Here is a 57671-nt window from a genome sequence, read left to right on the forward strand (position 1 = left end):
CGTCACGACGGGCGTTGAAGAGTGAATAGTCATCGCGTGATCCTTATTAACTGAAACGATTGCCGCAGGCGGGCGAACGTCTTCAGTGCCCTGGCCCGTCGGCTAGAAGCAGTATAAGAAGCAATGGAGGGCAGCTCATCGTGCACATGCACAATATTGAAAGAGATTATTGTTGATGGATGTGGCTAACAAACAAATAGCAACCGGTACAAACCTGTTGTACCGGTGACAGGCGGATAATTTTTATTTAAGCAATGTTGCCCACTGCTCAACCCACGGATTAGAGACGCTTTCCGGTTCCGGGTCTTCAGAGGCGTCAATCATCAGCATATCGCCAATGCGCTGCGCGCTCTGTTCTTGTAGCAGCGCATCAAATCGTTTACCGCCGCCGCAGAAATTAGCGTAGGAACTGTCTCCCAGTGCAATAATGCCGTAGCGCAGATGCGGCTGGTACATATCCTGGAGGTCGTTAAACAGCGGCACTATGCTGTCAGGTAAATCGCCCTGTCCGGTTGTAGAGGTCACAACCAGAACGTACTTCCCGGTGTAACTTTCCCAATCAGCCACCATAGGGTCTTCAAAGACCTTTGCCTGATGGCCCAGACCGGTAAGGATGGTTTCCGCTTCTTCCGCCACCAGTAGCGAATTACCGTACATGGTGCCTACAAAAATCCCGACTTCTGCCATGATTTAACTCCCTGTTTACTTCTGGATAGCTTCATCCTGACCGCAGTCGGCGACAAACTCAACCCTTTCATTCTCAGGGAGAAGTCCGCGCCAGCCGAAATGTGATAAAGCCTGCATCCAGACATCATCCAGCCCGGCACGAATGACCAACGGTTCGCCGGTAAACGGATGGGTTAGCGACAGCTGGCTAGCATGCAGCATCAGTCGATTACAGCCAAAATGCTCAAGTGCACTGCGGTTTTGGCGCAAATCACCGTGCTTGCTGTCGCCGATCATTGGGTGACGAAGATGAGACATATGGCGGCGCAGCTGATGCTTACGGCCCGTTTTCGGATCCAGCTCCACCAGCCCATAGCGCGTGGTCGGATAACGTCCGGTGGCCACCGGCATTTCGACCGTCGCCAGGCCGCGATAGTGGGTCACCGCGGGCTGCGGATCTTTATTCTCGCGAGCAAACTTATCGGCGATTTTATCCAGCTCTTCCACTAACGGGTAGTCGAGCACGGCTTCATCGGTCAGCCAGCCACGTACAATCGCGTGATAGCGCTTTTGAATCAGATGCTGCTCAAACTGCTGGGACAAACGGCGGCCCGCTTCGCTGGAAAGCCCCATCAGCAGTACGCCGGAAGTGGGCCTGTCGAGCCGATGGGCGGTAAAGACATGCTGACCAATTTGATCGCGCACGGTCTGCATCACCACCACTTTCTCATCGCGATCGAGCCAGCTGCGATGAACCAACCAACCGGAAGGCTTGTTGACTGCTACCAGCCATTCATCCTGATAAATAATTTCCAGCATCAGCTCGCGTCGCCCGCGAAGAAGGTATCCAGTTCACTCAGCGGAGGCAGGATAATCTCGCGCAGCGGATGAGCAGCGTCGAGCGCCATTTCATAGTATGGCGCGATGGCAAAATCTTTCGGCAGCGGCATTCCGCTATCCAGCAACTGATGCATACGCGGGATCAGTACCCATTGCAGCCACTCGAGCGGCTCCAGCGTATCCATGCAAAAAGGTTGATCGCTGGCGAAAGCGCTGTCATGCGGCGCGGTTTCTTGCCAGTGCTGATGCTGACGAAGCAGGGTTTCAATAAGCAGGAGTTGGTCGCGTAGGCTGTCGTGGCGTGTCATGGAAACCTCAGAGGAAACAAAATCGGGCGCAGGATACCATTAGTGGCTGGCGAGGAACAAAAAAAAGGGAGCACTGTAAAAACAGTGCTCCCGGTTCGTTTCGCAGCAATCCAGCTACTTTTGGTGCTCCCTGCTCGTCCGTGACAACTTTTCCTATGGTCTCCTGACCTGTTCGTCCATAAACGGCTGCTTCCTGCATCACACCACCCCGATGTGATTTCACCCAATCCTTGAGTGTGTCCCGATCTTCCTGATCCACCAGATATCCTGTCTGGCTCTCATTCTCCGTCCTGGAGGTGTCCTTTAACGCGTTCCTGCGTGATCCTGCGCTTCATCCTGAAGCCTTTCCTTGTATCACCTTCCCGGTGTGTCCTATGAAGTGTCATCATCCTGATGTTCACTTCATTGTGCGACTCCCTGTCGACGTAGATAGAATCCCCTATTCCGCCTCGTCTTACAAGTGGCTCTCAGGAAAACACTTAAGGCTTACACGATAAGAAATCAGCAAAATAAAACGCTAGCCTGTTGATATATAAAAAATTAAGCAAACTTAAGGGATGAGTATCCTACTCACATTCTGGCGATCTCTTACAATGCGTGTAAGAGATCTCTCACAAAGTGATGGGCAAACTGTCTTACAGAATTGGATGAAGTTGAGTCAGGAAACTCGCAAGGGAGGAGGCTAGCGGCAGGCGTTTACGCGTTCCGAGGGTCTCTTTGACCACTTCGCCGGTCACGTTACACACGGAAATCACGTCCAGTTCACTGTCCAGCGTCGCAATAAATAGAGTTGGTGAAAGCTTCAGACGTTTCTGCGTAACCAGATGACCAATCAGGTTTTCCTGTACACGTAAGAAATCGTCGGGGCTCCATGCCTGCAGCAACGTTAGGGTTTCCCCCATGAACAGCGCTTGCATATCACCCGCATACTGGGTGGTATAATAACTGTGAATGGGTTGTTGTACCACGATACCCATAGCTCGCTCAACGCCATTTACATTTTGCTCGCCGTCGAACGGCTGCGGCTGCCAGAATACTGCGTCATCAGTGGTCGATACCTGACACGGCGACGGGATGCCATAGAGCTCCTCGCTGCGTGGCAGGCTATTGTGGTCGCGCTGCCACGCATCGCAATAGCGTTGGGTAAAGGCATGTAATGCTTCTGCAGTCTGCTGATCCACGAATTTCTCTCTTCAGGTTAGCCAGGATACACTAGATACCATAGTGTACCTGCTTTATAACGGTGAAACATGTCTTCTTATGAGAACCATCAGGCCCTCTCTGGCCTGACGCTGGGTAAAACCACAGATTACCGCGATGTCTATGACGCCAGCCTGCTTCAGGGCGTGCCGCGTAGCTTAAACCGCGATCCACTTGGCCTGCATGCCGACTCGCTGCCTTTCCATGGCGCCGATATCTGGACGTTGTACGAACTCTCCTGGCTCAACGCCAAAGGGTTGCCGCAGGTTGCCGTAGGCCACGTCGAGTTAAGCCATGAAACGGTGAATCTCGTCGAGTCAAAAAGCTTTAAGCTCTATCTCAACAGCTTTAACCAGACGCGCTTTGCCAACTGGGAAGCGGTACAGGAGACGCTGGAGCGCGATCTCAGCGCCTGCGCGCAGGGCAAAGTAACCGTCGCGCTGTATCGCCTCGACGAAGTCGAAGGCCAGCCAATTGCCCACTTCCACGGGAGCTGCATCGACAACCAGGACATTGAAATTGAGAGCTATCAATTCAATGCCGACTATCTCGACGGTGCCGCCGGTAAGAAAGTGGTGCAGGAAACGCTGGTCAGCCATCTGCTGAAATCCAACTGCCTGATAACCCACCAGCCAGACTGGGGTTCGGTGCAAATTCAGTATCGTGGTCCACAAATCGACCGCGAAAAGCTGCTGCGCTATTTAGTCTCTTTCCGCCACCACAACGAATTCCACGAACAGTGCGTCGAGCGCATCTTCAATGACATTCTGCGTTTCTGCGCGCCGGAAAGCCTAAGCGTTTATGCGCGCTACACCCGTCGCGGGGGGCTGGACATTAACCCGTGGCGTTCCAATACCGATTTCGTTCCGGCCATTGGACGTCTGGTACGCCAGTAATCTGAACAATTTCTCAATATTGCGCACATTGTTCCGCGCCTGAGGTTGTCGTAACCGGGCCTGCGAGGCTATTGTAATCATTAAGGAAGACGATTTTCGTCCCGTAAGGAGTTCCCTTGATTACACATATTAGCCCGCTAGGCTCGATGGATATGTTGTCACAGCTGGAAGTGGACATGCTTAAGCGCACGGCCAGCAGTGACTTGTACCAACTGTTCCGCAACTGTTCATTGGCCGTACTGAATTCAGGCAGCCTGACCGATAACAGCAAAGAGCTGCTATCCCGCTTTGAAAGTTTTGATATCAACGTGCTGCGCCGCGAGCGCGGCGTCAAACTTGAATTGATCAATCCGCCGGAAGAGGCTTTCGTTGACGGTCGCATCATTCGCTCGCTGCAGGCCAACCTGTTTGCCGTCCTGCGCGATATCCTGTTTGTTTACGGACAAATCCATAATTCTGTCCGTTTCCCGAATCTCGATTTAGAAAGCTCGACCCATATCACCAACCTCGTGTTCTCGATCCTGCGTAACGCCCGCGCGCTGCACGTTGGTGAAGCACCGAGCATGGTGGTGTGCTGGGGTGGCCACTCGATCAACGAAAACGAATACCTGTACGCCCGTCGCGTCGGGAATCAGCTAGGTTTACGTGAGCTAAATATCTGCACCGGCTGTGGTCCAGGAGCGATGGAAGCGCCAATGAAGGGAGCGGCGGTCGGCCACGCGCAGCAGCGCTACAAAGAAGGCCGTTTTATCGGCATGACCGAACCCTCCATCATTGCCGCTGAGCCGCCTAACCCGCTGGTAAACGAACTTATCATCATGCCAGACATCGAAAAGCGTCTGGAAGCGTTCGTACGTATTGCCCACGGTATTATCATCTTCCCAGGCGGCGTGGGCACGGCGGAGGAGCTGCTGTACCTGCTGGGTATTTTGATGAACCCGGCGAATAAAGACCAGGTACTGCCGCTCATTCTTACCGGCCCGAAAGAGAGCGCCGACTACTTCCGCGTACTGGATGAGTTCGTGGTACATACGCTGGGCGAAGGCGCACGTCGTCACTACAAAATCATCATTGATGATGAAGTGGAAGTGGCGCGGCAGATGAAAAAAGCCATGCCGCTGGTGAAAGAGAACCGCCGTGATACCGGGGATGCGTACAGTTTCAACTGGTCGATTCGGATTGCGCCCGATCTGCAGATGCCGTTTGAACCGTCGCACGAAAACATGGCAAATCTGAAGCTCTATCCAGACCAGCCGGTCGAAGTACTGGCCGCCGATCTGCGCCGCGCCTTCTCTGGTATTGTGGCAGGCAACGTAAAAGAGATGGGGATTCGTGCTATTGAAGAGTTCGGGCCTTATAAAATTCACGGCGATAAAGAGATGATGCGCCGGATGGACGAACTTTTGCAGGGCTTCGTAGCCCAGCACCGCATGAAATTACCGGGTTCCGCCTACATTCCTTGCTACGAAATCTGTGCCTAAGCAGCACGCTTAGCGTTTTTCACTCCCTTCCCGGCGATATTCTTCGCCGGGATTTCCAAAACATACCGAAAAAAATCCACTTTCATTCACCGTAGCCAATCGTTTGCGTACAATGACTCACCGCACATTATCAGTGATAGTTATGATTAGGCGCTAAAAAACGCCGCTTTCTCCATTTTTATCAGCAAAAACATCGTATTTACCCCCTTCCCCATTTACCGCTCATACTGCGAATGCTAGCCTTCGCGACCATAAATTTTCGTGTAAAAGCTAATCACAGGGTAAAGACCTGCAATAACTCACATCAAAAGTGGATTATTACATTTGCGATCATGATCACTGATACATTTACCAGTTAAATGTACATTTGCGCTCGCCAAAAACGGCGTTGGGTAAAAATCATAAAAAAACCAACGCATACGAAATTTAATATTGTGTTTATCGTTATTTTTATTTTATTTGACTAAAAAATTAGCACTTTTCCTTCCTCCAGGAGATACAGATGGAAAACACTCAAACCAGCACTATCGTCACAGCAGAATCTGCTAGCGGATGGCGCAAGACAGATACAATGTGGATGCTGGGTCTTTACGGCACTGCAATCGGTGCAGGCGTACTGTTCCTGCCGATTAACGCCGGCGTAGGCGGTATGATCCCGCTTATCATTATGGCTATCCTCGCGTTCCCGATGACCTTCTTTGCACACCGCGGTCTGACCCGCTTCGTGCTGTCCGGCAAAAACCCGGGCGAAGACATCACTGAAGTTGTTGAAGAACACTTCGGCGTTGGCGCAGGTAAACTGATTACCCTGCTCTACTTCTTCGCTATCTACCCAATTCTGTTGGTTTACAGCGTAGCAATCACCAATACCGTTGAAAGCTTCCTGGCGCACCAGCTGCATATGACGCCGCCACCACGTGCGCTTCTGTCGCTGATTCTGATCGTCGGCATGATGACCATCGTTCGCTTCGGTGAGCAGATGATTGTGAAAGCGATGAGCATTCTGGTATTCCCGTTTGTTATCGCACTGATGGTGCTGGCCCTGTACCTGATTCCTCAGTGGAGCGGTGCGGCGCTGGAAACGCTGTCCTTTAGCAGCGCAGCCTCTACCGGTAAAGGTCTGTGGATGACTCTGTGGCTAGCAATCCCAGTGATGGTGTTCTCCTTCAACCACTCACCAATCATCTCTTCCTTCGCGGTTGCTAAGCGTGAAGAGTACGGCCAGGGCGCAGAGAAAAAATGCTCCTCCATTCTGGCTCGCGCTCACATCATGATGGTACTGACCGTAATGTTCTTCGTCTTCAGCTGCGTACTGAGCCTGTCTCCAGCAGACCTGGCAGCGGCGAAAGAGCAGAACATCTCTATCCTGTCTTACCTGGCGAACCACTTTAACGCGCCGGTTATCGCATGGATGGCACCAATCATCGCGATTATCGCTATCACCAAATCCTTCCTCGGCCACTACCTGGGCGCTCGTGAAGGCTTTAACGGGATGGTTATCAAGTCTCTGCGTGGCAAAGGCAAAACTATCGAAATCAACAAGCTGAACAAAATCACTGCAGTGTTCATGCTGGTCACCACCTGGATCGTGGCGACGCTGAACCCAAGCATCCTCGGTATGATTGAGACCCTGGGCGGCCCAATCATCGCGATGATTCTGTTCCTGATGCCGATGTATGCAATTCAGAAAGTACCGGCAATGCGTAAATACAGCGGTCACATCAGCAACGTCTTCGTTGTCCTGATGGGTCTTATCGCTATCTCCGCAATCTCCTACTCTCTGTTTAGTTAATCCCCTGCGCCGCCCTCGGGCGGCGCACCTCGTTATACAATGGACGCCTCATGATTAGCGTATTCGATATTTTCAAAATCGGCATTGGTCCTTCCAGCTCACACACCGTCGGGCCAATGAAAGCAGGCAAACAATTCACGGACGACTTGATTGCGCGTGGGATCCTCACTGATATCACTCGCGTAGTCGTCGATGTTTACGGCTCACTCTCTTTGACCGGTAAAGGTCACCATACCGATATCGCCATCATTATGGGTCTGGCAGGAAACCTGCCGGATACGGTCGATATCGATGCCATCCCGGCGTTTATCCAGGATGTGAACACCCACGGTCGTCTGCTGCTGGCTAACGGTCAGCACGAAGTAGAATTCCCGGTTGACCAGTGCATGAACTTCCATACTGACAACCTGTCTCTGCACGAAAACGGCATGCGCATCACCGCGCTGGCGGGCGACAAAGCGGTTTACAGCAAAACCTATTATTCCATCGGCGGTGGCTTTATTGTCGATGAAGAGCACTTTGGTCAGCAGTCTGAAGCGCCGGTAGCCGTACCGTATCCGTACAAAAACGCCGCAGATCTGCAGCGCCATTGTCAGGAAACCGGGCTGTCGCTGTCTGGCCTGATGATGCAAAACGAACTCGCACTGCACAGCAAAGAAGAGCTGGAAAAGCACTTCGCCGACGTCTGGGCAGTGATGAAAGGGGGTATCGATCACGGTACCACCACCGAAGGCGTACTGCCGGGCAAACTGCGCGTACCGCGCCGTGCCGCCGCGCTGCGTCGTATGCTGGTTAGCCAGGACAAAGTGAACAGCGACCCGATGGCGGTGGTTGACTGGATCAACATGTTCGCGCTGGCGGTCAACGAAGAAAACGCCGCTGGCGGACGCGTTGTTACCGCACCAACCAACGGTGCCTGCGGTATCGTTCCAGCGGTACTGGCCTACTACGACAAGTTTATCCGTGAAGTGAATGCCAACTCACTGGCACGCTATATGCTGGTTGCCAGCGCTATTGGCTCACTGTACAAGATGAACGCCTCTATCTCTGGCGCAGAAGTCGGCTGTCAGGGTGAAGTCGGCGTCGCCTGCTCGATGGCTGCAGCCGGTCTGGCTGAGCTTCTGGGCGGCAGCCCGGCACAGGTCTGTATCGCTGCGGAAATTGGCATGGAACACAACCTCGGTCTGACCTGCGACCCGGTAGCCGGTCAGGTTCAGGTACCGTGTATCGAACGTAACGCGATCGCTTCCGTAAAAGCGGTGAACGCGGCACGTATGGCGCTGCGCCGCACCAGCGAGCCGCGCGTCTGCCTCGATAAAGTTATCGAAACCATGTACGAAACCGGCAAAGACATGAACGCTAAATACCGCGAAACATCTCGCGGCGGTTTAGCGATGAAAGTCTCCTGCGACTAAGTACTCCCCCAGAGGCCTCGTTTTGCGAGGCCTCTTCCCGTTTTATCCCCCATCAATAGCCTCACCAGGCCGTGAATGTTACCCTTAGCATCCGTTCAGTTAAGGAGAACACAGCGTGGCCGTTCATTTGCTCATCGTTGACGCGCTAAACTTAATCCGCCGTATTCACGCCGTCCAGGGTTCGCCCTGCGTGGAGACCTGCCAGCACGCGTTAGATCTGCTGATTGTTCACAGTCAGCCGACGCATGCGGTGGCGGTATTCGACGATGAAGCCCGCAACAGCGGCTGGCGACACCAGCGACTTCCGGACTATAAAGCTGGGCGCTCGCCCATGCCTGACGAGCTACATGCGGAAATGCCCGCCCTGCGCACGGCGTTCGAACAGCGCGGCGTGCAATGCTGGGTTTCAACCGGAAATGAAGCCGATGATTTAGCCGCCACGCTGGCGGTAAAGGTGACTCAAGCGGGGCATCAGGCAACCATCGTTTCCACTGACAAAGGCTACTGCCAACTACTGTCGCCCACGCTACAGATTCGCGACTATTTTCAAAAGCGCTGGCTGGATTCGCCGTTTATTGAGAAGGAATTTGGCGTGCTTGCGCAGCAGCTCCCCGACTTCTGGGGGCTGGCGGGAATAAGCAGTTCAAAAGTACCGGGCGTAGCAGGCATCGGTGCCAAAAGTGCCACCCAGCTGTTGGTGCAGTTTGGTACGCTGGAAGAACTGTATGCGCGTTTGGATGAGGTACCCGAGAAGTGGCGTAAGAAACTCGAAGAACATCGGGAAATGGCATTTTTATGCCGGGATATCGCCCGCCTGCAAACCGATTTACACATCGACGGCAATTTGCAGCAGCTGCGGCTGGCTCGCTAAACTCAAACACCTGATAAACAAAGCGCCATCAGATTAACTGATGGCGCTATGCGGTCGGATGGTGATGATAGCAACTATCAAGACGTACTCACCTAACATCGTCGCGTTAAGCGCAGCGACAATGCCAAACGAATTAACGCTCGTCGCGACGGCCGCCTACCGCCGCCCACAGGCGACGAACGTGAACGGTCACTTCTTCCCGGTCGTGATACAGCTGACGCGCCTGGATCTGCGCGTTAATGCCGTGCTCGTCAAGCTTTTCCTGGATGTATGCAAGGTTATGCGACAGTTCTTCATAACGCTTTTTCATCGGCAGCTTAAGGTTAAAGATGGTTTCACGGCACCAACCGTTGACCAGCCATTCAGCCATCAGCGCAGCCACTTTCGCTGGACGCTCAACCATATCGCACACCATCCACGAGATGTTGTTGCGGGTTGGACGGTAGCGGAAACCATCTTCACGCAGCCAGGTGACCTGCCCGGTGTCCATCAGGCTTTGCGCCATCGGGCCGTTATCGACGGAAGAGACCCACATGTTGCGTTTGACCAGCTGATAGGTCCAACCGCCAGGACAGGCACCCAGATCGACCGCGTACATCCCGTTAGCCAAACGCTCATCCCACTCATCGGCAGGAATAAAGACGTGGAACGCCTCTTCCAACTTGAGCGTCGAGCGGCTTGGCGCGTCGGATGGGAACTTCAGACGCGGGATCCCCATATAGAACGGCGAGTTGTTGGTGCTGTAGGAATAACCGGTGTAGCAGCAGCCCGGAGCAATAAAGAACACATGCACAACCGGGCGTTTTGTCGTCTCGTACGCGGCCAGCACCTTCACTTCACGCAGCGCTGAGCGCAGCGGCACGGTGAGCTTACGGCAGAACTTCATCAGCTCTTTGCTTTCGTTGGTGTCAGCCACTTCGACACGCAGATCGCCGCCCTTCTCCACCACGCCTTGCAGCATGCCGACGATAGGCGTCACGCGGTCTTCCGGCGGCAGATCTTTTAACAGCTCGCCCACCACAATCATCTGACGAGCAAACACCAGCGAACTGAACGGCAGTTCACGCGCCAGCTTGTCGGCATCGCCTTCCTGGTAGCATTCGAAAATCACGTAGCCCGAGTTATCTTTGACGCGCGCAAAGCCAAACACCTCACGACGCCCGGCTTTGTCGGTAATCTCCGCTGCGCACTCTTTCTCAAACCCAGGGCGGCAATACAGCGCAACCTTATTCATGAACAACACCCTTACGTTTAAGTCGAATAGCACCAATCAACATCAAAACCCAACCGGCGAGGAAGCTCACGCCACCAACCGGAGTAACAAACGCCCACAGGCGTAAATGAGAGAGCGCCAGGCAGTACAGGCTACCGCTAAACAGTACGGTACCCAGCGCCATAAACACGCTGCTCCAGTAGAACCAAATGCTAATGCGACGCTGCATAGCAACGGCAAGGCCAAAAATCGCCAGCGTGTGAAATGCCTGGTACTCCAGACCGGTCTGGATCCACCCCATCTCAACGACGCCTAACGTTTTGCTCAGCACGTGCGCGCCAAATGCGCCCAGAGCAACAAAAATAAAGCCACTGATTGCGGCGAATATCAGCATAAAACGGCTGGTCATGGTATTACCCTAAATTCATTTATTGATCGTAACGAAAACGAAAAGTTTCTTGCTCATGAGCCGCTTTCGACAGAATCCACTGACGAAAGGCCGCTATTTTACCCAGTTCTGCCTGACTGTCATGACAAACCAGATAAAAAGCATTTTTGCTAACGAGGACATCATTGAACGGGCATACCAGCCGGCCCGCTTCAATTTCAGATTGCGCCATGACGTTATTCGCCAGTGCAACGCCCTGTCCATGGATGGCAGCCTGTAGCACCATTGCGCTATGGCTGAAAATAGGTCCCTGCTGTACGTTGATGTGGGCAAGCCCGAGCTGGCGCGTATACGTTTGCCAGTCGCGGCGAGAAGCATCGTGCAGCAGCGTATGCTTCGCCAAATCAGCGGGCGTTTTCAACGCTTTTTCACCGGTGAGTAGCAGCGGAGAACAGACGGGGAGTAAATACTCTGCGTACAGTTTTTCCACTCGCAGCCCCGGCCAGTTGCCGCGGCCATAAAAAATGGCAACGTCGACATCGTCCGCGAGCTTGTCTTCCTGACGGTCAACGGCCTGGATTCTGACGTCAATTCCCGGATAAGCTGAGTTAAAGCTTGAGAGGCGCGGCACCAGCCACTGGATAGCAAAACTGGGTAATAAACTCACGGTCAACGCCCCTTTCGCGCTCCGTGCCTGTAGTTTACGCGTAGCCTCAGTTAATTGCGAAAAGATCTCTTTAATATCCTGAAAATAGCTCTGTCCCTCTTCCGTTAAAAGCAGGGATCGGTTACGCCGCCGAAACAGCTTTAACCCCAGAAAATCCTCAAGAGACTTGATTTGGTGGCTTACTGCGGCCTGCGTCACAAAAAGCTCATCGGCCGCGCGCGTGAAGCTTAAATGGCGTGCGGCTGCATCAAATACACGTAATGCATTAAGAGGTGGCAAACGCTTTGACATAGTCCCAGAACCCAATTGTTAATTGATTTTAACAAACAGGCAACACTAGTTAACCTATTAGTTTTTTTTATCTGAGACATTATAATTTGTCCGTTGAGCTTCTACCAGCAAATACCTATCATGGCGGCACTTCCTGAGCCGGAACGAAAAGCTTTTTTCGGAATGCGTGTTCTGAACTGCTTTTGGCTTACGGTTGTGATGTTGTGTTGTTGTGTTTGCAATTGGTCTGCAATTCAGATCACGGTAGCAAGGCTACCCTTTTTCACTTCCTGTACATTTACCCTGTCTGTCCATAGTGATTAATGTAGCACCGCCAACTTGCGGTGCTTTTTTTTGCCCCGATCTCTCCCCTCATTCATCGTCGAAGTTGAAAGCCAACGAAAATTGCGCGACGATCTCCTTATCGACATGAGGAATTCCATGAACGCGTTCTCCCCCGCGCAGTTTCGCGCACAGTTTCCCGCCCTGCACGATGCTGGGGTTTACCTTGATAGCGCTGCCACCGCGTTAAAACCGCAGGCGGTTATCGAGGCGACAAATCACTTTTACTCACTCAGCGCGGGTAACGTTCACCGCAGCCAGTTCGCCGAGGCGCAGCGCTTAACCGAGCGGTATGAAGCCGCGCGTGACCAGGTCGCACGTTTACTCAATGCACCGAGCGGGAAAGATATCGTCTGGACGCGCGGCACGACCGAAGCCATCAATATGGTGGCGCAGTGCTACGCCCGTCCGCGGCTACATCCGGGCGATGAGATTATCGTCAGCGTTGCCGAGCACCACGCTAACCTGGTTCCGTGGCTGATGGTCGCCGAGCAAACCGGGGCAAAAATCGTCCAGCTACCGCTCGGTGCGGACCATCTGCCTGACGTTGCGCAACTCACCACGCTGATAACCCCACGTAGCCGCATACTGGCGCTAGGACAAATGTCCAACGTCACCGGCGGATGTCCGGATCTGGATTATGCCATTACCCTTGCCCATCAGGCAGGCATGGTGGTCATGGTCGACGGTGCGCAGGGCGCGGTCCATTTCCCAGCGGACGTTCAGGCGCTGGATATCGATTTTTACGCTTTCTCCGGCCATAAACTCTATGGGCCAACCGGCATCGGCGCGCTGTACGGCAAAAGCGAACTGCTGGACGCCATGACCCCGTGGCTCGGCGGTGGGAAGATGATCAGTGAAGTGACGTTTGACGGTTTTACCACCCAGCCTGTGCCGTATCGCCTGGAGGCCGGTACGCCGAACGTGGCCGGAGTGATTGGCCTGAGCGCAGCGCTGGAATGGCTGGCGGAGATCGATATCCAGCAAGCCGAATCCTGGAGCCGGGGGCTGGCGACGCTGGCAGAAGACGAGCTGGCGAAACGCCCAGGCTTCCGTTCATTCCGCTGCCAGGACTCAAGCCTGCTGGCCTTCGATTTTGCCGGGGTACACCACAGCGATATGGTGACGCTACTAGCAGAATACGGTATTGCCCTGCGCGCCGGTCAACACTGCGCGCAGCCTCTGCTGGCGGCATTAGGCGTGAGCGGCACGCTGCGCGCCTCATTCGCACCTTATAATACGCAGGACGATGTCTACGCGCTGGTCAACGCCGTCGACCGTGCGCTCGAACTTCTGGTGGATTGATGACAACAACGTTAAAAGCCGAACATCCGTTTGGCACCGTGATAACGCCTGAAGCGTTGCGCCAACAGTTTGCCGCGCTTTCGCAATGGGAAGATAAATACCGCCAGCTAATCCTGCTCGGTAAAAAGTTGCCGTCGCTGACGGATGAGCTTAAAGCACAGGCGCAGGAAATTCCGGGCTGTGAAAACCGCGTCTGGCTGGGGTATACGCTGGAAGCAAACGGTGCGCTGCACTTCTTTGGCGATAGCGAAGGAAGGATTGTCCGCGGACTGCTGGCGGTGCTACTGACCGCGGTGGAAGGCAAGCAACCAGCGGAGATTCTGGCAGCCGAACCGCTGGCGCTGTTTGATGAGCTGGGGCTTCGCGGTCAGCTTAGCGCCTCGCGCAGTCAGGGCCTGGCGGCCCTGAGCGAAGCAATGACGGAAGCTGCCCGTCAGGCGCTGGCCTGACGATCCGCTTTTGCCAGCATCTTTTTCAATGCATGGGATACCGCGACAAAACCGAAAGTCGCGGTGACCATCGTCGCCGCACCAAAACCAGACGCACAGTCCATACGTTTCGGCCCTTCAGCCGTACTCTTCATCGCGCACACCGAACCGTCAGATTGCGGATACACCAGCGCTTCAGTGGAAAATACACAATCCACGCCCAGCTTACCTTTGCTGTTCTTCACCACGCCGAAGTCGCTTTTCAGTCGCTCGCGCAGCTTCGCCGCTAACGGGTCCTGAATGGTCTTCGCCAGGTCACTGACCTGAATCTGCGTCGGATCAATTTGCCCCCCCGCGCCGCCGGTAGTAATCAACGGCACTTTATAGCGACGGCAGTAGGCAATCAGCGCCGCTTTCGGACGCACGCTATCAATTGCATCAACCACATAGCTGTAGCCGACACCCATATATTCAGCCACGTTATCAGGCGTAACGAAATCGTCGATCACCGTGACGCGGCATTCAGGGTTGATCAGTCGGATACGATCCGCCATCACCTCGGCTTTCGCTAACCCGACGTTGCCGCCCAAGGCATGAACCTGGCGGTTGGTATTGGTGACACACACGTCGTCCATATCAATCAGCGTGATTGCACCGATACCGGTACGCGCCAGCGCTTCCGCCGCCCAACTGCCGACGCCGCCAATTCCTACCACGCAAACATGCGCCTCGGCAAAAACCTGGAGAGCTTTTTCACCGTATAAACGCGCCGTGCCGCCAAAACGCTGACGCCAGGCGTCACTGATAACAGACATAACACCTCAAATTCTTCATTTATAGCTCCCCGGCGTCGGCATCAATGCCTCAGCCGGGGAAATCACGGACTTAGCCGCTAAAAACATTACCCGCGTTGCCGGCTGATTTCAGCACCCACACGCGTCCGTAGTGATTATACCAGCCCGCGCGATGCCCGGCATCCGCACCGATACCCTGGTAGATATCAAAGTGCTGGCCCTTAATCGCACCGCCCACGTCCAGTGCCACCATCAGGCGAAGTTCATACTGGCCGTTAAACTTACCGTTATTATCCAACTGCGGCACTTCCGCTAACAGCGTGGTCCCCGGTGGGATAATGCTGCGGTCGGAAGCCACCGACGCGCGGCCAATCAGCGGCACCGCACTGGCGCCTTTAACCGGCGCGAAAGACTGCGGTTTAAAGAAGACGAATGACGGGTTCTGCTCCAGCAGCTCACGGACTTCCGCTTCGCTGTGGGTTTCGCCCCAGTGGCGAATCGCCTGCATCGACATATCTTCACGCTTCACTTCGCCGCGATCGATAAGCACTTTACCGATGCTTTTATATGCCCAACCGTTTTTCCCGGCATAGCTAAAGAAGTTCAGCGGTGAACCATCACCAAAATCAATGTATCCACTGCCCTGCACATCCATGATGAAGTTATCCATCAGCGAGTTGCTGTAGGCCAGCACGTAGTTATCGCTCAGCTCACCGGCATAAATCCCGGCTCGAGATGGCAGCTTGCCGCGCTTCGGCGGCATGCGGTAAAGCGGGTACTGGAATTCGCCCTGGCGGGTATGGCGCGCTTGCACAACCGGCGTGTAGTAGCCGGTGAACTGGACGTTACCGTAGTTATCGGTACCTTCCATCTGCCAGGCATCAAGGCCGTATTGGCGCATCGTGCGCGTGTCGCCACCGGCAAGCAGCCACTGCTGCACCGCGTTATAAAGGTTGCTCTGGTTGCCGTAAAGGCGCGGAGAGGCGTTACGAATCTGGTTCACCTGCTCGGCAAAGTCGCCCGCATTAATCGGCGCGCCGACTGCATCAGGTTGATTGACCAGTGAGAAAGGCTGGGTGAATTTCCCGTCTTTATACTGTTGACCGCGATCGGTCGGTTTTGACGAACAGGCTGCCAGCATCGCCAGCATCGCCCCTGTTGCTACATACTTAACCCAACGTCCTTTCATGGTGTCTTCTATTTTCCGCATAATCGAAAGTGCACGCTGAAGATAACAAACCGCCAGGGGTATTGAAATGCGATTACGCCCGCTTGCAATAATTTTGTACAAAAAATAAACCATTCGTGTCATAGACATAGGTGCTATAAAAAAATGAGTGATTTATCGCAAAAATGAGTTGCAACAAAAGCTCAGCAGAGTATAGTGCGCATCCACGGACGCGGGGTGGAGCAGCCTGGTAGCTCGTCGGGCTCATAACCCGAAGGTCGTCGGTTCAAATCCGGCCCCCGCAACCAATTAAAAGAAGTGAAAATCAGAAGCAACGTTACTCGATGGAAGAGTAATGACGGACGCGGGGTGGAGCAGCCTGGTAGCTCGTCGGGCTCATAACCCGAAGGTCGTCGGTTCAAATCCGGCCCCCGCAACCAATTACAATCTGATGCAAGTTTACTCGATGGAAGAGTAAAGACGGACGCGGGGTGGAGCAGCCTGGTAGCTCGTCGGGCTCATAACCCGAAGGTCGTCGGTTCAAATCCGGCCCCCGCAACCAATTAAAATGACACCCACTTGGGTGTTTTTTTTTGCCTGTAATAAACCGCTAGCGCCACTCCAGAGAATGGCGCGTCATCGCCGCTACGGCTCCTGATGTTCCCGCATAATCGTATAAATCTTTTCAATATCAATATGCTGGCGCATAGACTCCGCCAGGATATCAAACTGCTGCGCCTTGTAGTGCGCATAGTGGAAGTCGCTATCCAGCGCCGCTAGCCCTTTGCGTTCGCGCAGGCCGTTGACCAGCGCGCGGGTAAACGCATCGCTATCAAACAGGCCGTGGAGATAGGTGCCAAATACCAGGCCATTTTCACTGACTGCGCCATCTGCGGTGTACTGCCCATTCTTACAAAGCTGCATCAACGGGCGAACGCCGTCCAGCAGCGTCGTCTCCCCCATATGAATTTCATATCCGCATAGCGCCATCCCGGACGCAGCTGCCAGCCAGCCCGGCAGCGCATCAGCCAGCGTAGCCGTCGCCTGGGTGGTCGTTTTATGCGGTGCAAAGCGGGTCACGGTGTTGAGTAGGCCCAATCCAGGCAGCGTACCCAGCCCGGATTCCACCTCATCTATCAACGTATCGCCCAGCATTTGATAACCGCCGCAAATACCAAGAACCGGCACGCCCTGCCGCTGGGCCTGCAAAATACCGTGCGCTAATGCACTCTCCTGTAACCACAGCAGATCGCCGAGGGTATTTTTGCTGCCCGGCAGGATAATCATATCGGCCCCGGCCAGAGCGTCGGCGTGGCGGACATAGCGCACGCGAACATCCGGCTGCGCGGCTAAAGCGTTAAAATCGGTGAAATTGGAAATATGCGGCAGCTGCACCACGGCAATATCGACCTCACGCTGGCTTGCGCCACGGTATTTGCCTTTTTGCAGCGCCACGCCATCCTCATCTTCAAGGTCGACCTCCAGCCACGGCATCACCCCCAGCACCGGCACGCCGGTTAAGGCCTCTATTTGTTCGATGCCGGAATAGAGCAGCGCTACATCGCCGCGAAACTTATTGATGATAACGCCTTTTACCCGCGACTTTTCATGGTCGTGAAGCAGCGCCAGCGTGCCGTAGATGGATGCGAAAACACCGCCGCGATCGATATCCGCCACCAGAATCACCGGGCATTGCGCCATCTCGGCCATGCCCATATTGACGATATCGCGGTCGCGCAGGTTGATTTCCGCCGGGCTACCCGCCCCTTCCAGCACCAGCATATCGTACTCATGCGCCAGGCTTTGGTAGACCTCAAGGATCTGTTCACGCAGCCGCGGCTTATATTCGTGATAGCTGACGGCGTCCATGTTGGTGGCCACCTCGCCCATCAATACAATCTGCGCTTTACGGTCGCTGGTTGGTTTGAGCAGAATCGGGTTCATGCGCACATCAGGCGTAATTCCGGCGGCCTCGGCCTGAAAGATTTGCGCCCGCCCCATCTCTTTGCCATCCGGGGTAATTCCGGAGTTGAGCGCCATATTCTGCGATTTAAACGGCGCGGTGCGCAGACCATCCTGATAAAAAATCCGGCACAGCCCCGCCACCAGCATACTTTTGCCGACGTCGGATGCGGTGCCTTGCAACATAATGGCCTGGGTCATACGGTTCCTTTTTCACGCATACGGCGGAAAAAATCCGCCTCGGTTTTACACAGCGGCAGCCCAAGCTCCGCATGCAGCTTGACCAGCCACGGCTGGCTCAAGCCTGCCTGTTCAATCAACTCGCGCTGGGCAAAAACCTCGCCCGGCGTCCCCGCCGCCAGCACTTCGCCCCGACGCAGCACGTAGACCGCGTCGCTGACTTCATAAATCAAATCAATATCGTGGCTGGAAATTACCACATGATTGCCCTGCGCGACGATACGCTTGATGATGTCAATCATCTGCGTCCGCCCGGAAGGGTCCAGCCCGGCGGTCGGTTCATCAAGCAGCAGATAGCGCGCTCGCAGCACCAGCGCCCCGGCAATCGCCACGCGTTTTTTCTGCCCGTGGCTCAGGCATTGAATCGGCTGCTGGCGAAAATGCTGGGCATCGACCAGCGTCAAAGCATCATCGATGCGCCGCGCGATCTCATCCTCGGCCACGCCCAGATTGCGCAGGCTAAAGGCGATATCGCTATCAATATCAGTGTAAAAGATTTGCTGATCCGGGTCCTGAAACACCGTCGTCACCTGCTGACGTAGCGCCAGCAGCCCGCGTTTGCTGTAGTCCAACGGTTTTCCCTGCCACAGCACCGCACCCTGCTGCGGCCGCAGCAGCCCGCTGAGATTCATAAACAGCGTCGATTTCCCGCAGCCGTTGGCCCCCACCAGCCCGGTGACAGCCTGTTGGGAAAAATCCAGCGTCAGCCCTTTGAGCGTGGGTTCGTCCTGGTAACGAAACCAGAGATCGCGAGTCGCCAGCATGGTAGTCCTTACAGGTGAAAATCACCCTGATACAGTTTGATATCAAGCGCCGTGCCCATCTGTTGGTAACGGATAAGCACACGGGTAAACAGCAGCCCCACCAGCATCGACAACGAGTGGTAGCCCAGGCGGACATTGCGGTAGCCAAAACGCAGCGTTTGCGCCCGGTGAATGGCCATCGCCTCATCAAGCAGAATAAAAATAAAGCGCCAGGTCAGCAGGATCTGTTCGGTGAGCAGGCGCGGCACGCGCGCCCGTTTGAGCAGTACGATAAGCTGCGGAAACGGCAGGTTCAACACCAGCCAAAAAGTAGCCGACAGCGCCGCGAGGCTGCGCCAAAAGGTCTCGTTGGCGGTGGTCAGCCCAACTTGAGTGATACCCAGGTGAAACCCGCCGAGCGACACGCTCGCCAGCAGCGTATGCGCATCCCGGCTGACGCTAAACACGATGGTCAGCACGCCCACCAGCAGAAAACCCAGCGGCAGCGCCATCCAGCGGCACCAGCGCCAAAAAGAGATACGCAGCAGCCAGCAGGTCAGCGCCGCCGTTATCGCCATCAGCAGCGCCTGCCCCAACGGTGGCAGGCTGAACGCCAGAATCATCAGCAGCAGCCAGAACAGAAATTTCCGTTCCGGTGCGACGTGGAACCAACGGCTCTGGTAGCTGAGTCGGTCAAGCCCGGTCATCATTGCGCTGACGGCCTTTGTAGTAGCCCAGAATATAGAAAATCACCGCCGCGCCCAGCGATCCCTGCAGGGTAAACAGCAGGCTTTCAATTTCTCCACTCGCCGGTTCATATAGCGGCTGGAACCACGGTTCATAGTGCGGCGCAACCGCCTGGATCTGGTTTTCCGCTTCGCCGTCGGAGCCGCCGTATTCACCGCCGTGATTGATAAAGAACGGCAGGATAACCAGGCCAATCACCATCGCCAGCAGGATCAGTGTCTTTTTCATCTTAATGCCCTCGTGCAGGGATCAGCTGACGCTTGGTCAACTGGTCGTAGATCATCACCGTCAGCAGCCCTTCGGCAATGGCGATCGGGATCTGCGTCAGGCAGAAGATCCCCATAAATTTCAGACTCGATCCGGCAAACCCGCTTTGCGGATCCGGGAAAGCGGCCCCCAACTGGAGCGAGGTGACAAAATAGGTGGCCAGATCCGCCAGCATGGCGCAGAGGAATACCGACACATCGCGACGAAATCCGGCCTTACAGGCCATTTTCCACACCAAATAGCCGACGATAGGCCCAATAACTGCCATCGACATACCGTTAGCGCCTAGCGTCGTTAATCCGCCGTGCGCCAGCAGCAGCGCCTGGAATAACAGTACGATGGCTCCGAGGATCGCCACCACGCCCGGTCCAAACAGAATCACTGCCAGCCCTACACCCGTCGGATGCGAGCAGCTTCCGGTGACTGAAGGGATCTTCAACGCCGAGAGGACAAAAATAAATGCCCCGCACAGCGCCAACAGTACCTTCTGGTTGCTATCGTCCTGCACGATACGACGCAGACGCACCAGCCCGTACCACAGGCACGGCAGAAACAGCAGCCACCACGCCAGCGCCCACATTGGCGGCAAAAAGCCCTCCATAATGTGCATCGCAAAGGCCTGCTCCGGCGCCACCAGCAGAAGCAGCGCTGCCGCCGCGCCGCTCAACGAAAGCTTTTTAAGCTGTTGTTCAATATTCACTGTCCCTGCCCCCACTGTTTATTCACCAGAATGGTTGAGAAATAAGGCAGCGGCTGGTCGTCGCTCACCTCCGCCAGATTTCGCCAACACTGTTCACCAGGCAGCGTCGCCTCGGCCATCAGCAGCGCGTTGTCCAGCAGCCCTGCATTAGCCAGCAGCGCTTTGATACGCGGGAAACGTCCGTATACCTTCATCAACACCAGGCTGTCGTGCTGCGCCAGCGCGCGTTCAATTTCTGCCTCCGGTGCGGTACAGGCGACCACGGCCAGCGACTGCTGCTCCATGGCCAGCGGCATCTGCGCGCGGGCGGCAATCGCCGCAAACGAAGTCACTCCAGGCACAATCTCCAGCCACTGCGGGCTGCCGATGCGCTGCAACAAGAAGACCCAGGTGCTGAATAACATCGCATCACCGAGGGTGATAAATCCCACCTGTTTACCCGCTTCGACTTCGCGCACCAGCGCACGCGAAACGTCATCCCACACCGCCTCTTTTTCCGCGCTATCGGCGCTCATCGGGAAGTGGCAGCAGCGCACTTCGGTGTGCTCGCCTAAATATTCACGCACGATGGAGAGCGCGAGGCTGTCGCCGCCTTTGCGTCCCGCCGGGGCATAAAGAATATCGAGCGAACCCAGAATGCGTGCCGCGCGCACGGTAATCAGATCTGCAGCGCCAGGCCCGGTGCTCAGGGCATACAGTTTTCCGCTCATGCCACCTCCAGCGACTGTTGCAAATGTTCTACAAACATCGCCCGCACCGCCGGGTTCTCACCCAGCCCTTGCAGCCACGGCGTTGCCGGGATACCTGCGGCGATAAACAGCGTTTTCCACGAGTCCTCTTCATCGGAGGCCATGTCATTAATTGCATGGTCCCCCGCCACCAGCATCAGCGGCATCAGGTGCACACCGCGCACGCCTTCCTGATTCAGGCTTTCAATCAACACTTCAACTTCCGGGTAGCTCTCAACCGCGCCAACCCGCGCCGGGAAGCGCTGGACGCTCATCATATGGTCAAGGCAGGCGTAGGCGGCAAAAGCGTGGTGGCTGGCACCGTGGCCCATAAACACCACTTTTTCGTCAGTCTTAAGCGCGGGCATCTGCTGCTCCAGCGCCTGCATTAAACGCACATAGTCGTCATGGCCGCTCAACAGCGGCGTGCCGATGGTCAGACGGCGAAACAGCGGGCGCAGGCTTTGCACTTCGCGGGCGATCTTCTCGAATTCATCACCGTTGATAATGTGCAGCGACTGTACCGCCACGTCTTCATAGCCCTGCTCGGCCAGCTTTTGCAGCGCCTCCAGCGGCGTGTCGGTTTCGATGCCGTCACGCTGTTTTAGCTTGCGAATAATCATGCCGGAGGTGAAGGCGCGGAACAGGTCGCGGTCGGGGCAGCTTGCCGCCAGTTCGCGTTCGCAGGCGACGATGTTCTTCTCACAGGTATCGTGATAGCTGGTGCCGAAGCTCACCACTAAAAGGGCTTTTTTCATTGTTGTTTCCTTGATTCCGTGGCCTGCCAGCGCGCTAAACGCTCGGCAAACGCAGTCAAACTATCCAGTCGTTCGTCGCCGGTCACCAGCGGTGCCGGGCGGGTAATCACCACGCAGGGAATGCCAGCATCGAGGCAAGGCTGAACCTTTTCCCGATAGCCGCCTTCCGCACCGGAAGCCTTGGTGACCATCACATCGGCGCGGCAGTGGCGGTAGAACGCGGCGTTAAACTCGGCGCTAAACGGCGCGCAGATGGCAAAAATTTCCCCGACGCCAAAACCTAAAGCCGCACACTGCTGGACTACCTCAGGAACCGGCAGCACGCGGGCAAGCAGCGTTTTTTCCGGCAGCCCTGCGCGCCACAGCGCCAGGTCTTTACTGCCGGTCGTCAGCAAGACGCGATCGCCCATTCCGCGAATCAACGCGCAGGCGTCGCCGATATTAGCCACGTAGTGCAGCAGCGGATGCGTCAGCGAGTCGAGCTGCTCCGGGCGCTGATAGCGGCTGAGCAGCACGCCGGTCTGCGCGCAGGCCGCCTGCACATTGCGGCTTACCACCTCGGCGTACGGGTGCGAAGCGTCAATCACCCAGCGAGTTTGCTGCTCACGCAGCCAGGCGACCATTTCCGCCAGTTCCAGTCGCCCACAGCGCACCTGACCGGCAATATCACCGGCCAGCGCGGCACCGGTTGGCGTGGCGACCGACACGGTGTATTGCACCTGCGCGGCATCCAGTAGCTGGCAAATCGCCCGCGCATCGCTGGTGCCGCCCACCACCAGAACATCGCCGTAATTCACAGCACGTAGCCTCTTGGGGTGATCATCAGCCCGTCCTGCACGTAGGTGGTTTTGTTGCCGACAATCACCAGGCTGGTCATATCTACCGGCGCAAAATCCATCTCGCCCAGCGTGGTCAGCCATTTCTCCTGTTTCTTCCGCCCGGCGGATTTCACCACCCCCACCGGCGTATCGGCGCTTTTACTGGCAGCGAGCAGTTCAAAGGCCCGCGCCAGATGCCCTTCGCGGCCGCGGCTGCGCGGGTTGTAGAAACAGATAACGAAATCCGCTTCCCCGGCGGCGATAATGCGTTTTTCAATCACCGGCCACGGCGTCAACAGGTCGCTGAGACTGATATGGCAAAAATCGTGCATCAACGGCGCGCCCAGAAGCGACGCGGCGGCAATGCTGGCGGTCATGCCAGGGATCAGGCGCACTTCTACGTCCAGCTTCTGCTTGCTGACCAGTTCCAGCACCAGCCCCGCCATGCCGTAAATCCCGGCGTCGCCACTGCTGATAAGCGCAACGTTGTGCCCCGCCTGCGCCAGCTCAATTGCCGCCTGGCAGCGCTCAATCTCTTTGCACATCCCGGTTTTGATAACCTGCTTGTCGCCGGTAAAGGCCTTCACCAGGTGGGTATAGGTTTTGTAGCCGACGACGATTTCTGCGGCCTGCAAGGCTTCGACGGCCTCCATGGTCATCATCGCCTGCGAGCCAGGGCCGATTCCAATTACGCTTAACATCAGTGTGTAACTCCCAAAGTGATAGTGACGCCCTGTTCTCGCAGGTTCTCGCCAATAAGATGTCCGTTGCTCAGCAGCCACGCCGCCGGGCCAGATACGCTGCCAACCCCCACCGTTTGCTTCACAAACAGCGAGGCGGGAAAGCGGTGTTCGTGCTCGCTAAGCGCGGCCACGCTAAAAACTTTAAACGGCACGTCAAAGTCGCTCGCCAGCTGGATTAGTCCTAGTTCATCCTGCTTCACCACGATGCTGCCGATGGCTTTCAGGGATAGCGGGTCCAGCCGCTGAGCCGCTAGCTGGCGCAACAGCAGACCGGTAATAACGCCGCAGTCGGTGCCGCGTCGGCAGCCAATACCGGCGACGATGCGTCGCGGTACCAGCTTCCAGTGGGGAAGCGGCAGCTCAGGTAATTCATCGCGCAGCGTGATACATACCAGCGCGTCAAGTTCCGGCAGCTGCTGAAGATCGGTGACGGTGATAAAGCCGCGACGATCGCAGCGGCTCACCTCTTCGGCCAGCGGCTCATCCCACCACAGCCCAACCCGCTTCTGGCTCACCAGCATCTGGTTAACGGTTTTCACCGCCAGGCGAAAACCCGCCATTCGTGCATCAAGCTGGCAGGCCAGGGTATCGAGCGCCGCCACCTCGTTGACGTCGGTGGCGGTAGTGATCACCGGGTCAACGCCGAGAAGGCCCGCCAGATGACGCGCCAGCGCGTTGGCGCCGCCAATGTGACCGGAGAGCAGGCTGATAACGTGCTGGCCGCGCTCGTCGATAACCACCACCGCCGGGTCGTGGAATTTATCCACCAGTAACGGTGCCAATACCCGAACAGCAATCCCGGTCGCACCAATAAAAATCAGCGCCGAATAGCGCGCAAACGCCTGCTGCACGCTGTGGGCAAAGCTGCCGTCAAACGCCACGAAACCGTCTTCAACCAGCGCTTCGCGGGTCAGACAGGTCATCGGCAGCGCCGAGCTCAGCCGTTTGGCCAGCGCCACGCCGCCGGGCGTCAGGCAGAACAGCGCAATGTCGTCAGGCTTTACGGTATTCATGGCTGAAATCCGCCGCGTACAGCCGCGAGTAGTGGTATTCATCGCCCAGGAAATTGCCGACCAGAATCAGCGCCGTTTTGCGGATGTTGGCGTCACGCACTTTGTCGGCGATATCCGCCAGCGTGCCGCGCACCGTCTGGCTTTCCGGCCAGGTCGCCTTGTAGATAACCGCCACCGGCGTGGTTGCAGGATAGCCACCGTCAATCAGTCGCTCCGCCACTTTATGGATGCGCTGTACCGAGAGGTAAATCGCCATTGAAGTTTGGTGCTGAGCAAAAGATTCCAGCTGTTCGCGCTCGGGCACAGGCGTGCGACCTTCAAGACGCGTGATGATCAGGCTCTGCGACACTTCCGGAACGGTGTACTCGACGCCCAGCTCTGCCGCCGCGCCAAGAAACGCGCTCACGCCCGGCACCACCTGATAAGGGATGCCGCGACGGGTCAGCTCTTCGCCTTGCTCACGCACCGAACCGTACAGCGAGACATCGCCGGTTTGCAGGCGCACCACCGTTTTCCCCGCCTTCACACCCTCTTCCATCAGCGTGAGGATCTGCTCCAGATGCAGTTCGGCGCTGTCGTGGCACTCCGCCTCCGCCGGGCAGTAGTCCAGCAGTTCGGTGTTAATCAACGACCCGGCGTAAATCACCACCTGCGCCTGTTGCAGCAGGCGATAGCCCTTGAGGGTAATCAGGTCGCGGTCGCCGGGCCCGGCACCAACGAACCAGACACAACGTGAGTCAAAGGCTTCAGCCATGGTTTTCTTCCTTCTGGCAGGCAATAACAAAAACGGGGTTATGCGATTTGAAATAGTGGCCGCTGCCCAGCGTAGTCAGCGCCGAGACGTTGAGCTGCTGGCAGTCCACGTTGCTGATGCCCGACTGACGCAAATGGTCGAGGGCACAGTGAAGGTTTTCCTGCAGGATAAAGGTCATCACCAGCCGCCCACCGGGACGCAACTGGCGCAAAGACCAGTCAATCAGTTCACAAAGGTGGCCGCCGCTGCCGCCCATAAATACCGCGTCGGCGGCTTCTTCAACGGCCAGCGGGGCCTCGCCCTCCACGATGCGTACGTTATCGCAGGCAAAATGCTGGCAATTTTCTGCCAGCAGGCGCAGCGCCGCTGGGTTGCGCTCGATGGCAGTCACCACAAGCGTTGGGTTTTGCAGCGCCGCTTCAATGGAGACGCTGCCGGTTCCAGCACCGATATCAATCAGGTGACGCGCCTGATGCAGCTCAAGCTTTGACAGCGCCAGCGCCCGCACGGCTTCTTTGGTCATTGGCACCTTTTCGCCGCGCAAAAACAGCTCATCTTTCATCGAGGATCACCACCGTGTTCATTTCATAGTCATGATCCACCGCGCTGACCGGCAGCCAGTGGATCCGTTCGTCGTCCTGCGCCAGATTCTCGCCAATCACCATCCAGCGATGCCCCTTGCCGCGCGCCACCAGTTCAGCGGCAATGGCTTTCGGCCCGCAGCGTTTGTCAGTCACCATCGCCACTTTGCGATGCGCGGCGAGGGCGTCAAAGTCGACTTCGCGCCCGTGGCTGCTGGTGAGCCACATGTCGTTCATGTCGACGCCCGCCCGCGCGCACAGGTACTGCACGGCGCTAACGCCGGGGATCACCTGCACATTGTCGCGGCCAAAATGGGCAATAAGCCGCGTGCCGATGCCGTAAAACAGCGGATCACCGGACGCCAGTACCACCACGCTTTGCCCCTGGCGCTCGCTAATCCACGCCAGTACCTCGGCGATATTGGCACCCAGCGCACAGCGTTCGCCGGAAAACTCCGCGAACTGCGCCAGATGGCGGGCGCCGCCCACCAGGGCATCGGCGCGTTGTACCGCTTCTTTGGCCAGCGGCGTCATCAGCTGTACGCCCGCCGGGCCCATCCCCACCACCGTCAGCATTGCATCGCCTCCACAATCTCATTCACCGGGCGGTTGCTGCCGAGGATCTGGTTATCAAACGAGAACATAATGGCGTCGCAGACCGGCGGCGTTTTGGTAAAGCGCAGGCGCTGCATCACGCGCTGGCAAATACGTTCGGCGAGGTGGTTGTAGATACGCTGGAAGCCAAACGCATCGATGTGCTCCATCGCGGCTTCGGTGGTGTCGCAGTCGCTGACCAGCGTCAGCAGCTCCAGCGGCGCGCCAAGCAGCGCCAGATGGGCAACCAGCGTTTCCATACGTGCATCGGCAATATGGCTATGAGTGTGGAAAATCCCGGCGGCGATTTTAATCAGCTTGCCCGGGTGCCCAATCAGCACAATCTGGCGGAAGCCAAGACGCACGGACTCTTCAATCATGTAGCCCACGAAGTTGCTCATGGTGACCACCACCTGCGAGTCGATGCCCATCTGTTCGCGCACAAAGCGTTCGCCATGGTTGCCGGGGACCAGTACCACGCGCTCCAGCCCCGCCGCGCGTTTCATCTCCAGCTCCAGCGCCAGCGAGCGTTTCCAGCTCTCTTCCGACATCGGCGTGACGATACCGGTGGTGCCGATTATCGAAATGCCGCCAAGAATACCGAGCCGCGAGTTATAGGTTTTCTGCGCCCGTTCTTCCCCTTCCGGGGCAAAGATTTCCACCTCCGCGCCGCGCGCCGGGCCAATGGCCTCGCGGACGGCGGTTTCGATAGTGTGGCGCGGAGTGCGGTTAATGGCCGAACTCCCAATTGGCAAGCCGATGCCTTTGCGGGTGACGGTGCCCACCCCCTCGCCGCCGCGCAGCGTAATCTCACCGCTGTCGGTTAAGGTCACGCGGGCGAAAATCAGCATTCCGTGGGTCGCATCGACATCGTCACCGCCGTCTTTACGAATCGCGGCAATCCCCTGCTGCCCCTCGACGTGCGGCGATTCAACGTTCAGGTTCAGCGTCACGCCGGAAGGGGTAACGATCGACACCTGGTGAATCAAATGCTGGCGCATCACCATCAGCGCGGCGACTTTAGCCGCCGCCGTGGCGCAGGAGCCAGTGGTGTAGCCTTTGCGCAGCGCTTTGCCGTTATGCCACACCGGGGCGTCAAAGGAGGGTTCACTCATTGGCCGGCCTGCAGCTGATAAAGTATGGCGTTGACGATGGCCGCCGCGACGTTGCTGCCGCCTTTACGCCCCAGCGCGGCAATGCCCGGCAGGCCGCTGTGGCTCAGCGCCTCTTTCGACTCTGCCGCGCCGACAAAACCGACCGGCACGCCAATCACGCCGCCGACTTCCAGTTCTTTGTGCTCCAGCAGGCGGAACAGCGCCGTCGGCGCATTGCCGAAGACAAACACCTTATCGCCTTCCTCTTTCGCGGCGATATCCACCGCCGCCATCGAACGGGTAATGCCCTGGGCTTTGGCCTCGCGCACCACGCGCGGGTCGCTGATATAACAGCGGCATTCGCCGCCAAAGGTCGCCAGCAGATTTTTATTGATCCCGGAGAGCGCCATCGTGGTGTCGGTATACAGCGTGCACGGGCGGCTTAACGACGCACTCAGACGGGTTAAGGCATCCGGAGCGAACCACAGAATATCCAGCCATTCAAAGTCGGCGGTGGTGTGGATCACCCGTTTGATAATGGCCTCGTGCAGCGGGCTGTCGAAGCGGTACTCCGGGCGAGTTTCCGCGATAATCTCGCTGATGATTTCAAAGCTTTTGCGCTCAATCGCCTGCGGTTGCTGGATATAGTTCATTACTGCTCTCCTCAGGCTGCGCCAATCAGCCAGAACCTGACTGCCATAAACAGCAGCAGGGCCAGCGTTGACGCCACCCACATCAGTCGAATCGTTCGGGAAATATCATCAATGGCGATATCGCGTCGGGCGTCGCCGATCCACGGCTTGTCCACGCGCTGGCCAAAATAGTCGTTCGGGCCGCCAAGGCGGATCCCCAACGCACCGGCCACCGCCGCCTCTGACCAGGCGCAGTTGGGGCTGCTGTGGTTATAGCGGTCGCGCCAGCCGATACGCAGCGCACGCGCGGCATCGAGGCGGCAAAGCCAGGCGGCAGCGCTTAATAGCAGCCAGCTCAGCCGGGCGGGAATAAAGTTAGCGGCATCATCCAGGCGGGCGCTGACCATGCCGATGGCGCGGTATTTTTCGTGCTTGTAGCCGACCATCGAATCGAGGGTATTCACCGCTTTATAGGCCATCGCCAGCGGCGCGCCGCCAAGCAGCAGGAAGAACAGCGGCGCGATAATGCCGTCGACGGTGTTTTCGGCGACCGTTTCCACCACCGCGCGGTTGATCTGCTCGGGCTGAAGCGCGGAGGTATCGCGCCCCACAATCCATGACAGCTTGATGCGGCTTTCGGCCAGGTCGTTTTCCCGCAGCGGACGCGCCACATCTTGGGCAGAACGCGCCAGGCAGCGCCCGGCGAGCACGGTGAAAATCATCCACACTTCAACGCCCCACCCCAGCCACGGATGCACCCATGCAGCAAGTCTGAGTACACCCCAGGCCACGCTATACGTCAGTCCCACCACCGCCAGCCACATCACGCCACCGCCGATACGCAGCGCGCGATCGCTATGGCACAGGCGGCGTACAGCACGCTGTACGGCGTTAATCAGATTGCCCATCCAGCGCACCGGATGCGGCCAGTTTTGCGGGTCACCGATCATAAAATCGAGCAACCACGCCAGACACCAGGCGAGCAGCGTCATTGCGCGCTCCTTGCGGCAGCAAACCAGTGGTTGAGCATGGCGGGACGCTGGGAAAAATGTAGGTGCAGGTAGCTGGCGAAGGTATTTCCTATCTGCCAACCGCCCTGCCATTGCTGGAGAACCGCGCCGTCGCGGGTTTTACGGCAGGCCATCGTCGCCGGAAGCTGGGCGCTAAAATCGGAGTAGTGGAATTCATGCCCGCGCAGTATCTCACCGGGCGCGGCCAGCAGGGTCTGGCGCTCAGCCTGCGCTTCGCAGTAGCCAAAACGGGTCAACCGTTTGCCCATTTTGCTCGCACCGGGAAGAATATCGGCCATCGCGTGGATGTCGCCCTGAGCGTCCTCAAGCGTGCTGCCGAGGTACATCAACCCACCGCATTCCGCGTAAATTGCCACGCCACGCCGATGCGCAGCTCGCAGTTGTTCCAGCATCGGCGTATTAACCGCCAGCGCGCGGGCGTGCAGTTCCGGATAGCCGCCGCCCAGCCACAGCATCTGACAATCCGGCAGCACGCTATCGTGCAGTGGGCTAAAGCGAACAATCGTTACCCCGGCTCGTTCCAGCAGCGCCAGATTGTCCGGGTAGTAGAAATTGAAGGCTTCGTCATCGGCCAGCCCCAGCGTTAAACCCTCACCGCTCAGCGGGGTTGAGGGCCATTCACCTGCCGGCAGCTCCGCCAGCTCGCTCAGCGCCAACAGTCTGTCGATATCAAGCGTACGTTCAAGACCGGCGGCAAAATCCAGCCACGGCTGGCTATCCAGCGTCGATTCGCGGGCGGTGACCAGCCCCAGATGGCGTTCAGGCAACGACACCCCTTCAGCGCGCGGAACGTAGCCCAACACCGGCAGGGCACAGTAACGCTCGATGGCGCTTTTCAGCAGCTGAAAATGGCTGTCGCTGTTGACGCGATTGACGATGACACCGGCGATATTGAGGCTCGGGTCAAAGTGCTGAAATCCCATCACCGTGGCGGCAATTGAGGTAGAAACGGCTTTACCATCCACCAGCAAAATCACCGGGCAGCCCAGCTGTTTCGCCATCGCCGCGCTGCTGCAATAGTTTGGGTCGGTGCCGTAGCCGTCATACAGGCCCATCACGCCTTCAATGACGGCGATATCAGCCTGCTGCATATGTTCGCAGAACAGCGCATTGAGAATAGGGGGAGGCAGCATAAAGCTGTCGAGGTTACGTGAAGGGACGCCGCACAGCGCGGTATGCCAGCCGGTATCGAGGTAGTCAGGACCAACCTTGTACGGCTGAACCCGCAGCCCGCGCTGCTGGAGCAGTTTGAGCAGACCGAGCGTGACCGTGGTTTTACCACAGCCGCTGCCGGTACCTGCGAGAACAAATGCGTGCTGCCTGGCTGCCATACCCTGACCCTTTTCAGGCGGGATTGGATATAGCCGTACGTCTGCCCGGTCAAATGACCGTGCAGCGCAAAGCAACCCACTTCCCACCGAAGTTGTTGTTAATGGCCAACAGGCAGGTCTTCTGGCTTAGCGTCATCCTCGCCCGCCCTTCCCGATCTGGCGATCAGTGGTGTTTACGGGGTCGTCAGCATCACAGCAGCGGGGGCTGCGGAGGATTTATACACGGGTGTATTCACCTCCTTCCCTGGCACATAATATGCCAAACCTGTTGGTTGCAGATTTATGCCGGCACAATGCCCGCATAAAATAAAAGCACTTTACTCTAGCGCCGCGCGTGAATGATTTCGTTGCGCTATGACAATACCGGTATATTTATTTACGGTAGTTATACTTCGTTCGGTAAGACAAGGATAATCATGAGCGTGGCACGCTGTCCCGGCTCCTGCGGGGAACTCATTCAGGGCTGGATTCTGGGCAGTGAAAAGCTCGTCTCCTGCCCGATAGATTGGTACAGCACGGTTGAAGTGTGTGACGGCATCCCGAGGGCCGATGAGCGTCCGCTCACCCGAGCGATGGTTGAAGCGCTGCTCGCCCACTTCGGTTTTCCGCAGGCGCTAAGCCCGACGCTGCGCATTGAGGTCGATTCGACGCTGCCGATTGCCAAAGGGATGGCCAGCAGCACCGCCGATATCGCCGCCACCGCAGTGGCCGCCGCCCACCACCTCGGCCATTCGCTGGATGAAACCACGCTCGCCGCGCTGTGCGTGGCGCTGGAGCCTACCGACAGTACGCTGTTTCGTCAGTTGACGCTGTTCGATCACCATCACGCCGGCACGCAGATTGCCTGTGCGTCCGCCCCGCATTTTGACCTACTGGTTCTGGAAAGCCCGGTGCTTTTACGCACCGCGGATTATCACCGCCTTCCCCGTGAGACCGCGCTAATAGCGCACGCCGGAGAGTTGCAACAAGCCTGGGAAAAGGTGCAGACAGCCTGCACTCGTCAAGATGCCAGCCTGCTTGGCGAAGCGGCAACGCTCAGCGCCATTGCCAGCCAGGCGCTGTTGCCCAAACCGGGTTTTGCGGCGCTGATGGCGTTAGTAGAATCCTGTGACTTATACGGCCTGAACGTGGCGCACAGCGGCAGCGTGGTTGGGCTTATGCTCGACCCGCGTCGTCATGATGTGGAATATTTGAAGTGGGCGCTGACGCAGAAAAAGCTGACCGACCACTGGCCGAAACAGCACTTGCTCCGCACAGTGCCCGGCGGGGTTCAGCTGAGCGCCTGACGCAGCGCCGCCAGTAGCCGCTGGTTTTCCGCTTCGCTACGCACCGCCACGCGGAAGTAGCGCCCGTCGAGTCCAGGATAGTTGGCGCAGCTGCGGATAAGAATATGCTGTTGCAGCAGCGCGTATTGCAGTTCGATATCGGCGCGTTCGCAGCGTAAAAACAGATAGTTCGCACGTCCCGGATAAACGGTTATTCCGTCAATCTCTGCCAGCGCCTGATATAAACGCTGACCTTCCCGCGCCAGCCAGCGCAGAGTCGCCTGCTGATAGTCGCGGTCATTAAGCACCCTCTCCCCTGCCAGCACGGCAAACGCGTTGATTGACCACGGCATCTGATGCTTGCGCAGACGCGCCACCGCACGTTCATCGCCGTTGAGCAAATAGCCCAAACGTAGGCCGGGAATGGCATAAAATTTGGTGAGCGATCGCAGCACCCAGATATGCGGATTTTGCTTAAGCTCGCCGATAAAACCCGGTTCATCGGCAATAAAGTCGATAAAAGCTTCATCAAGGATAAGCGCGATATCAAGTGACCGGCAGCGTTCAGCGATAGCGTCCAACAGCGCGCGATCCGGCAATAGTCCGGTGGGGTTGTTCGGGGTACACAGAAACAGGCAGTCAAGATCCGCCGTCAGCGCCGACAAAATACGCTCGGTGAGCTGCCAGCCGTCTTCTTCACGCAGCGTGTAGGTTTCGATTTTGCAGTCGATCGTTTCCAGCGCCCGGCGATATTCAGCAAAACCCGGCGCCACCACCATCGCCCGACGCGGTTTCAGACCGTGAACGAGAGTAAAAATGGACTCGGTTTCGCCATTGCCCGCCAGTATCCACGACGCGGGTACACCGTGATGCGCCGCCAGCGCCTGATGAAGCTGCTGATATTCAACGTCGGGGTAACGTTCGGCGCAGTTGAGATTATTGATAATCGCCTGTTTGAGGCTTTCCGGCATGCCCAACGGGTTAATATTGGCGCTGAAATCCAGCAGCTTATCGGCACCGATGCCCAGCAAAGCGGCCGCTTCGCGAGTATTACCGCCGTGAGCACTCTTTAAACGTGACATACCGAATTACCCGCGTCTTGCCAGCGTTGCGCCGTCGGCAAAATAGGCTTTAATCCCGGCGAGGATCGACTCGGCGACCTCCTGCTGAAACTTGGCCGTTTTGAGCTTGCGCTCTTCTTCAACGTTACTGATAAATGCCGTTTCGACGAGGATAGATGGAATATCCGGGGCTTTCAGCACCGCAAAGCCGGCCTGCTCGACCTGGTTTTTATGCAGGTTGTTGACCTGTCCCAGACGTTTCAGCACCGCTTTACCAAATTTCAGGCTGTCGGTGATGGTCAGCGACTGCACCATGTCGAACATGGTGTGGTCGACGTAGCGGTCGCCGCTCTTGCTCACGCCACCCACTAAGTCGGCGGCGTTCTGAGTTTGCGCAAGGTATTTGGCCGCCGTACTGGTGGCCCCTTTGGTCGACAGCGCAAACACCGATGAACCACTTGGCTGCCGACTGGTAAAGGCGTCGGCGTGAATCGAGACGAACAGGTCGGCGCGCTGCTTTTGCGCTTTGGCGACCCGAACTTTGAGCGGAATAAAAATATCTTCGTTACGCGTCATGTAGGCTTTCATATTGCCTTCTTTCTCAATCAGCGCGCGCAGGCGACGGGCGATTTGCAGCACCACGTCCTTCTCCCGCGTTTTATACAGCCCAACCGCACCGGAGTCTTCACCGCCATGTCCAGGGTCGAGCATGATAACAATCGGCCGGTCGCGCCCGGCTTTGCCCGGCTGCGGGCCACTTTGAGCAGGCGGAACCTGCTTTTCGAGGCCGTCTTTGTTGTACTCTTCCAGCAGCGCCAGGAGCGGATCCTGCACATCCTGGCTGCTGGCGGGATAGAGGTCCATCACCAGACGTTCTTTAAACCCGGCAACCGGCGCCAGCGCAAACAGCTGCGGTTTGACGTCTTGCTTTAGCTCAAACACCATACGCACGGTTTGCGGATCAAACTGCCCCACGCGGGCCGATTTAATATAGGGATCATCGGCGCGGATTTGCGCGCCCATGCCTTTGAGCACCGAATTCAGGTTGACCCCTTCGAAATCCACCACCAGACGGTCAGGATTGCTCAACGCAAACTGTCGATAATTAATCACACGGTTGGACTCCACCGTGACGCGCGTGTAGCTGGACGCAGGCCAGATGCGCACTGCCACCACCTGACTAACGGCGGCAAAACCAACCTGACTCACGCTCAATAACCACATGGCGCCCGCCCCTTTTAACAGGCGACGACGACTTAACGACTGACTTCCCGACATGCTCCATCCCAGGCAAAAAAAGATAATTTTGGTTCACGCATAATACGATTGACCGAAAACTTTAACCAAAGGCGAATAAACTGTCATCTATAAAAGGGTAAACATTCGTAGGATCAACGAAATTGACAGCAAGCTTTTCCGTTATTTAGGCAAATTCCGGCTTGCGTTTCCGCCAGAAACAGAATAAAAATACACTAATTACGAATAATCATGCATTGAGGATTGTGCCGTGGTGAAGGAACGTAGAACCGAACTGGTAGAGGGGTTTCGTCATTCTGTCCCCTATATTAACGCCCACCGGGGGAAGACGTTTGTCATCATGCTTGGCGGCGAAGCCATTGAGCATGAAAATTTTTCCAGTATCGTCAGCGATATTGGTCTGCTCCACAGCTTAGGCATTCGCCTGGTGCTGGTCTACGGCGCGCGCCCGCAAATTGATGCCAATCTGGCGGAGCATAACCACGAACCGACTTACCACAAGCATATCCGCGTAACGGATAGCAAAACGCTTGAACTGGTTAAGCAGGCGGCCGGTCTGCTGCAGCTGGATATTACCGCCCGTTTGTCGATGAGCCTCAACAACACCCCGCTTCAGGGTGCGCACATCAACGTGGTGAGCGGGAACTTTATTATCGCCCAGCCGCTGGGCGTGGACGACGGTATAGACTACTGCCACAGCGGGCGTATTCGTCGTATTGATGAAGAGGCCATCCACCGCCAGCTCGACAACGGCGCGATTGTGCTGATGGGGCCAGTGGCGGTGTCGGTGACCGGCGAAAGCTTTAATCTGACCTCGGAAGAAATTGCCACCCAGCTGGCAATTAAGCTCAAAGCCGAGAAGATGATCGGTTTTTGCTCCTCACAGGGGGTATACAACGAGGATGGGGAGATTGTTCCTGAGCTGTTCCCGAACGAAGCGCAGGCGCGCATCGAAGAGCTGGAGCAGGAAGGCGACTACCTTTCCGGCACCGCGCGTTTCCTGCGCGGCGCGGTGAAAGCCTGCCGCAGCGGCGTACGCCGTAGCCACCTGATAAGCTATCAGGAAGACGGTGCGCTGTTGCAAGAGCTGTTCTCTCGCGACGGTATCGGGACGCAGATTGTGATGGAAAGCGCCGAGCAAATTCGTCGCGCGACCATTAACGACATCGGTGGGATTCTGGATCTGATTGCACCGCTGGAGCAACAGGGGATTCTGGTGCGCCGCTCTCGCGAGCAGCTGGAGATGGAGATCGACAAATTCACCATTATTCAGCGGGATAACACCACTATCGCCTGCGCCGCGCTCTATCCATTCCCGGAAGAGAAGATTGGCGAGATGGCCTGCGTGGCGGTTCATCCGGACTACCGCAGCTCGTCGCGTGGGGAAGTGCTGCTGGAACGCATCGCCGCTCAGGCGAAACAGATGGGGTTAAATCACCTGTTTGTGCTGACTACCCGGAGCATTCACTGGTTCCAGGAACGCGGCTTTAAGCCGGTTGACGTGGAGCTGCTGCCGGAAAGTAAGAAGCAGCTGTATAACTATCAGCGCCGGTCTAAGGTGCTGATGACGGACCTGGCGTAACGCCGGGGCTGGAGTCAAACCCTCACCCCAACCCTCTCCCTTAAAAAGGGAGAGGGTGCATCACGAGCCCGTACTCATATCTGAATTCCGCTTTAACACCGAGGCACCAGCGGTTCCCTCGCCCCTTTGGGGAGAGGGTTAGGGTGAGGGGCACACAGTGTGCTCGTACTCATATCTGCATTCCGCTTTAACAACGAGGCACTATCGATCCCCTCGCCCCTTTGGGGAGAGGGTTAGGGTGAGGGGATGTTCCGATCTACACCATTTCGGCAAAAATCGCCGCTAACCCGCTGCGTCGTTCCGTGCGGGTAGCGATGGCCTGCGCCAGCAGATTTTCATCGGCGTACATCGACAGTCGGGATTTCGCACGCGTGATGGCAGTGTAGACAAGCTCGCGGCTGACCACCGGCACAATCTGCGTCGGCAGCACCAGAGCGGCGTGGGTGAACTCTGAGCCCTGGGATTTGTGTACCGTCATCACCCATGCGGTGTCGTGCTCCGGCAGGCGGCTTGGCTGCACGGATTTAATGGTACCGTCCGGCATCGGGAACCAGACGCGCATTCCCTGCTCCCTCTCCAGCGCGATACCGATATCGCCATTAAACAGCCCCAGCGCGCTGTCGTTGCGGGTGATCATCACCGGCCGCCCTTCATACCAGCGCGAATGGCGCTGCGGCACAATTTGCCGATGGCGGGTCAGCAACTGTTCAAACTGAGTGTTCAACCCGCTGACGCCCCAAGGCCCCTCGCGCAACGCACAGAGGAGCTGATATTCACCAAACGCCGCCAGAATCACCGCTGGGTCTGCCTGTTCACGCAGCAGCTGAAGGTAATGTCCGTATCCCGCACGCGCATCCTCAAGCATCGACCCGTAGTCATCCGTTGTGCGCAGCGGCTTGAGTTCAATATCGCTAAATCCACGCGCGAAAACTTCACCAACGGCCTTTTTATCTCCCCGGTTCACCGCGCTGGCAAGCTGTCCAATGCCGGAGTCGCTACCAAAACGGTAGCTGGTACGCAGCAGACACAGGCTGTCGCGCAGCGCACTCGCCACGCTGCCCTCTCCTGCCGGAACCTCTGCGCCCACCAAACGGCTCAGTTCATGCGCACGCTCCGCGGTATAACCCTCGCTCACCCAGCTACAGATATCACCTAGCACCGCCCCAGCTTCAACTGAAGCCAGCTGATCGCGGTCGCCAAGGAAAATCACCCGCCCGTGCGGCGGCAGCGCGTCAATCAGCCGCGCCATCATCGGCAGGTCAATCATCGAGGCCTCATCCACCACCAGCACATCAAGGTGCAGCGGGTTATCCGCGTGGTAGCGTAGCCTTTGGCTGCCGGGCTGCGCGCCCAGCAGGCGATGCAGCGTACTGGCATCCGTTGGCAGCATCGCCTTTTGGGCATCTGTCAGCTCTAGCTTGCGCAGGGCTTCACCCAGTGATTCGGTTAATCTGGCCGCCGCTTTCCCGGTCGGAGCCGCCAGGCGGATTCGGCATTTTTCGCTGCCGGACATCTGCACCAGCGCCGCCAGAAGTTTGGCGACGGTGGTGGTTTTCCCGGTACCTGGACCACCGGAGATCACCGAAATTCGCCGCGTCAGCGCAACGGCGGCGGCAACTTTCTGCCAGTCCACCGTATCACTTGCCGGAAACAGCACATTCAGCGTCGTCGCCAGCTGCCCCTCATCAACGGCAAACGGTGCCTGGGTATCACTAAAGAAACGGGCGACGGTCAGTTCGTTGCGCCACATGCGGTTTAAGTAGAGACGCTCGCGGCTTAAAATCAGCGGTGACGGGCGCTCTCCGTTGCTGACCGCCTGCGAATCCAGCAGCAACGTTTCCCAGTTCTCAGGCGCACCGGCATCCGCGAACAGCTGTTGCCAGATATCACGCGCGCGGCCTTTCGCCTGCATCGCTGAATTCAGGTGGGAAAGCGGCAGGCAGACGTGCCCTTCACCGGTATCGCGACTGAGCATCGCGGCCGCCAGCATCACCGCCGGATGTTCGTTCTGCGCGACCATCAGCGCAAACTGCACGTCCAGCGGACGCAGTAGCTTAAGTTCAGCGGCTTCCAACAGGCGTTGTTCCAGCGTCATGCGTGTAATTCCTCTCCAGCAAACAGTGCATCCATTGCCGTAATCAGCGCCGGGTCCGGTCGGGTGGTGAAAATCCCCTGCTGTCCGGCCTCGCCGTCCACGCCACGCAGGAACAGATAAATGACGCCACCAAAGTGCCGCTCGTAATCGTAATCCGCAATGCGATGGCGCAGATAGCGGTGCAGCGCCAGACTGTAAAGCTGATACTGCAGGTCATAGCGGTGCGCCTGCATCGCTTGCGCCATCGCCTGCTGGGTGTAGGCTTCGCCGTTTTCACCCAAATAGTTGGACTTGTAGTCCAGCAGGTAATAGCGCCCATCGTGGCGGAACACAAGGTCGATAAAGCCCTTCAGCATGCCGCGCACCTGGCGGAAATCGAGCTCAGGGCAACCTGCGGATAAAGGGTCATAGCGGCGGGTTAAGGCATCCAGCGCTCGCGCATCAAGCGCTTTGGTAATCGGCAGATAAAATTCCATCTCCACCTGTTTTTGCCGGGCGCTGAGCTGATTGAGTGCAATCCCGCTTTCTGCCAGCGGTGCCGCCAGCACCTGCGAAATCCACTCGGTGAGCACCGGCTCCCACTCTTCGCCAAAGCCGTTGCTTTGCAGCTTTTCGCGCATCCACGCGGAGTCAATCGGCTGGGTAAAGTCGAGGTCTTCAAACAGACTATGCAGGAAAGTCCCCGGTGATGCCCCGCGCGGGAAGTTGTGCGGCGTCATCGCCGGTTCCGGCTGGGCATCACCGGTTCCCACGGCATCGATATCCAGGCGCGGCAGCAGATCCTGCGCCACGCTATGCCCGCTCTGTTGCAGGCCGGAATAGCTGGTTACCCGCCAGTCATCAAATACCCGGCGAAGTACCTGCCGCGCCCCTAGTTCAGGCATCTGGGCCTGTACCGGCTGCCAGCGAGCATCGTCCGGTGGCGTGACGGGGGTTAGCGCAATATGTTCGTCGCACAGCGCGCGTAGACAGGCTTCAAGGCCAGAGGCAGTCAGCACCTCACCTTTTTGTAGCAGCCGTCCCGGCGCGCTGTGATGCAGTTCCGTGTCGGTAGGTTTGTCGCTGCGGCGCGCGGTTAACGGCGCAATGCCAAGGCTACAGTGCCAGACGGCGCGGGTTAAGGCGACGTACAGCAGGCGCAGATCCTCCGCCAGGCGTTCGGCTTCCGCAAGCTCAAGGCTCTCATCGCTTTCGTTGAGATCGAGTACCGCTGCAAAGGATTCCCGGTCGTGATAAAACGCCTGCTTCTCTTTACGGAAACGGGCGATAAACGGCAGCCAGACCAGCGGATATTCCAGCCCTTTCGATTTGTGAATGGTGACAATCTGCACCAGGTGTTTGTCGCTCTCCAGACGCATCTGCTGGCTGGAAGCATTGGTGTCCGGCTCAGCCACCTGCTGATTCAGCCAGCGCACCAGCGCATGCTCGCTTTCAAGCTGGGTGGCCGCTTCTTGCAATAGCTCGCTGAGATGCAGGATATCGGTTAAACGCCGCTCGCCGCCGTGGGTGGCCAGCAAGTTTTCCGCCAGCGACCTGGCGCTCATCAGAGCACGGATCATCGGCATCACGCCGCGGCGCTGCCAGATATTACGGTACTCGGTAAATTCTTCCACCAGCGCATCCCAGGCGTTTTCGTCTAGGTTTAGCCGTTCGATATCCAGCGAGTTAAGGCCAAACATCGCCGTTGCCAGCGCACTGCGCAGGGTATTTTCGCGCTCCGGCGTCAACACCGCCTGCAGCACCCACAGCAACTCCTGCGCTTCCGGGGTTTCAAATACGCTGTCGCGGTTTGACAGATACACCGACGGGATAGCCAGCGCATTCAACGCATCGCGAATCAGCGACGCTTCCTGGCGGTTACGCACCAGCACCGTGATATCGGAAGCCTTCACCGGTTCGGCTTTTTTACCGCGCCACAGCAGCGCCGTGCCGCGTTGGCCTGCGGTCAGCCAGTCGCGAATTTGCGCCGCGCACTGCTGGGCCATCACATTCTGATAATCCCCCGCGCTGACGCCTTCGCCGGGCATCAACCACAGGTTCATTGCCGGCTGTTTTTCACCGTCGATTTCAAAGCGCAGCGAGGCGTTTTTATCCGCCGATTTGACCGGCAGGAACGGTATATCGCGGAACATAAAGGGATTATCAACCAGCCCAAACAGGCGATTGACGCTCTCGACCATGCCCGGCGCCGAACGCCAGTTGGTGTCGAGCGTGTAATGAGCGGCCACGTCGCTACGCGCACGCATGTAGGTGAAGATGTCGGCGCCGCGGAAGGCGTAAATGGCCTGTTTTGGGTCGCCAATCAGCAGCAGCGCGGTTTCAGGCTGCTGTCGCCAGATACGGCGGAAAATACGGTACTGCTGCGGGTCGGTATCCTGGAATTCATCAATCATCGCTACCGGAAAACGCTGGCGAATGGCGGCCGCCAGCGCATCGCCGCTGTCGCCGTGCAGGGCTTCATCGAGACGACTGAGCATGTCATCAAAACCCAGCTCGCCACGACGGCGCTTCTCACGCGCCACCGCTTCTCGAATTTCGCTCATCGCCTGAGCAATCACCAGATCGGTGAGGGTCAGCGGCGAATCCAGCAGCCGTTCGATAGCGCTGAACAGAGAGTGTGTTGGCACCTCTCCGCCCGCTTTGGTGCGTTCGACCAGGAACGGCTGGCTGAATTTTTCCAGCGCATCGGGCAACTGGTAGTTTTGCGTCTCTTCCTGCGCCCAACTGCTGATTTTGTCGATCCATTTGCCCTGGTTACCGCGGTTAAACTTGCGCCTGTCGATGCCTGAGTTTTCCAGCAGCGCGTCCAGCTCGCCAACGTGGACCAGCCACAGTTGTTTAATCTCATTAATCTGCGCGAGGATTTTCTGATGACGTGATTCCAGCGTTTCCGCATCGCTTATCGGCATCTTCAACTGCGGCGCTTCGCCCTGCAGGTAGCGATCGATGGACTTCAGCAGATCCTGCGGCCCTTTCCAGGACTCGACGATCACCTGCGCGATCTCGCGGCTTAACGGATAGCAGTGGCGTCGCCAGAAGTCGGCGCAGGCCTGGTAGCGCAGCTGGGATTCGTCTTCAATCAGCTGCTGTTCAAACAGCATGCCGGACTCAAAGGCGTTAAGGCTGAGCATGCGCTGGCAGAAGCCGTGAATGGTAAAGACCGCCGCATCGTCCATCTGACGCTCGGCCAACAGCAGTACGCTCGCGGCTTGTTGGAGATCGTCGATTTCCGCCAGCAGGCTGGCATAGAGGGGATTATCGGTGGCGTTACGCAGACAGGCGACGCGCAGTTCGTGGATGTTGCTACGAATGCGCCCGCGCAGCTCTTCGGTGGCGGCTTCGGTGAAGGTCACCACCAGCAGTTCTTCGACGTTGACAGGCCGGGGAAAGGCGGCCTCGCCGCCAAGCCCCAAGAGCAGCCGCAGGTAAAGTGCAGCGATGGTGAAGGTTTTTCCGGTGCCCGCTGAGGCTTCAATCAGGCGCTCGCCAAGAAGGGGTAAGCGCAGGGGATCAAGGGACTCGGCGGTATCGGTCATTCGTTCTCTCGTCTTAAGGGTAAGGATTGCTGCAACGCGGTGATGCTCTGCCACACCTTCCAGCCTTCAGGGTGCGCATAGTCGACTTTGCCATTCTGGCTGCCGGAAACCTGTGACAGTACCGTCATGCCCTGCGGCGCTACCACCGTCTGGTGGAAGAAGTCGGCCAGCTTTTGCGGCGTTAACAGCTTAATCTGGGCCACTACTTTAGCACGTGAATCAAAAGCCATATTACCGCGATCGAAATCTTTGCTCAGCTGCGAGGCTTCATCACCGAGGGTTTGTGGCGCTTGCAGCATGTCGGCGATCACCGCCTGCTGGATTTGCGCGAACTCTTCCGGTTTCATCGTCCGCAGCTTCTGTTCCGCAGTCGGGAAGAAGGCCTTAAAGCGTTCCCACAGGAAAGCCGGCTGTTTTTCGTTACTTTGCAGCAGGAACCCCATGCCCCATTGGCGACCAATGTTCATGGAGAAAGCAAACACCGCGTAGCCCAGCTGTTCTTCGGTACGCAGCTGGGTGTAGAACCACGGCTGGACGATCTGCGCCAGCATCGCGCTGGTCGCCGAGCTTGAGAATTCATCGACGTTTGCTGGAACGAACACCGCCGCCAGCGCAGAATCCGTGCTGCTACCCGTTTTTTCAAAGATGGCGTTCTGCTGTTTATCGACCAGTACGTCTTTGTTACGGCACCATTCGTTGCCGTGAGCGCCAAGCTGCGTCTGCACGTTACGCGCAAGCGTTGTCGACTGCTCGCGGCTCAGGTTACCAATCACCATAAATTCAGGACGCCCGCCCGCTTTAAGCTGGTCGCGATAATCCATCACCTCTTTTAAGGTAATGGACGGCAGCAGAGCTTTACGCTCTTCGCGCTGGAAATAAGGTACCTGCGAGACCATCTGAATCGGCATAATCGCCTGTTCGTAGGCTTTGCCTTTCTCTGCCGAATCCATCATCTGCTTATACCAGGACTTGGCCTGTTCAAGCTGTTCTTCGGTTGGCGTGTAGCTGAAGTAGCCCTGCAACAGCGCATCGAAAAGCTGCGGCAGACGCTGGGTGTAGCCGTTGGCGTTGACCATCAGACCATTGTTGGCTCCGGTCGAGAAGCTAATGCCACCGACGGCGGCCTGATTACTGAGCTGATCCAGCGCAATGCCCGCCAGATAATCATTGAGCGCAAACATCACCTGACTTTTGGCGCTGTCCATCGCCTGCGGGTTACGCAAGATCATGGTGATATCAGCCTTCGGTTCGAGGCCGAAATAGCGGCTTGGCATGTACACCAGACGCAGTTCGGGCTCATCGACGATAAGCTGCGGATGATCGGCGCTTTTCTCAGGCTTAATCAGCGTGAAGTCGTCCGGAATATACGGGTTCAGTTGCGGCAAGCTAAGGTCAATAGCATCAGACTCTTTCTGCCATTTGGCGAAGGTATCGGCGCTGATTTTGTCGACCTGATACGGTGCATCAACGAAGTAGGCCACTTTGTTATGCGGCTCTTTCGGGCTGATGTACCAGATACGGGCATTCTGTGGGGTCATCATCGCCAGACGCTCTTTTACCGCCTGCGGGTCATAGCGGTCAGCAATGTTGACGACATCCAGTGTGTGCTGCACCGGCACGCGGATCATCGTGTCCGCAAGCCACTCAACGTAGTCCATGTTGCGGTTAATCGATGGATAGCGGAAGTCGAGATCCAGCACATGGGCCAGTTCGTCGAAGTAGCTCTTGTCGATACCTTTGTCACGCATCACGTCGAGGTAGCGGAAAATAGCGGCGACAACGTCATCGCGATGGGCAAGGCCTTTGTCGGTCAGCGTCGCCGAGATAGCCAGCACGCCGCTGTTGCCGTTCACTACCGGATCGGAGTCGGCGCGAATACCTTCCACCAGCCCCTGCTTTTGCAGCCAGTCGGATAAGGTGCCCGGAGTACGGTTGCCGATCATATAGGTGATCAATTCATCGGTTTTACTGCGGAATTGGGCGGAGTTGTTGTCGATACGAAACTCTACGCGCAGTACTTTACGCGGCAGCGCAGGCACGTAGTGAATGACAATGCCCTTTTGCGCATCGGTGACGACGGGAACGGTGATTTCCGGGCGTTCAATGGCTTTATTCGGCACGCGGCCGTAAGTCTGTGCAGCCATTTTTGCCAGCTCAGGCAACGGCTTATTGCTGTAAATTACCGCCTTCATCAGGTTGGCTGAGTAGTATTTATCGCGAAATGCCAGCAGCGCATCGTAGACCGGGCTATTGGGTTTGTCGCTCAGCGTTTCCAGATTGCCGCCAGAGAAGCGCGCGCCAGGGTGAGCCGGGTTGATGGTTTCGGCACTCACCTGCGCCATGCGCATACCGTCACGGGTACGCGCCATGGTCAGCTCGGCATTCACCGCGTTGCGCTCGCGGTCGACGTATTTTTTATCCAGCAGCGGCGCGGCAATAGCATCGGCAAGGCGATCAACTGCGCCTTGTAGAGCATCGTTCTCCACTTCCAGATAGAACGCGGTGCGATACGGCGCGGTACTCGCATTGTGGCTGCCGCCGTGCATTTTTAAGAATTCGGCAAGATTGTCAGGCTGCGGGTAGTTTTTTGAGCCCATCAGCGTCATGTGCTCGAGATAGTGCGCCAGACCCGGATGGGAGTCAGGATCTTCCAGCGAACCGATTGGCACCACCAGTGCTGATAGCGATTTCACCGCCTGCGGATCGGAAACCAGCAGGACAACCATGTTGTTATCCAGCGTAATCGCCTGATACTGGCGAGTATCCTTTTCGCTCTTACGGATGGTTTCCTTAATTGGTTGCCACCCGGAGTCCGCCTGACCCACAGTTGCCCAAAGGGCAGTGACTAAAACAACAATACTCAACCAGATACTGCGGGGCATTCACGGACCTCACCATTAACAAATACTGCTAACAAATCTTAATGCTTGTGCAGGTAGCCCGGTCAGCGCACATTACCGGGGACGTCCCGGAACAGGGCAAACAGCCAGGTCCGGGCTACCTCTCATCAGTCCGTGACGCGTTGCGCATAGTAATTCAACGGCTCAATTTGCGCAATTTTTATACAATCATGTTGACTGATTAAAGCGAAATACGGGAAGCAAGTACGGCGTCGTTTGTTCGATGACAGCCTCATACTGCGCGGGTTCCAGGGTACGCCACAGGCGTTGATACCAGACGTCGGCCCCTTCACCGCTTACCACCATATTGCCTTCGTACGCTTGCAAAAATTTACTGCGCGCTTTTTGCTGCGTCTCTGTGTCCCTTAAGATGGCATCATTTTCGGCATCGTAACAGGCTTTTATCCACGCCCCGCCGCTCTCAGGTAAAAACAGCAGCGGTTGGCACATCCCCTGACGATAGCCTTTAACCAACTGGGCCAGATAGGCGTTAGCCTCATCAACCGCCAGCGGAGGGAAGCACCATTCATCCTCTTTTCTCAGCAGCAGCCTGCTTTCACCCTTGCCGCCGCTAGCACAGTAGACAAGGTGTTCCAGCCAAAGTTGCATCCCTTGTGAAACGCTAAGCAAAGATGGCCGCCAGCGCAACAGCCCATTCTCCTGAACCTGCGGCAGCCATCCGGTTATGTTAACCCCGTCGCATTCGAGGTCGATTTCCATGCTCTGCCCCGCCCGGCGGTATTCAATTACCCGGCTGGCTAACGCACTCATCTCCTGATGCTGCGCCTGCCAGGCTATTTCACCAAACGGGCCGTAGGGCAACTCACCCGCCGCACGATAACGACGGTACATCCGATCCGGCTCCTGCTGCTCAATCAGGGTATTCAACAGTTGCTGATTAAGCTGATAACGCGTCAGCCCTTCAAGGGTGAACGGTTCAGTATCAGGGATATCGCTCTCTTCGCTGCGGAAATTGACCTGTAGCCGTAGCTGGAAAAATGCGCGTACCGGATGTCGCCAGAAGCGCTGTAGCTGCTCCAGCGGCAGCGTGGTGAACTCCTGCGCTGCCAGCGGCTGGATAAAGTCGGCGTGGGCTTCTCCCTGTTGGCTGGCCGCCGCCAGCCACTCCCGGGCATAGCTTTGCTGCTCATCGGCCTGATAGTTTTCGGCATCGAACGGCATACGGCTATGCAGATGCATGATGTGACTTTTCACCCGCTGTTCACTTTCGTCACAGTTCAGCGCTTCATCACCCGCCAGGCAGTGGCTCTGACCGATGTAGTCTAAGAGTTCCTGAACCAGCACCGACGGATACCGTTCGCTGTTGTCCTGGATGGAACGGCCGATGTAGCTGATATAAAGCGCTTTCTCTGCCGACATCATCGCTTCAAGGAACAGATAGCGGTCATCATCACGGCGGCTACGGTCACCGCGCACCGGTTTCTGACTCATCAGGTCAAAGCCGAGCGGCGCCAGCGCGCGCGGGTAGATGCCATCGTTCATGCCTAGCAAGCAGACGACCTTGAATGGGATTGAACGCATTGGCATCAGGGTACAAATATTGATAGGCCCGGCGAGGAAGCGCTGGCTGATGCGCTCCTGGTCAAGACGCTGCCCCAGTTCATCACGCAGCAACGACAGCGGCACTTCACCAGAGTACTGCGACTGAACGCCCTGGGCGATAATCGCCTGCCATTGCTGTTCAATCAGCGTCAGCGCCGCTTCCGTGTCCTGATCCGGTAAGAAGAAATCATTGAGCATTTCGCGACACACCGGCAGCCATTCCTCCAGCGAACGCGCCTGCGTCAGCACCTGCCGCCAGCGGTTAAGCTGCATCAGCAATGAGGCCAGGTGCCCAACCAGTTCGGCTATCAGACCGCTGGACTCGTCGTATGGCAGCACATCCTGCCACTCACCCTGGCTACTCTCCATCGCATAGCCCAGCAGCATACGCGTGAGTCCGAAACGCCAGGTGTGCTGCCCGGTGGCTGGCAGATCCAGTTCACGGACGTTATCGTCGTCCATCCCCCAGCGCACGCCGGATTCGTTAACCCATTGACGAAGATACAAAAGTCCCGCTTCATCAATATTGAAGCGTGCGGCCAGTACCGGAACGTCGAGCAGCGCCAGCACATCTTCGCTGGTAAAGCGGCTATCCGGCAGCGACAGCAGGGTGATAAAGGCCTGCATCGCCGGGTGTGCCTGGCGGGCGCGGCGGTCAGAAATCGCGTACGGTAGATAGCGTTCGCCGGTGGCGCTGCCGAATACGGCCTGAATAAACGGGCTGTAGCTGTCGATATCCGCCACCATCACGATGATGTCGCGCGGCGTCAGCGTGGGGTCTGCTTCTAGCATCGCCAGTAAACGGTCGTGTAGGATTTCCACCTCGCGCTGCGGGCTGTGGCAGACATGAACGGTCAGGCTGCGGTCGTCCAGCGCCAGCGGACGCTTGCCACCACTGTGGGCAAACTCTTCGGCGGTGCGCCCGGCGACGGCGCTATTTTTCAGCTCCAGTACGTCGTACTGCAGATTGTGCAGCAGGTTATCCGGTTCGATATCGACAAACGCATCCAGCTCCTGGTAGCGCTCCAGCCCCGCCAGCAGGTAGATATAGTCACGTCCCAGCTTGCCCCAAGAGGCCAGCATCGGGTTGCCCACATCCTGTTCACCGTCGTCGTTAAACAGCCCTGGCGCATGGCTGGCATCCTGGAACAGCGGCAGTTCTCGCTGTTCGCGGTAGTGGCGGCGCTGACGCGCCAGCAATCGGGCCAGAAACGCTGGATCTTTAATATCGCCCCAGTAATAGCGGCATGGGTTGGTAAACAGCACGTAGATATCAACATGCTTGCCCAGCGCCTGTAGGGCATGCAGATAAACCGGTGGCAGCGCGGAAATACCGCAGATAAAAACGCGTGATGGCAAACCGGCGGGCGGCTCGCTGCTGCTTTCAAGAGTGTCGATAAAGCGCTGGTAGAGGTTGGCGCGGTGCCACAATGGCTGACCGAGCGCGGCGGTGTGCTCAACTAACGCTTTCCATAATGGTGCTTGCCACTGCTGCGCGTCACCCACACCGTCAACCAGTTGCCCCGCTTCCCACTGAGTCAACCACTGTGGGCGATAGACAAGGTACTGGTCATAGAGGTCAGCTACGCGGGAGGCCAACTGGAACAGTTTGCGCTTGTCGGCGTCATCGGTCAGATAATGGCGCAATGGCGTAAAGGCTTCGTCATCAAGCATCCCCGGCAGCAGCGTCATCAGCTTCCAGCTCATACTCTGCTTGTTAAAGGCGCTTTCGCCGGGGATCTCGGGCAGCACGCGGGTGAACATGTCCCAGATAAAGCTCGCTGGGAGCGGGAAGTCGATGTTGGCAGCAATACCGAAACGCTGCGATAGCGTCATCTGTAGCCACTGCGCCATCCCGGTACTTTGCACGAGGATCATTTCAGGCTCGAAAGGGTCAGCCAGCCGGTCCTGCTCAACGATAAATTCCATCAATGCTTCCAGCACATCCAGACGGTTGGAGTGGTAGACCCGTAACATATTCGCTCCTGACTACTGACTGACCGAACAATGCAGGCGCGTCATGCGTCCCTGCTTGCCCATGGGGGTGATAATAGTAGCATTGATGCTGACACAAGATGCTGACGATGTCTGTAGCCGCTGGCTGTGCCAGCCTTCTGGTAATGCCGTTGCCTGCTGCTGGGTCTGCCCCCAGGCATAACGCCACAGCTGGCGATACTGGTTAAGCTGTACGCTAGTGGTTGCCAGCGCACGGTAATAACCGCCTAGCGCCGTCACTACGCTTACCATCAGAAACATCGCCAGCATCACTTCTGGCAGGCTGAACCCTCGCGATTTTAAAGCGGCTGACATAATGACACCTCCTTTAAAGGGCAGAAGTCGCTCCAGCCGTGCGCAGAAAAGTGAATGCGACCTAAAGCCCAGATTCCGGATTGCCAGAGGCGTAGCGCTTCGCCTTGAGCAATCAACAATAGGGTACCGTCGGCAAATAACCGCAGACAAACCCGGCTGACTTCGTCGTAGCCCCGACATTGCTGCCCTGCCGCCACATTCCATGACTGCATTTTCCCCCACTGTAGCGCCGAATGGATGCTCGCTGTTTTTCGCAACGCGCGGGTTTCATCGTTTACCATTGCCAGCTGTTGTCGCTGAATCTGATTAAGCCCTTGCAGCATCAGGCTACCCAACAGCAAAAGCATCAGCACCATCGCCAGCGAAGAGATGCCTCGTTGACGACTCATAGGTTATAACCCGTCACGCTATACTGCGCGCTGGCTGTTTCGCCTCGCCCGGTAGTCGCCGTAAGCGCAATGGAAAATTCCGGCGGGAAACCATCGTGCGTTTTACGTATCACCTGAAAACCAGTAACGGTCATGGTCGCCGGGTCACTCAGTTTGTACCAGCCATTACCCTCACAGTTCATCGCGCCACGCAGCGTTTCCAGTACGCCGGACTTGAGGCGAAAACCGATGCTGTCCGCTTCGTCCGCGGGCGATATTTCCCAGCGGCCGTTGCTGTTGCTGTCCCAGCGGGCGATGAGACATTCGCCTTGCGCCGAAAGATGCAGCGGCTCACCGATACAGTTATCTCCCCGGCAATATCCTGCACGCTGCAAATGTTTGGCTACCGTAAATAGCTGCTGCCAGAGATCGTCCTCCAGCGCCTGCTGACGCATCTGCTGCATAATGCCGAACTGCAAGGCGGGCAAAAAGCGCGAAGCGCCCAACAGCAGAATGCTGCTAATCGCCATGGCAATCAGGACTTCCAACAGTGAAAAACCGCGCATTAGCATGCTGCCTCCTCGCACAAACGAACTCGCCCCCAGCCTGAAACCACTATGCTCCAGCTGCCCGCCGCGCTTGCCAACATGATGCTCCCCGCCCATGCGGTGTTGCGCAGGCCGAAGAAGGCCAGGTTGGGGGTTATTTTGCTAATGGCGACTTCCGTCCATAGCGGGCTGAAAACGGCGGGATTCCCTGAAGGGCAACCTACCAACACCGTCTCATCCGCTACCACGCACCAGTGCTGCGCCGTCCGGTTAATCCGCAACCGACGGTCGATATTGTGCCAGTTAGCGTCGTTTCGGAGATAAATCATGTAATCCTTCAGCGCGCTAGCGGTTTGCCACAACCGCTGTGATTGCTGCCAGCGTTGCCAGCCATTCAGGCCGGAAACGCTGAGGATAAGCACCAGCGTCATTGCCACTAAGGTTTCGATCAAGGTGTAGCCGCGTTCTCTGTTCATGTCGGCGAGTATGCCGGGAAGGACGCTACCTCACGAGCGTAGATTCTGCGTTTCACGTTGCGCAGCGAAAGAAGAAGTCAGGCTTGCTGTAACGGCTGAGACAGACTGGAATCCGTTACGCAAATTTGAAAGTGGAGTCTGGAACGACATCGCTCTGCCGGGCAGCAGGGCATAAAAAAACCGGCGCTCAGTGCGCCGGTTTACGATGGGTGCTCGGTTAAATGGCCACCGGTGCTTTGATACCCGGATGCGGGTCGTAACCTTCGATTTCGAAGTCGTCAAAACGGTAGTCAAAAATTGATTCCGGCTTGCGCTTGATCACCAGTTTCGGCAGCGCGCGCGGTTCACGCGTTAACTGCAGAGCGGTCTGTTCCATGTGGTTGCTGTACAGATGGGTGTCGCCACCGGTCCAGACAAAGTCGCCCACTTCCAGGTCACACTGCTGCGCCATCATGTGCACTAACAGCGCATAGCTGGCGATATTAAACGGCAGGCCGAGGAACACGTCGCAGGAGCGCTGGTAGAGCTGACAGGAAAGCTTGCCGTCCGCCACGTAGAACTGGAAGAACGCGTGGCACGGAGCCAGCGCCATTTTATCCAGCTCGCCGACGTTCCACGCGGAAACGATGATGCGGCGCGAGTCCGGGTCATTTTTCAGCTGATTCACGACGGTGGTGATCTGGTCAATATGGCGGCCATCCGGCGTCGGCCATGCGCGCCACTGTTTACCGTATACCGGGCCCAGGTTGCCATTTTCATCAGCCCACTCGTCCCAGATACTGACGTTGTTTTCCTTCAGGTAGGCGATGTTGGTGTCGCCCTGCAGGAACCACAGCAGTTCATGGATGATGGAGCGCAAATGGCAGCGCTTAGTGGTCACTAGCGGGAAACCGTCTTTCAGGTTAAAGCGCATCTGGTGGCCAAAAATGGAGACCGTGCCGGTGCCGGTGCGGTCATTCTTCGGGGTGCCCTCGTCGAGCACCTTTTGCATCAGTTCGAGATACTGTTTCATGCTTCCTCAGGAAATCTGTTTCTGCGGACGGCGAAACGCCCAGACCATCATAATGATACCCGCAAGTACCATCGGCAGGGAAAGGATCTGGCCCATGCTGATGAACTGAACCCATTCGCCGGTGAACTGCGCATCCGGCTGGCGGAAGAACTCACAGATGATGCGGAACATGCCGTAGCCAATCAGGAACAAGCCAGAGACCGAGCCCGCCGGGCGTGGTTTGCGGATAAAGAAGTTCAGGATCAGGAACAGTACGATGCCTTCCAGCGCCAGCTCGTACAGCTGAGAAGCATGACGCGGCAGCGAGCCGTAGGTGTCAAACAGCGTTTGCCATTCCGGGTGAGACGGCAGCAGCGCGATATCTTCCGCGCGCGAACCCGGGAACAGCATGGTGTATTGGAAACCAGGGTCGACGCGGCCCCACAGCTCACCGTTGATAAAGTTGCCCAGACGCCCGCAGCCTAAGCCAAACGGGATCAGCGGCGCAATGAAATCAGAGACCTGGAAGAAGGTTCGCTTGGTGCGTCTGGCGAAGATAATCATCACCACGATCACCCCAATCAGGCCGCCGTGGAAGGACATCCCCCCGTCCCAGACACGGAACAGATAAAGCGGGTCCTGTAGGAACAGGTCAAAGTTGTAGAACATGACGTAGCCGATGCGCCCGCCGAGGAAGACCCCGAGGAAGCCCGCATACAGCAGGTTTTCAACTTCGTTTTTGGTCCAGCCGCTGTTCGGGCGATTGGCGCGACGCGTGGCCAGCCACATTGCGAAGATAAAGCCTACAAGGTACATCATGCCATACCAATGCAGGGAGACCGGTCCGATGGAAAAAATTACCGGATCAATGTCCGGGAAACGCAGATAACCACTATTCATCTGTCACCACAAATGCTTGTTATTCCGCCGAAAGTGGACAGCGGTAGAGATGCGCGCCGAAAGCTTCAGACGCTCCAAAGGTGCGAATAATAGCACAAGGGCGATGAGAGATGATGCGTGGAAGATGTAAAAGATATGTATAGCGTGTAGACCCCCTCTCCCGCGGGGGAGAGGGAATCATCAGAGTCCGCCGCGAATCAGCCCGCCGAGACCACGGCGCTCCATAAACGCCGCAACCTGATGGCGCACTTCGGTCGCCATCTGTGCGTCGAGGCTGCGTTGTGCCAGCGTTTGCGCATCCTGAAGCTCGATATGACGCAGCAGGTATTTCACACGCGGAACCGAACGGCCGTTCATCGAAAGATGGCGGAAGCCGAGGCCAATCAGAATGGTGACACACATGGGATCACCGGCCATTTCGCCGCACAGACGCAAATCGATCCCGTGACGTTCCGTTTCCTGCACGATCATCGACAGCACCCGCAGCATGCCTGGGTGCAGGCTGTCATAAATACTGGCAACCCGGGTATTGTTGCGATCCACCGCCAGTACGTACTGAGTCAGATCATTGGTGCCAACCGAGATAAAATCGACGCGGCTTGCCAGATTTGGCAGCATAAACACCATTGATGGGACTTCAAGCATAATCCCCAGACGCGGCTTCGGAATGGCGTAGCCGATCATTTCTTCAACTTCACGACCGGCGCGATCGATAAGCCTACGAGCTTCATCCACCTCTTCGAGGCTGGTGATCATCGGCAGCAGAATGCTCAGGTTGCCGGTCGCCGCATTGGCGCGCAGCATGGCGCGAACCTGCACCAGAAAGATTTCCGGCTGGTCGAGCGTAATACGGATACCACGCCAACCCAGACAAGGGTTTTCTTCGCTGATCGGCATATACGGCAGCTGCTTATCGGCCCCAACATCCAGCGTTCGCAGCGTAACCGGCTTATCGTTGAACATCTGCAGCATGCCCTGATACTGCGCGACCTGCTCCTCTTCAGAGGGGAAACCGCTTTGCAGCATAAAGGGAATTTCGGTGCGGTACAGGCCGATGCCGTCGATACGACGCCCCAGCATTTGTTCGTGCTCCGGGCTTAAACCCGCGTTAAGCATCACTTTGACACGCTCGCCGCTCTTAAGCTCGGCCGGGCGTTCAACGTCCCCTTCCGCCAGGCGGCTGAGTTCATTCTCTTCGCTGATGAGCCGCTGGTATTCCTGGACCAGGATCTGTTCTGGATCGACCAACAGTTCACCGCGATAGCCATCCACCACCAGCGTCCGCCCGTGAAGGACAGACGGCTGAATATCCGCGCCCATTACCGTTGGAATGCCTAATGCCCGAACCATGATAGCCGCGTGGGAGTTGGCCGCGCCATCGCGCACCACCACGCCAGCTAAACGATCCTGCGGCAGTTCAGCGAGCGTTGCCGCGGAGAGTTCATCCGCCACCAGAATAAAGCGCTCAGGCCAGGCGTTGGCGCCCGTGGTAGTGTCATCAAGATGAAACAGCAGGCGCTGCCCCAGCGTACGGAGATCGCCCGCTCGTTCTTTTAAGTAGCCATCACGCAATGCGGCAAACTGTTCGGCAAACTTCTCGACAATCTTTTTTACCGCCCATTCAGCTACCGCGCCTTTGTCGACCTCAGCAAACAGTTCACGGCGCAGGCTAGCGTCGGACAACAGGTGCGAGTAGAGGTCAAAAATGGCCGCCGTCTCTTTTTGTGCCCCAGCGGCGAAGCGCTTGCTGTAACGACGAAATTCGTTGGCGGCTTCTTCCAGCGCACCGGTCAGGCGCTCACGTTCAAGCGCGGTGTCGAGCGATGACGCTTCATACACCTGCTCCATCAGCGGCAGCGTGGCATCCATCCAGCCTTCGGCAATCGCTACGCCCGGCGATGCAGGTAGCGCACGCACACGCGTCTGGCGATACTGCCCGAACAACGCGGTGAGCTGAGACTGGGAGAGGATCGCCGCCATCTGCGTAGCCAGCGTGACCAGGAATGACTCTTCGCTTTCGTCAAACTGACGTAATTCACGCTGCTGTACCACCAGCACGCCCAGTAACTGGCGGCGCTGGATAATCGGTACGCCAAGGAAAGCGCGGAAACGCTCTTCTTTTACGGAAGGGATGTATTTATAGCTGGGGTGTTTTTGCGCATCGGCCAGGTTGATAGGTTCAGCCAGGCGGCCAACCAGGCCGACGATGCCTTCATCAAAGGCGAGCGTAATGGTACGACCGCGCGGTTTTTTGAGGCCGCGGGTCGCCATCAGGTAGAAGCAGCGTCGATCGTTGTCGGCAAGATAGACCGAGCAAACCTCCGTCTCCATCGCGTGGCAGACGTCGGTGACCAGAATATCCAGCGCCTCGTTCAGCCGAGGCGCACTCGCGACCTTCTCAACAATTTCGCGTAAGCGAGTGAGCATAATGTGCGTGGCTTAACCTCTTTTGCGTCGATAAGCAGGCGCGCTTTGCGGTTTTGGCGCACTCTCCGCAAGCGCCATGACTACACTGGCGAACTCTTTCATCACCCGGCGGTAGACGTCACGTTTAAAGGAAACAACCTGACGCACCGGATACCAGTAACTCACCCAGCGCCAGCCATCAAACTCCGGCGTGCTGCTGGTCTGCATATTGATATCCGCATCATTGCCGATCAACTGCAAGAGAAACCACTTTTGTTTCTGGCCGATACAAACCGGCTTTGTGTCCCAACGCACCAAACGTTTTGGCAACTTGTAACGCAACCAGTTTCGGGTCGAAGCGAGGATCCGTACATCCTTACGGCTTAATCCTACTTCTTCAAACAGTTCCCGATACATCGCCTGTTCTGCTGTCTCACCGGGGTTTATGCCCCCTTGCGGGAATTGCCAGGAGTGCTGACCATAGCGCCGGGCCCACATAACCTGGCCCTGACGATTGCAAATTACAATACCAACATTTGGGCGGTAGCCATCGTCATCAATCACCGGACTACCTCAAAATAAGCTTCAATGTGAATGATTGTTTCACACTCGCTGGAAACGGTAAACCACTCTATTGCACTGCCTCATCCCGAATAACATTTGAATAACTCACAGTAATCATCATAGTTATAAACAGCAGAGCGCGCTCGTGGCCGATTTTATTCACTTTTTCTGTGGATAGAGTTGTGAAGAAGTAGGGGTTTACCCAGGGAAAACCCAGAGCACTCTGAATAATCGCACGCCAGCCATTTCCAGTAAAACGCTATTTTTCATTACTTTATTAGCACTAATCCGCTTACATGAGTCTATAACGTGATGATCGTCACATAGGCGATCCTTCAATTGATGAAAGATCGAACAACGTCGGTTTTATCCACAGATTGTGCCAACATCTTAGGCACCTTTTGCGCAAAAATTGGATTTTCGTCGCACGTCAAGGCTGTAAATTGAAACAGTAGTCAGGCTTTTCCCCAGTTATCCCATTTTTCTGTGGATAACATGGTGTAAGATCCTGTTCATTGTCAGTGACCAGAATTGGAAAACCTTTTTTTTCCTCGTTTTTTGCCGGTGAATAATTTTAAAAAATCTATAATAATCATTGAATTGATATATTTACTCAGAAAAAGTTAAACTCTATCCACACCCGGTTAAATTGTCGTTCATTTTTTAAGCAAAAGGCGCATTGTCATGTCAACCCTCGCTCCACTGCCCACATCACCGAAAACCCAGGCCGAACTTCTCGCTCAGGCGCAGCGGCTGGCCGGCTATTCGCTGGGTGAACTCGCGGCCATGGCAGGTATCGTGACGCCGAAAGATTTAAAGCGCGACAAGGGCTGGATTGGCATTCTGCTAGAAATCTGGCTCGGTGCGAGCGCGGGCAGTAAGCCGGAACAAGATTTCGCCGCGCTGGGCGTGGAGCTGAAAACGATACCTATTGATGCCGAAGGTCGGCCGCTGGAAACCACCTTTGTCTGCGTGGCTCCGCTCACCGGCAATTCTGGCGTCACGTGGGAGAACAGCCACGTTCGCCATAAGCTTAAGCGGGTACTGTGGATCCCCGTCGAGGGTGAACGGGCAATCCCGCTGGCGGAGCGCCGGGTAGGTTCTCCCCTGCTGTGGACCCCAAGCGCCGAAGAGGAGAATCAGCTCAGAATGGACTGGGAGGAGCTCATGGATCTCATCGTGCTGGGCCAGGTCGAGCGTATTACCGCGCGTCACGGCGAGGTGTTACAGCTGCGTCCAAAGGCTGCAAACAGCAAAGCATTGACCGAAGCTATCGGTGCCCAGGGCGAGCGCATCATGACGCTGCCGCGTGGTTTCTATCTAAAGAAGAACTTTACCGCCACCCTGCTCGCCCGCCACTTTATGCCTTCGGCGCATTAATTTTTTTGTCCTGCCGCGCTGCGGGCTTATAATCACCCGGCTGTTCGCCATCAGTTTGCAGGCTTTCCTATACTCTCCCCCGGCTCGACAGGGATCTGTTTCTGGGGATTGTGTTGCCTGCGTTCCGGTAAATAGCCATTCAACGTACATCAATTAACGCTTCGTTTTTTTTGGCAGGACTTATCTAATGTTATTTGCATGGATCACCGACCCCAACGCCTGGCTCGCGCTCGGTACTCTGACGCTGTTGGAGATAGTTTTGGGGATCGATAATATTATTTTTCTCTCTCTGGTTGTTGCTAAGCTCCCGACCGCACAGCGTGCCCATGCCCGTCGTATTGGGTTAATGGGGGCGATGATCATGCGACTGGCGCTGTTGGCCTCTATCGCCTGGGTTGTCAGACTGACCCATCCGCTGTTCACCGTGTTCGATCAGGCGATTTCGATTCGCGACATGATCTTGCTGCTCGGTGGGCTATTCCTTATCTGGAAAGCCAGTAAGGAGATTCACGAGTCGATTGAAGGCGACGAAGAAGGCATAAAGACCAACGTGCATTCGTTTATCGGCGCTATCGTGCAAATTATGCTGCTGGATATCATCTTCAGCCTCGACTCAGTGATCACTGCCGTTGGCCTCTCCGACCATCTGTTCATCATGATGGCAGCCGTGGTCATTGCGGTAGGCGTGATGATGTTTGCGGCACGTTCGATTGGCGAATTCGTTGACCGCCATCCATCCGTGAAAATGCTGGCCCTGTCATTCCTGATTCTGGTCGGCTTTACGTTGATTCTGGAAAGTTTCGACGTACACGTACCGAAAGGTTACATCTATTTTGCAATGTTCTTCTCAATCGCGGTTGAAAGCCTCAATCTCCTGAGAAATAAGAAAAACCCGCTTTAAACTGTCGTCCATAGCCTCCTTTTGGGGGCTATGTCTGATTTTTTTAAGATTTTCCTGCTTTATGCTGCCCTCTGAGTCGGTTATTACTAAACTATTGAGAGTGCGGCGATGAAGGGGATAACGATGACAAAATGGGCAGTATTGATTTCCGCAGTGGGTTTAGCTTTTGCAGTATCCGGCTGTAGCAGCGATTACGTCATGGCGACCAAAGATGGCCGGATGATCCTCACTGACGGTAAACCGGAAGTCGACGATGACACCGGGCTTATCAGCTATGAAGATCAGCAGGGTAATCAGATGCAAATCAACCGTGACGACGTATCGCAGATCATTAAACGATAAACGTATATCCTCGTCATACTTCAAGTTGCATGTGCGTTGGCTGCGTTCGTTCACCCGAATCACTTACTCGAGTAAGCGCATCAGGATTCTCTCAGTTGCCGCCTTCCTGCAACACGGATTATTTTGTGTATAGGTCAGCCGCTTGCTGGCCTTTTTTATTTTTTACTTCCCCTTTTTCTTCCCCTCTGCCATTTTTATATTCCTTTGTCAGGACTCTTTCCTGACGCTGTTGATAAAAGGAAGCCGGCTTATGCAGTACCACCGTATCCCCCACAGCTCGCTTGAGATAAGCACTCTTGGGCTGGGCACAATGACGTTTGGTGAACAGAATAGCGAAGCCGACGCCCATGCACAGCTTGATTACGCCGTAAGCCAGGGCATCAATCTGATTGATGTCGCTGAGATGTACCCCGTTCCACCGCGCCCGGAAACTCAGGGTTTGACCG

At 56.6% G+C, this 57671-nt stretch carries 54 protein-coding genes, 3 tRNA genes, 1 pseudogene and 1 riboswitch (2 of these 59 cut by a window edge); of the genes and pseudogenes, 17 read left to right on the plus strand and 41 right to left on the minus strand.

Features of this window, described 5'->3' with window-relative positions:
- The 5 genes from gudD to syd form a co-directional block, all read right to left on the minus strand.
- Positions 1-33, minus strand: partial view of a glucarate dehydratase gene (gene gudD, locus ABOC97_RS10545; RefSeq protein ID WP_349597235.1) — the 5' end (the start) only. Its footprint begins 1308 nt before the window's first position; only the first 33 of its 1341 coding nucleotides appear in the window; the start codon lies at positions 31-33; its stop codon lies off the left edge, out of view.
- 210 nt (positions 34-243) lie between these two features.
- Positions 244-687, minus strand: a complete 444-nt coding sequence (locus ABOC97_RS10550) for a flavodoxin (RefSeq protein ID WP_349597238.1) — start codon at positions 685-687, stop codon at positions 244-246.
- 15 nt (positions 688-702) lie between these two features.
- Entirely contained in the window at positions 703-1485 is a 783-nt protein-coding gene (truC, locus tag ABOC97_RS10555; RefSeq protein ID WP_234505361.1) for a tRNA pseudouridine(65) synthase TruC, read from the minus strand.
- Positions 1485-1814, minus strand: a complete 330-nt coding sequence (locus tag ABOC97_RS10560; protein ID WP_349597242.1) for a YqcC family protein — start codon at positions 1812-1814, stop codon at positions 1485-1487. The genes truC and ABOC97_RS10560 overlap by 1 nt, the downstream gene beginning before the upstream one ends.
- 635 nt (positions 1815-2449) lie before the next feature.
- A complete protein-coding gene (gene syd, locus ABOC97_RS10565) occupies positions 2450-2995 on the minus strand; it encodes a SecY-interacting protein (RefSeq protein WP_349597244.1) in 546 nt (181 codons plus the stop codon).
- 69 nt (positions 2996-3064) lie between these two features.
- Between syd and queF the strand changes: the two genes are divergently transcribed.
- The 5 genes from queF (at position 3065) to xni (ending at position 9469) form a co-directional block, all read left to right on the plus strand.
- On the plus strand, positions 3065-3910 hold the full coding sequence (gene queF, locus ABOC97_RS10570; RefSeq protein ID WP_349597247.1) for an NADPH-dependent 7-cyano-7-deazaguanine reductase QueF: 846 nt from the start codon (positions 3065-3067) through the stop codon (positions 3908-3910).
- Positions 3911-4026: 116 nt separating this feature from the next.
- Positions 4027-5391, plus strand: a complete 1365-nt coding sequence (ppnN, locus tag ABOC97_RS10575; RefSeq protein ID WP_349597250.1) for a nucleotide 5'-monophosphate nucleosidase PpnN — start codon at positions 4027-4029, stop codon at positions 5389-5391.
- Positions 5392-5893: 502 nt separating this feature from the next.
- Positions 5894-7183 carry an HAAAP family serine/threonine permease gene (locus ABOC97_RS10580; RefSeq protein WP_234505370.1) on the plus strand — a complete coding sequence of 430 codons (1290 nt, stop codon included), beginning with the start codon at positions 5894-5896 and terminating at the stop codon, positions 7181-7183.
- Between the two features lie 50 nt (positions 7184-7233).
- Positions 7234-8598: an L-serine ammonia-lyase gene (locus tag ABOC97_RS10585; protein WP_349597253.1), complete on the plus strand. Its 1365-nt coding sequence runs from the start codon at positions 7234-7236 to the stop codon at positions 8596-8598.
- A 115-nt stretch (positions 8599-8713) separates the two neighbouring features.
- Complete coding sequence (gene xni, locus ABOC97_RS10590) at positions 8714-9469, plus strand: flap endonuclease Xni (RefSeq protein WP_349597256.1); 756 nt, start codon at positions 8714-8716, stop codon at positions 9467-9469.
- Positions 9470-9602: 133 nt separating this feature from the next.
- Here the strand turns inward: xni and rlmM are convergent, their stop codons facing one another.
- The 3 genes from rlmM to gcvA are packed head-to-tail and all read right to left on the minus strand — an operon-like array spanning position 9603 to position 12028.
- Positions 9603-10703 carry a 23S rRNA (cytidine(2498)-2'-O)-methyltransferase RlmM gene (rlmM, locus tag ABOC97_RS10595; RefSeq protein WP_234505376.1) on the minus strand — a complete coding sequence of 367 codons (1101 nt, stop codon included), beginning with the start codon at positions 10701-10703 and terminating at the stop codon, positions 9603-9605.
- Positions 10696-11091 carry a DUF423 domain-containing protein gene (locus ABOC97_RS10600; protein ID WP_234505378.1) on the minus strand — a complete coding sequence of 132 codons (396 nt, stop codon included), beginning with the start codon at positions 11089-11091 and terminating at the stop codon, positions 10696-10698. Before ABOC97_RS10600 ends, rlmM begins: the two co-directional genes overlap by 8 nt.
- 19 nt (positions 11092-11110) lie before the next feature.
- Positions 11111-12028 (minus strand): glycine cleavage system transcriptional regulator GcvA, encoded by a 918-nt coding sequence (gcvA, locus tag ABOC97_RS10605; protein WP_234505381.1) that lies wholly within the window; start codon positions 12026-12028, stop codon positions 11111-11113.
- A gap of 420 nt (positions 12029-12448) precedes the next feature.
- Between gcvA and csdA the strand changes: the two genes are divergently transcribed.
- Positions 12449-13654, plus strand: a complete 1206-nt coding sequence (gene csdA, locus ABOC97_RS10610) for a cysteine desulfurase CsdA (protein WP_349597261.1) — start codon at positions 12449-12451, stop codon at positions 13652-13654.
- Complete coding sequence (gene csdE, locus ABOC97_RS10615; protein WP_349597264.1) at positions 13654-14103, plus strand: cysteine desulfurase sulfur acceptor subunit CsdE; 450 nt, start codon at positions 13654-13656, stop codon at positions 14101-14103. Before csdA ends, csdE begins: the two co-directional genes overlap by 1 nt.
- Here the strand turns inward: csdE and tcdA are convergent.
- Both tcdA and mltA read right to left on the minus strand, forming a co-directional pair.
- Positions 14088-14897, minus strand: coding sequence for a tRNA cyclic N6-threonylcarbamoyladenosine(37) synthase TcdA (tcdA, locus tag ABOC97_RS10620; protein WP_349597267.1), 810 nt, complete (start codon positions 14895-14897; stop codon positions 14088-14090). The two genes, csdE and tcdA, sit on opposite strands and share 16 nt — an antisense overlap.
- A gap of 70 nt (positions 14898-14967) precedes the next feature.
- Positions 14968-16065, minus strand: coding sequence for a murein transglycosylase A (gene mltA, locus ABOC97_RS10625; RefSeq protein ID WP_349597270.1), 1098 nt, complete (start codon positions 16063-16065; stop codon positions 14968-14970).
- A gap of 210 nt (positions 16066-16275) precedes the next feature.
- Between mltA and ABOC97_RS10630 the strand changes: the two genes are divergently transcribed.
- From ABOC97_RS10630 to ABOC97_RS10640, 3 genes are all read left to right on the plus strand, one after another.
- Positions 16276-16352: transfer RNA gene (locus tag ABOC97_RS10630), tRNA-Met, on the plus strand.
- A 55-nt stretch (positions 16353-16407) separates the two neighbouring features.
- A tRNA-Met gene (locus tag ABOC97_RS10635) sits at positions 16408-16484 on the plus strand.
- A 45-nt stretch (positions 16485-16529) separates the two neighbouring features.
- Positions 16530-16606 (plus strand) — tRNA-Met (locus ABOC97_RS10640).
- An 83-nt stretch (positions 16607-16689) separates the two neighbouring features.
- Here the strand turns inward: ABOC97_RS10640 and ABOC97_RS10645 are convergent.
- Genes ABOC97_RS10645 through ABOC97_RS10725 form a run of 17 tightly spaced genes read right to left on the minus strand, consistent with a single transcriptional unit; the run spans position 16690 to position 30780 of the window.
- Positions 16690-18207 carry a cobyric acid synthase gene (locus tag ABOC97_RS10645; RefSeq protein ID WP_349597272.1) on the minus strand — a complete coding sequence of 506 codons (1518 nt, stop codon included), beginning with the start codon at positions 18205-18207 and terminating at the stop codon, positions 16690-16692.
- Entirely contained in the window at positions 18204-19010 is an 807-nt protein-coding gene (locus tag ABOC97_RS10650) for an energy-coupling factor ABC transporter ATP-binding protein (protein ID WP_349597275.1), read from the minus strand. Before ABOC97_RS10650 ends, ABOC97_RS10645 begins: the two co-directional genes overlap by 4 nt.
- Positions 19011-19018: 8 nt before the next feature.
- Positions 19019-19696: an energy-coupling factor ABC transporter transmembrane protein gene (locus ABOC97_RS10655; RefSeq protein WP_349597437.1), complete on the minus strand. Its 678-nt coding sequence runs from the start codon at positions 19694-19696 to the stop codon at positions 19019-19021.
- Positions 19683-19964, minus strand: a complete 282-nt coding sequence (locus tag ABOC97_RS10660; RefSeq protein ID WP_349597278.1) for an energy-coupling factor ABC transporter substrate-binding protein — start codon at positions 19962-19964, stop codon at positions 19683-19685. The genes ABOC97_RS10655 and ABOC97_RS10660 overlap by 14 nt, the downstream gene beginning before the upstream one ends.
- A gap of 1 nt (position 19965) precedes the next feature.
- Positions 19966-20703 carry a cobalt ECF transporter S component CbiM gene (gene cbiM, locus ABOC97_RS10665; protein WP_349597280.1) on the minus strand — a complete coding sequence of 246 codons (738 nt, stop codon included), beginning with the start codon at positions 20701-20703 and terminating at the stop codon, positions 19966-19968.
- Positions 20700-21413, minus strand: coding sequence for a cobalt-factor II C(20)-methyltransferase (locus ABOC97_RS10670; protein WP_349597283.1), 714 nt, complete (start codon positions 21411-21413; stop codon positions 20700-20702). Before ABOC97_RS10670 ends, cbiM begins: the two co-directional genes overlap by 4 nt.
- Positions 21410-22189 (minus strand): sirohydrochlorin cobaltochelatase, encoded by a 780-nt coding sequence (gene cbiK / locus ABOC97_RS10675; RefSeq protein WP_349597286.1) that lies wholly within the window; start codon positions 22187-22189, stop codon positions 21410-21412. Before cbiK ends, ABOC97_RS10670 begins: the two co-directional genes overlap by 4 nt.
- The gene (locus ABOC97_RS10680) at positions 22186-22986 is read right to left on the minus strand and encodes a cobalt-precorrin-6A reductase (protein ID WP_349597289.1); all 801 of its coding nucleotides are present in this window, start codon (positions 22984-22986) and stop codon (positions 22186-22188) included. The genes cbiK and ABOC97_RS10680 overlap by 4 nt, the downstream gene beginning before the upstream one ends.
- The gene (locus tag ABOC97_RS10685) at positions 22983-23708 is read right to left on the minus strand and encodes a precorrin-3B C(17)-methyltransferase (RefSeq protein ID WP_061283147.1); all 726 of its coding nucleotides are present in this window, start codon (positions 23706-23708) and stop codon (positions 22983-22985) included. The genes ABOC97_RS10680 and ABOC97_RS10685 overlap by 4 nt, the downstream gene beginning before the upstream one ends.
- Entirely contained in the window at positions 23708-24763 is a 1056-nt protein-coding gene (gene cbiG, locus ABOC97_RS10690) for a cobalt-precorrin 5A hydrolase (RefSeq protein WP_349597292.1), read from the minus strand. Before cbiG ends, ABOC97_RS10685 begins: the two co-directional genes overlap by 1 nt.
- Positions 24744-25517 (minus strand): cobalt-precorrin-4 methyltransferase, encoded by a 774-nt coding sequence (locus tag ABOC97_RS10695; RefSeq protein WP_349597295.1) that lies wholly within the window; start codon positions 25515-25517, stop codon positions 24744-24746. Before ABOC97_RS10695 ends, cbiG begins: the two co-directional genes overlap by 20 nt.
- A complete protein-coding gene (locus ABOC97_RS10700; RefSeq protein ID WP_349597298.1) occupies positions 25510-26079 on the minus strand; it encodes a decarboxylating cobalt-precorrin-6B (C(15))-methyltransferase in 570 nt (189 codons plus the stop codon). The genes ABOC97_RS10695 and ABOC97_RS10700 overlap by 8 nt, the downstream gene beginning before the upstream one ends.
- Positions 26069-26674 (minus strand): cobalt-precorrin-7 (C(5))-methyltransferase, encoded by a 606-nt coding sequence (locus ABOC97_RS10705; protein ID WP_349597301.1) that lies wholly within the window; start codon positions 26672-26674, stop codon positions 26069-26071. The genes ABOC97_RS10700 and ABOC97_RS10705 overlap by 11 nt, the downstream gene beginning before the upstream one ends.
- Entirely contained in the window at positions 26668-27807 is a 1140-nt protein-coding gene (gene cbiD / locus ABOC97_RS10710; RefSeq protein WP_349597303.1) for a cobalt-precorrin-5B (C(1))-methyltransferase CbiD, read from the minus strand. Before cbiD ends, ABOC97_RS10705 begins: the two co-directional genes overlap by 7 nt.
- Positions 27804-28439 carry a cobalt-precorrin-8 methylmutase gene (locus tag ABOC97_RS10715; protein WP_349597305.1) on the minus strand — a complete coding sequence of 212 codons (636 nt, stop codon included), beginning with the start codon at positions 28437-28439 and terminating at the stop codon, positions 27804-27806. Before ABOC97_RS10715 ends, cbiD begins: the two co-directional genes overlap by 4 nt.
- Before the next feature lie 11 nt (positions 28440-28450).
- Positions 28451-29410, minus strand: a complete 960-nt coding sequence (gene cbiB / locus ABOC97_RS10720) for an adenosylcobinamide-phosphate synthase CbiB (protein WP_349597308.1) — start codon at positions 29408-29410, stop codon at positions 28451-28453.
- Positions 29407-30780, minus strand: a complete 1374-nt coding sequence (locus ABOC97_RS10725; RefSeq protein WP_349597311.1) for a cobyrinate a,c-diamide synthase — start codon at positions 30778-30780, stop codon at positions 29407-29409. The genes cbiB and ABOC97_RS10725 overlap by 4 nt, the downstream gene beginning before the upstream one ends.
- 94 nt (positions 30781-30874) lie before the next feature.
- Positions 30875-31064: riboswitch (cobalamin riboswitch) on the minus strand.
- Positions 31065-31196: 132 nt separating this feature from the next.
- Here ABOC97_RS10725 and ABOC97_RS10730 point away from each other — a divergent pair.
- On the plus strand, positions 31197-32066 hold the full coding sequence (locus ABOC97_RS10730; RefSeq protein WP_349597314.1) for an L-threonine kinase: 870 nt from the start codon (positions 31197-31199) through the stop codon (positions 32064-32066).
- Here ABOC97_RS10730 and cobD read toward each other — a convergent pair.
- Together cobD and amiC are read right to left on the minus strand one after the other, a co-directional pair.
- A complete protein-coding gene (gene cobD / locus ABOC97_RS10735) occupies positions 32051-33127 on the minus strand; it encodes a threonine-phosphate decarboxylase CobD (RefSeq protein ID WP_349597317.1) in 1077 nt (358 codons plus the stop codon). The two genes, ABOC97_RS10730 and cobD, sit on opposite strands and share 16 nt — an antisense overlap.
- Before the next feature lie 6 nt (positions 33128-33133).
- Positions 33134-34384: an N-acetylmuramoyl-L-alanine amidase AmiC gene (gene amiC, locus ABOC97_RS10740; protein ID WP_349597320.1), complete on the minus strand. Its 1251-nt coding sequence runs from the start codon at positions 34382-34384 to the stop codon at positions 33134-33136.
- Between the two features lie 229 nt (positions 34385-34613).
- On the opposite strand from amiC, the gene argA reads away from it, so the two are divergent.
- Positions 34614-35945 carry an amino-acid N-acetyltransferase gene (gene argA / locus ABOC97_RS10745; protein WP_349597323.1) on the plus strand — a complete coding sequence of 444 codons (1332 nt, stop codon included), beginning with the start codon at positions 34614-34616 and terminating at the stop codon, positions 35943-35945.
- Between the two features lie 256 nt (positions 35946-36201).
- On the opposite strand, the gene recD is transcribed toward argA, so the two are convergent.
- The 12 genes from recD to rppH form a co-directional block, all read right to left on the minus strand.
- A complete protein-coding gene (gene recD, locus ABOC97_RS10750) occupies positions 36202-38040 on the minus strand; it encodes an exodeoxyribonuclease V subunit alpha (protein ID WP_349597326.1) in 1839 nt (612 codons plus the stop codon).
- Entirely contained in the window at positions 38037-41576 is a 3540-nt protein-coding gene (recB, locus tag ABOC97_RS10755) for an exodeoxyribonuclease V subunit beta (RefSeq protein ID WP_349597328.1), read from the minus strand. Before recB ends, recD begins: the two co-directional genes overlap by 4 nt.
- Positions 41573-44458 carry a pitrilysin gene (ptrA, locus tag ABOC97_RS10760; RefSeq protein WP_349597330.1) on the minus strand — a complete coding sequence of 962 codons (2886 nt, stop codon included), beginning with the start codon at positions 44456-44458 and terminating at the stop codon, positions 41573-41575. The genes recB and ptrA overlap by 4 nt, the downstream gene beginning before the upstream one ends.
- A gap of 186 nt (positions 44459-44644) precedes the next feature.
- The gene (gene recC / locus ABOC97_RS10765; protein WP_349597333.1) at positions 44645-48016 is read right to left on the minus strand and encodes an exodeoxyribonuclease V subunit gamma; all 3372 of its coding nucleotides are present in this window, start codon (positions 48014-48016) and stop codon (positions 44645-44647) included.
- 12 nt (positions 48017-48028) lie between these two features.
- Positions 48029-48349: a prepilin-type N-terminal cleavage/methylation domain-containing protein gene (locus ABOC97_RS10770; protein WP_349597336.1), complete on the minus strand. Its 321-nt coding sequence runs from the start codon at positions 48347-48349 to the stop codon at positions 48029-48031.
- Complete coding sequence (locus tag ABOC97_RS10775) at positions 48334-48738, minus strand: DUF2509 family protein (protein WP_349597338.1); 405 nt, start codon at positions 48736-48738, stop codon at positions 48334-48336. The genes ABOC97_RS10770 and ABOC97_RS10775 overlap by 16 nt, the downstream gene beginning before the upstream one ends.
- On the minus strand, positions 48735-49289 hold the full coding sequence (locus tag ABOC97_RS10780) for a prepilin peptidase-dependent protein (RefSeq protein ID WP_349597341.1): 555 nt from the start codon (positions 49287-49289) through the stop codon (positions 48735-48737). Before ABOC97_RS10780 ends, ABOC97_RS10775 begins: the two co-directional genes overlap by 4 nt.
- Complete coding sequence (locus tag ABOC97_RS10785) at positions 49283-49741, minus strand: prepilin peptidase-dependent protein (protein ID WP_349597344.1); 459 nt, start codon at positions 49739-49741, stop codon at positions 49283-49285. Before ABOC97_RS10785 ends, ABOC97_RS10780 begins: the two co-directional genes overlap by 7 nt.
- A 217-nt stretch (positions 49742-49958) precedes the next feature.
- Positions 49959-50753, minus strand: a complete 795-nt coding sequence (gene thyA, locus ABOC97_RS10790; protein WP_349597347.1) for a thymidylate synthase — start codon at positions 50751-50753, stop codon at positions 49959-49961.
- 6 nt (positions 50754-50759) lie between these two features.
- Positions 50760-51632, minus strand: a complete 873-nt coding sequence (gene lgt, locus ABOC97_RS10795; protein ID WP_349597350.1) for a prolipoprotein diacylglyceryl transferase — start codon at positions 51630-51632, stop codon at positions 50760-50762.
- A 180-nt stretch (positions 51633-51812) separates the two neighbouring features.
- On the minus strand, positions 51813-54059 hold the full coding sequence (gene ptsP / locus ABOC97_RS10800; RefSeq protein ID WP_349597353.1) for a phosphoenolpyruvate--protein phosphotransferase: 2247 nt from the start codon (positions 54057-54059) through the stop codon (positions 51813-51815).
- A 12-nt stretch (positions 54060-54071) separates the two neighbouring features.
- Positions 54072-54602 carry an RNA pyrophosphohydrolase gene (rppH, locus tag ABOC97_RS10805; protein ID WP_035893962.1) on the minus strand — a complete coding sequence of 177 codons (531 nt, stop codon included), beginning with the start codon at positions 54600-54602 and terminating at the stop codon, positions 54072-54074.
- A gap of 442 nt (positions 54603-55044) precedes the next feature.
- Here rppH and ABOC97_RS10810 point away from each other — a divergent pair.
- The 5 genes and pseudogenes from ABOC97_RS10810 to ABOC97_RS10830 form a co-directional block, all read left to right on the plus strand.
- Positions 55045-55143: pseudogene (locus ABOC97_RS10810) on the plus strand (hypothetical protein); the annotation flags it as partial.
- Between the two features lie 143 nt (positions 55144-55286).
- Positions 55287-55982: a DNA mismatch repair endonuclease MutH gene (gene mutH, locus ABOC97_RS10815; RefSeq protein ID WP_349597357.1), complete on the plus strand. Its 696-nt coding sequence runs from the start codon at positions 55287-55289 to the stop codon at positions 55980-55982.
- A gap of 187 nt (positions 55983-56169) precedes the next feature.
- Positions 56170-56883 carry a TerC family protein gene (locus tag ABOC97_RS10820; RefSeq protein ID WP_234503856.1) on the plus strand — a complete coding sequence of 238 codons (714 nt, stop codon included), beginning with the start codon at positions 56170-56172 and terminating at the stop codon, positions 56881-56883.
- 123 nt (positions 56884-57006) lie between these two features.
- Complete coding sequence (locus ABOC97_RS10825; protein ID WP_052282063.1) at positions 57007-57225, plus strand: YgdI/YgdR family lipoprotein; 219 nt, start codon at positions 57007-57009, stop codon at positions 57223-57225.
- A gap of 250 nt (positions 57226-57475) precedes the next feature.
- Positions 57476-57671, plus strand: partial view of an NADP(H)-dependent aldo-keto reductase gene (locus tag ABOC97_RS10830; protein WP_234503858.1) — the 5' portion only. 845 nt of this gene lie beyond the right edge of the window; 196 of the gene's 1041 nt are visible here — the first part of the coding sequence; the start codon lies at positions 57476-57478; its stop codon lies beyond the right edge, outside the window.

This window comes from Kluyvera huaxiensis (assembly GCF_040149365.1).
Taxonomy (GTDB): Bacteria; Pseudomonadota; Gammaproteobacteria; order Enterobacterales; family Enterobacteriaceae; genus Kluyvera; species Kluyvera intermedia_A.

Bases quoted from the DNA above. Each gene is read 5' to 3' on its own strand.
- rlmM (WP_234505376.1), bottom strand. From the start codon at position 10,703: ATGAATAAGGTTGCGCTGTATTGCCGCCCTGGGTTTGAGAAAGAGTGC.
- gcvA (WP_234505381.1), bottom strand. From the start codon at position 12,028: ATGTCAAAGCGTTTGCCACCTCTTAATGCATTACGTGTATTTGATGCA.
- ABOC97_RS10725 (WP_349597311.1), bottom strand. From the start codon at position 30,780: ATGGCAGCCAGGCAGCACGCATTTGTTCTCGCAGGTACCGGCAGCGGC.
- ptsP (WP_349597353.1), bottom strand. From the start codon at position 54,059: ATGCTCACTCGCTTACGCGAAATTGTTGAGAAGGTCGCGAGTGCGCCT.
- ABOC97_RS10785 (WP_349597344.1), bottom strand. From the start codon at position 49,741: ATGAACAGAGAACGCGGCTACACCTTGATCGAAACCTTAGTGGCAATG.
- ABOC97_RS10655 (WP_349597437.1), bottom strand. From the start codon at position 19,696: ATGACCGGGCTTGACCGACTCAGCTACCAGAGCCGTTGGTTCCACGTC.
- thyA (WP_349597347.1), bottom strand. From the start codon at position 50,753: ATGAAACAGTATCTCGAACTGATGCAAAAGGTGCTCGACGAGGGCACC.
- ABOC97_RS10550 (WP_349597238.1), bottom strand. From the start codon at position 687: ATGGCAGAAGTCGGGATTTTTGTAGGCACCATGTACGGTAATTCGCTA.
- cbiG (WP_349597292.1), bottom strand. From the start codon at position 24,763: ATGAATACCGTAAAGCCTGACGACATTGCGCTGTTCTGCCTGACGCCC.
- ABOC97_RS10600 (WP_234505378.1), bottom strand. From the start codon at position 11,091: ATGACCAGCCGTTTTATGCTGATATTCGCCGCAATCAGTGGCTTTATT.
- ABOC97_RS10705 (WP_349597301.1), bottom strand. From the start codon at position 26,674: ATGCTGACGGTGGTGGGGATGGGCCCGGCGGGCGTACAGCTGATGACG.
- ABOC97_RS10650 (WP_349597275.1), bottom strand. From the start codon at position 19,010: ATGCTGGCGACTCGCGATCTCTGGTTTCGTTACCAGGACGAACCCACG.
- amiC (WP_349597320.1), bottom strand. From the start codon at position 34,384: ATGTCGGGAAGTCAGTCGTTAAGTCGTCGTCGCCTGTTAAAAGGGGCG.
- truC (WP_234505361.1), bottom strand. From the start codon at position 1,485: ATGCTGGAAATTATTTATCAGGATGAATGGCTGGTAGCAGTCAACAAG.
- ABOC97_RS10585 (WP_349597253.1), top strand. From the start codon at position 7,234: ATGATTAGCGTATTCGATATTTTCAAAATCGGCATTGGTCCTTCCAGC.
- ABOC97_RS10730 (WP_349597314.1), top strand. From the start codon at position 31,197: ATGAGCGTGGCACGCTGTCCCGGCTCCTGCGGGGAACTCATTCAGGGC.
- ABOC97_RS10645 (WP_349597272.1), bottom strand. From the start codon at position 18,207: ATGACCCAGGCCATTATGTTGCAAGGCACCGCATCCGACGTCGGCAAA.
- ABOC97_RS10695 (WP_349597295.1), bottom strand. From the start codon at position 25,517: ATGGCTGAAGCCTTTGACTCACGTTGTGTCTGGTTCGTTGGTGCCGGG.
- cbiB (WP_349597308.1), bottom strand. From the start codon at position 29,410: ATGACGCTGCTCGCCTGGTGTCTGGCGTGGTTGCTCGATTTTATGATC.
- ABOC97_RS10825 (WP_052282063.1), top strand. From the start codon at position 57,007: ATGACAAAATGGGCAGTATTGATTTCCGCAGTGGGTTTAGCTTTTGCA.
- recD (WP_349597326.1), bottom strand. From the start codon at position 38,040: ATGACGCTGGAACAACGCCTGTTGGAAGCCGCTGAACTTAAGCTACTG.
- ABOC97_RS10670 (WP_349597283.1), bottom strand. From the start codon at position 21,413: ATGAGCGGAAAACTGTATGCCCTGAGCACCGGGCCTGGCGCTGCAGAT.
- ABOC97_RS10580 (WP_234505370.1), top strand. From the start codon at position 5,894: ATGGAAAACACTCAAACCAGCACTATCGTCACAGCAGAATCTGCTAGC.
- ABOC97_RS10560 (WP_349597242.1), bottom strand. From the start codon at position 1,814: ATGACACGCCACGACAGCCTACGCGACCAACTCCTGCTTATTGAAACC.
- ABOC97_RS10770 (WP_349597336.1), bottom strand. From the start codon at position 48,349: ATGTCAGCCGCTTTAAAATCGCGAGGGTTCAGCCTGCCAGAAGTGATG.
- ABOC97_RS10700 (WP_349597298.1), bottom strand. From the start codon at position 26,079: ATGAAAGATGAGCTGTTTTTGCGCGGCGAAAAGGTGCCAATGACCAAA.
- csdE (WP_349597264.1), top strand. From the start codon at position 13,654: ATGACAACAACGTTAAAAGCCGAACATCCGTTTGGCACCGTGATAACG.
- cobD (WP_349597317.1), bottom strand. From the start codon at position 33,127: ATGTCACGTTTAAAGAGTGCTCACGGCGGTAATACTCGCGAAGCGGCC.
- ABOC97_RS10685 (WP_061283147.1), bottom strand. From the start codon at position 23,708: ATGTTAAGCGTAATTGGAATCGGCCCTGGCTCGCAGGCGATGATGACC.
- mutH (WP_349597357.1), top strand. From the start codon at position 55,287: ATGTCAACCCTCGCTCCACTGCCCACATCACCGAAAACCCAGGCCGAA.
- csdA (WP_349597261.1), top strand. From the start codon at position 12,449: ATGAACGCGTTCTCCCCCGCGCAGTTTCGCGCACAGTTTCCCGCCCTG.
- ABOC97_RS10780 (WP_349597341.1), bottom strand. From the start codon at position 49,289: ATGCTAATGCGCGGTTTTTCACTGTTGGAAGTCCTGATTGCCATGGCG.
- ABOC97_RS10820 (WP_234503856.1), top strand. From the start codon at position 56,170: ATGTTATTTGCATGGATCACCGACCCCAACGCCTGGCTCGCGCTCGGT.
- lgt (WP_349597350.1), bottom strand. From the start codon at position 51,632: ATGAATAGTGGTTATCTGCGTTTCCCGGACATTGATCCGGTAATTTTT.
- ABOC97_RS10715 (WP_349597305.1), bottom strand. From the start codon at position 28,439: ATGAACTATATCCAGCAACCGCAGGCGATTGAGCGCAAAAGCTTTGAA.
- ABOC97_RS10775 (WP_349597338.1), bottom strand. From the start codon at position 48,738: ATGAGTCGTCAACGAGGCATCTCTTCGCTGGCGATGGTGCTGATGCTT.
- mltA (WP_349597270.1), bottom strand. From the start codon at position 16,065: ATGAAAGGACGTTGGGTTAAGTATGTAGCAACAGGGGCGATGCTGGCG.
- ptrA (WP_349597330.1), bottom strand. From the start codon at position 44,458: ATGCCCCGCAGTATCTGGTTGAGTATTGTTGTTTTAGTCACTGCCCTT.
- recB (WP_349597328.1), bottom strand. From the start codon at position 41,576: ATGACCGATACCGCCGAGTCCCTTGATCCCCTGCGCTTACCCCTTCTT.
- queF (WP_349597247.1), top strand. From the start codon at position 3,065: ATGTCTTCTTATGAGAACCATCAGGCCCTCTCTGGCCTGACGCTGGGT.
- cbiK (WP_349597286.1), bottom strand. From the start codon at position 22,189: ATGAAAAAAGCCCTTTTAGTGGTGAGCTTCGGCACCAGCTATCACGAT.
- ABOC97_RS10660 (WP_349597278.1), bottom strand. From the start codon at position 19,964: ATGAAAAAGACACTGATCCTGCTGGCGATGGTGATTGGCCTGGTTATC.
- recC (WP_349597333.1), bottom strand. From the start codon at position 48,016: ATGTTACGGGTCTACCACTCCAACCGTCTGGATGTGCTGGAAGCATTG.
- cbiD (WP_349597303.1), bottom strand. From the start codon at position 27,807: ATGAGTGAACCCTCCTTTGACGCCCCGGTGTGGCATAACGGCAAAGCG.
- tcdA (WP_349597267.1), bottom strand. From the start codon at position 14,897: ATGTCTGTTATCAGTGACGCCTGGCGTCAGCGTTTTGGCGGCACGGCG.